This window comes from Pigmentiphaga daeguensis (genome assembly GCF_039523035.1).
GTDB lineage: Bacteria > Pseudomonadota > Gammaproteobacteria > Burkholderiales > Burkholderiaceae_B > Pigmentiphaga > Pigmentiphaga daeguensis.
Window position 1 is genome coordinate 1 of record NZ_BAAAEN010000014.1, and the last position, 55,026, is coordinate 55,026.

General features: G+C 68.1%; 56 protein-coding genes and 1 tRNA gene (1 of these 57 only partly in view). 19 read left to right on the top strand and 38 right to left on the bottom strand.

The window, feature by feature from the left end; all coding sequences use genetic code 11:
• Positions 1-309: 309 nt before the first annotated feature.
• The 15 genes from ychF to ABD104_RS17400 form a co-directional block, all read right to left on the bottom strand.
• Complete coding sequence (gene ychF / locus ABD104_RS17330) at positions 310-1,401, bottom strand: redox-regulated ATPase YchF (RefSeq protein WP_279817226.1); 1,092 nt, start codon at positions 1,399-1,401, stop codon at positions 310-312.
• A 92-nt stretch (positions 1,402-1,493) separates the two neighbouring features.
• Positions 1,494-2,483, bottom strand: a complete 990-nt coding sequence (locus ABD104_RS17335; protein WP_343927929.1) for a Bug family tripartite tricarboxylate transporter substrate binding protein — start codon at positions 2,481-2,483, stop codon at positions 1,494-1,496.
• Complete coding sequence (locus tag ABD104_RS17340; RefSeq protein WP_087838775.1) at positions 2,480-3,373, bottom strand: alpha/beta hydrolase; 894 nt, start codon at positions 3,371-3,373, stop codon at positions 2,480-2,482. The genes ABD104_RS17335 and ABD104_RS17340 overlap by 4 nt, the downstream gene beginning before the upstream one ends.
• A 123-nt stretch (positions 3,374-3,496) precedes the next feature.
• Entirely contained in the window at positions 3,497-4,294 is a 798-nt protein-coding gene (locus ABD104_RS17345; RefSeq protein ID WP_087838776.1) for an SDR family NAD(P)-dependent oxidoreductase, read from the bottom strand.
• A 43-nt stretch (positions 4,295-4,337) separates the two neighbouring features.
• Positions 4,338-5,138, bottom strand: coding sequence for a CPBP family glutamic-type intramembrane protease (locus ABD104_RS17350; protein WP_087838777.1), 801 nt, complete (start codon positions 5,136-5,138; stop codon positions 4,338-4,340).
• Entirely contained in the window at positions 5,131-5,724 is a 594-nt protein-coding gene (gene pth, locus ABD104_RS17355) for an aminoacyl-tRNA hydrolase (protein ID WP_087839086.1), read from the bottom strand. Before pth ends, ABD104_RS17350 begins: the two co-directional genes overlap by 8 nt.
• Before the next feature lie 82 nt (positions 5,725-5,806).
• Complete coding sequence (locus ABD104_RS17360) at positions 5,807-6,763, bottom strand: LysR family transcriptional regulator (protein ID WP_087838778.1); 957 nt, start codon at positions 6,761-6,763, stop codon at positions 5,807-5,809.
• Positions 6,764-6,792: 29 nt separating this feature from the next.
• Complete coding sequence (locus ABD104_RS17365) at positions 6,793-7,800, bottom strand: Bug family tripartite tricarboxylate transporter substrate binding protein (RefSeq protein ID WP_087838779.1); 1,008 nt, start codon at positions 7,798-7,800, stop codon at positions 6,793-6,795.
• Between the two features lie 29 nt (positions 7,801-7,829).
• Positions 7,830-8,921 carry a TauD/TfdA family dioxygenase gene (locus ABD104_RS17370; protein ID WP_087838780.1) on the bottom strand — a complete coding sequence of 364 codons (1,092 nt, stop codon included), beginning with the start codon at positions 8,919-8,921 and terminating at the stop codon, positions 7,830-7,832.
• 218 nt (positions 8,922-9,139) lie between these two features.
• A complete protein-coding gene (locus tag ABD104_RS17375) occupies positions 9,140-9,727 on the bottom strand; it encodes a 50S ribosomal protein L25/general stress protein Ctc (RefSeq protein ID WP_087838781.1) in 588 nt (195 codons plus the stop codon).
• 141 nt (positions 9,728-9,868) lie between these two features.
• Complete coding sequence (locus tag ABD104_RS17380) at positions 9,869-10,819, bottom strand: ribose-phosphate pyrophosphokinase (RefSeq protein WP_165404471.1); 951 nt, start codon at positions 10,817-10,819, stop codon at positions 9,869-9,871.
• Positions 10,820-10,937: 118 nt separating this feature from the next.
• Positions 10,938-11,014, bottom strand: a tRNA-Gln gene (locus ABD104_RS17385).
• An 89-nt stretch (positions 11,015-11,103) separates the two neighbouring features.
• Positions 11,104-12,009, bottom strand: a complete 906-nt coding sequence (ispE, locus tag ABD104_RS17390) for a 4-(cytidine 5'-diphospho)-2-C-methyl-D-erythritol kinase (protein ID WP_087838782.1) — start codon at positions 12,007-12,009, stop codon at positions 11,104-11,106.
• Positions 12,010-12,051: 42 nt separating this feature from the next.
• The gene (locus ABD104_RS17395; protein ID WP_087839088.1) at positions 12,052-12,630 is read right to left on the bottom strand and encodes an outer membrane lipoprotein LolB; all 579 of its coding nucleotides are present in this window, start codon (positions 12,628-12,630) and stop codon (positions 12,052-12,054) included.
• A gap of 5 nt (positions 12,631-12,635) precedes the next feature.
• The gene (locus ABD104_RS17400; protein WP_343927930.1) at positions 12,636-14,426 is read right to left on the bottom strand and encodes a tetratricopeptide repeat protein; all 1,791 of its coding nucleotides are present in this window, start codon (positions 14,424-14,426) and stop codon (positions 12,636-12,638) included.
• Between the two features lie 169 nt (positions 14,427-14,595).
• On the opposite strand from ABD104_RS17400, the gene mutM reads away from it, so the two are divergent.
• Both mutM and mutY read left to right on the top strand, forming a co-directional pair.
• Complete coding sequence (mutM, locus tag ABD104_RS17405; protein ID WP_343927931.1) at positions 14,596-15,417, top strand: bifunctional DNA-formamidopyrimidine glycosylase/DNA-(apurinic or apyrimidinic site) lyase; 822 nt, start codon at positions 14,596-14,598, stop codon at positions 15,415-15,417.
• A gap of 25 nt (positions 15,418-15,442) precedes the next feature.
• A complete protein-coding gene (gene mutY / locus ABD104_RS17410; RefSeq protein ID WP_343927932.1) occupies positions 15,443-16,513 on the top strand; it encodes an A/G-specific adenine glycosylase in 1,071 nt (356 codons plus the stop codon).
• Between the two features lie 16 nt (positions 16,514-16,529).
• Here mutY and ABD104_RS17415 read toward each other — a convergent pair whose 3' ends face one another.
• Entirely contained in the window at positions 16,530-17,315 is a 786-nt protein-coding gene (locus tag ABD104_RS17415) for a GntR family transcriptional regulator (protein WP_343927933.1), read from the bottom strand.
• 64 nt (positions 17,316-17,379) lie between these two features.
• On the opposite strand from ABD104_RS17415, the gene leuC reads away from it, so the two are divergent.
• From leuC to ABD104_RS17430, 3 genes are read left to right on the top strand one after another with little or no spacing between them, the layout of a single operon-like run.
• Entirely contained in the window at positions 17,380-18,810 is a 1,431-nt protein-coding gene (gene leuC, locus ABD104_RS17420; RefSeq protein WP_087838786.1) for a 3-isopropylmalate dehydratase large subunit, read from the top strand.
• A complete protein-coding gene (leuD, locus tag ABD104_RS17425) occupies positions 18,807-19,448 on the top strand; it encodes a 3-isopropylmalate dehydratase small subunit (RefSeq protein ID WP_343927934.1) in 642 nt (213 codons plus the stop codon). Before leuC ends, leuD begins: the two co-directional genes overlap by 4 nt.
• On the top strand, positions 19,445-20,437 hold the full coding sequence (locus ABD104_RS17430) for a tripartite tricarboxylate transporter substrate binding protein (RefSeq protein ID WP_343927935.1): 993 nt from the start codon (positions 19,445-19,447) through the stop codon (positions 20,435-20,437). Before leuD ends, ABD104_RS17430 begins: the two co-directional genes overlap by 4 nt.
• A gap of 17 nt (positions 20,438-20,454) precedes the next feature.
• Here the strand turns inward: ABD104_RS17430 and ABD104_RS17435 are convergent, their stop codons facing one another.
• Complete coding sequence (locus ABD104_RS17435; protein ID WP_140416861.1) at positions 20,455-21,255, bottom strand: IclR family transcriptional regulator; 801 nt, start codon at positions 21,253-21,255, stop codon at positions 20,455-20,457.
• A gap of 159 nt (positions 21,256-21,414) precedes the next feature.
• On the opposite strand from ABD104_RS17435, the gene ABD104_RS17440 reads away from it, so the two are divergent.
• The 3 genes from ABD104_RS17440 (at position 21,415) to ABD104_RS17450 (ending at position 23,666) form a co-directional block, all read left to right on the top strand.
• The gene (locus tag ABD104_RS17440; protein WP_087838790.1) at positions 21,415-22,293 is read left to right on the top strand and encodes an SMP-30/gluconolactonase/LRE family protein; all 879 of its coding nucleotides are present in this window, start codon (positions 21,415-21,417) and stop codon (positions 22,291-22,293) included.
• 73 nt (positions 22,294-22,366) lie between these two features.
• A complete protein-coding gene (locus tag ABD104_RS17445) occupies positions 22,367-23,314 on the top strand; it encodes a Bug family tripartite tricarboxylate transporter substrate binding protein (protein WP_279817211.1) in 948 nt (315 codons plus the stop codon).
• Positions 23,315-23,336: 22 nt separating this feature from the next.
• Positions 23,337-23,666 carry an NIPSNAP family protein gene (locus tag ABD104_RS17450; protein ID WP_343927936.1) on the top strand — a complete coding sequence of 110 codons (330 nt, stop codon included), beginning with the start codon at positions 23,337-23,339 and terminating at the stop codon, positions 23,664-23,666.
• A gap of 10 nt (positions 23,667-23,676) precedes the next feature.
• On the opposite strand, the gene rodA is transcribed toward ABD104_RS17450, so the two are convergent.
• From rodA to ABD104_RS17475, 5 genes are all read right to left on the bottom strand, one after another.
• Entirely contained in the window at positions 23,677-24,762 is a 1,086-nt protein-coding gene (rodA, locus tag ABD104_RS17455) for a rod shape-determining protein RodA (protein WP_279817253.1), read from the bottom strand.
• A gap of 73 nt (positions 24,763-24,835) precedes the next feature.
• Positions 24,836-26,737: a penicillin-binding protein 2 gene (gene mrdA / locus ABD104_RS17460; protein ID WP_087838795.1), complete on the bottom strand. Its 1,902-nt coding sequence runs from the start codon at positions 26,735-26,737 to the stop codon at positions 24,836-24,838.
• A 61-nt stretch (positions 26,738-26,798) separates the two neighbouring features.
• Positions 26,799-27,341: a rod shape-determining protein MreD gene (mreD, locus tag ABD104_RS17465; protein WP_338617095.1), complete on the bottom strand. Its 543-nt coding sequence runs from the start codon at positions 27,339-27,341 to the stop codon at positions 26,799-26,801.
• A gap of 100 nt (positions 27,342-27,441) precedes the next feature.
• Positions 27,442-28,377, bottom strand: coding sequence for a rod shape-determining protein MreC (gene mreC / locus ABD104_RS17470; protein WP_087838796.1), 936 nt, complete (start codon positions 28,375-28,377; stop codon positions 27,442-27,444).
• A 111-nt stretch (positions 28,378-28,488) separates the two neighbouring features.
• Complete coding sequence (locus tag ABD104_RS17475) at positions 28,489-29,532, bottom strand: rod shape-determining protein (RefSeq protein WP_087778192.1); 1,044 nt, start codon at positions 29,530-29,532, stop codon at positions 28,489-28,491.
• A gap of 213 nt (positions 29,533-29,745) precedes the next feature.
• Here ABD104_RS17475 and gatC point away from each other — a divergent pair, with 213 nt between their 5' ends.
• From gatC to ABD104_RS17495, 4 genes are read left to right on the top strand one after another with little or no spacing between them, the layout of a single operon-like run.
• A complete protein-coding gene (gatC, locus tag ABD104_RS17480) occupies positions 29,746-30,054 on the top strand; it encodes an Asp-tRNA(Asn)/Glu-tRNA(Gln) amidotransferase subunit GatC (RefSeq protein ID WP_087838797.1) in 309 nt (102 codons plus the stop codon).
• Positions 30,055-30,058: 4 nt separating this feature from the next.
• A complete protein-coding gene (gene gatA / locus ABD104_RS17485; protein ID WP_279817207.1) occupies positions 30,059-31,588 on the top strand; it encodes an Asp-tRNA(Asn)/Glu-tRNA(Gln) amidotransferase subunit GatA in 1,530 nt (509 codons plus the stop codon).
• 21 nt (positions 31,589-31,609) lie between these two features.
• Complete coding sequence (gatB, locus tag ABD104_RS17490) at positions 31,610-33,064, top strand: Asp-tRNA(Asn)/Glu-tRNA(Gln) amidotransferase subunit GatB (protein WP_343927937.1); 1,455 nt, start codon at positions 31,610-31,612, stop codon at positions 33,062-33,064.
• A gap of 8 nt (positions 33,065-33,072) precedes the next feature.
• Positions 33,073-33,672 (top strand): histidine phosphatase family protein, encoded by a 600-nt coding sequence (locus ABD104_RS17495; protein WP_343927938.1) that lies wholly within the window; start codon positions 33,073-33,075, stop codon positions 33,670-33,672.
• 193 nt (positions 33,673-33,865) lie between these two features.
• On the opposite strand, the gene ABD104_RS17500 is transcribed toward ABD104_RS17495, so the two are convergent.
• The 9 genes from ABD104_RS17500 to ABD104_RS17540 all read right to left on the bottom strand — a co-directional run bounded on the left by ABD104_RS17500 (position 33,866) and on the right by ABD104_RS17540 (position 42,944).
• On the bottom strand, positions 33,866-34,153 hold the full coding sequence (locus ABD104_RS17500) for a YciI family protein (protein ID WP_343927939.1): 288 nt from the start codon (positions 34,151-34,153) through the stop codon (positions 33,866-33,868).
• Between the two features lie 17 nt (positions 34,154-34,170).
• Positions 34,171-34,917: an SDR family NAD(P)-dependent oxidoreductase gene (locus ABD104_RS17505; protein WP_343927940.1), complete on the bottom strand. Its 747-nt coding sequence runs from the start codon at positions 34,915-34,917 to the stop codon at positions 34,171-34,173.
• A 111-nt stretch (positions 34,918-35,028) separates the two neighbouring features.
• Entirely contained in the window at positions 35,029-36,021 is a 993-nt protein-coding gene (locus tag ABD104_RS17510; protein ID WP_343927941.1) for a Bug family tripartite tricarboxylate transporter substrate binding protein, read from the bottom strand.
• A gap of 106 nt (positions 36,022-36,127) precedes the next feature.
• Positions 36,128-37,423, bottom strand: a complete 1,296-nt coding sequence (locus tag ABD104_RS17515) for a Rieske 2Fe-2S domain-containing protein (protein WP_343927942.1) — start codon at positions 37,421-37,423, stop codon at positions 36,128-36,130.
• Positions 37,404-37,808 carry a carboxymuconolactone decarboxylase family protein gene (locus ABD104_RS17520; protein ID WP_343927943.1) on the bottom strand — a complete coding sequence of 135 codons (405 nt, stop codon included), beginning with the start codon at positions 37,806-37,808 and terminating at the stop codon, positions 37,404-37,406. The genes ABD104_RS17515 and ABD104_RS17520 overlap by 20 nt, the downstream gene beginning before the upstream one ends.
• A complete protein-coding gene (locus tag ABD104_RS17525) occupies positions 37,805-39,544 on the bottom strand; it encodes an FAD-dependent oxidoreductase (protein WP_343927944.1) in 1,740 nt (579 codons plus the stop codon). Before ABD104_RS17525 ends, ABD104_RS17520 begins: the two co-directional genes overlap by 4 nt.
• A gap of 11 nt (positions 39,545-39,555) precedes the next feature.
• Positions 39,556-40,551, bottom strand: a complete 996-nt coding sequence (locus tag ABD104_RS17530; protein ID WP_343927945.1) for a dihydrodipicolinate synthase family protein — start codon at positions 40,549-40,551, stop codon at positions 39,556-39,558.
• 33 nt (positions 40,552-40,584) lie between these two features.
• Positions 40,585-41,445 (bottom strand): VOC family protein, encoded by an 861-nt coding sequence (locus tag ABD104_RS17535; RefSeq protein ID WP_343927946.1) that lies wholly within the window; start codon positions 41,443-41,445, stop codon positions 40,585-40,587.
• 29 nt (positions 41,446-41,474) lie between these two features.
• A complete protein-coding gene (locus tag ABD104_RS17540) occupies positions 41,475-42,944 on the bottom strand; it encodes an aldehyde dehydrogenase family protein (protein WP_343927947.1) in 1,470 nt (489 codons plus the stop codon).
• A 113-nt stretch (positions 42,945-43,057) separates the two neighbouring features.
• Here ABD104_RS17540 and ABD104_RS17545 point away from each other — a divergent pair, with 113 nt between their 5' ends.
• The 4 genes from ABD104_RS17545 to ABD104_RS17560 all read left to right on the top strand — a co-directional run bounded on the left by ABD104_RS17545 (position 43,058) and on the right by ABD104_RS17560 (position 46,889).
• Positions 43,058-43,960, top strand: coding sequence for a LysR family transcriptional regulator (locus ABD104_RS17545; protein WP_343927948.1), 903 nt, complete (start codon positions 43,058-43,060; stop codon positions 43,958-43,960).
• A gap of 476 nt (positions 43,961-44,436) precedes the next feature.
• A complete protein-coding gene (locus ABD104_RS17550; RefSeq protein WP_343927949.1) occupies positions 44,437-44,790 on the top strand; it encodes a RidA family protein in 354 nt (117 codons plus the stop codon).
• 152 nt (positions 44,791-44,942) lie between these two features.
• Positions 44,943-45,929 (top strand): tripartite tricarboxylate transporter substrate-binding protein, encoded by a 987-nt coding sequence (locus tag ABD104_RS17555; RefSeq protein ID WP_343927950.1) that lies wholly within the window; start codon positions 44,943-44,945, stop codon positions 45,927-45,929.
• 48 nt (positions 45,930-45,977) lie between these two features.
• Positions 45,978-46,889: a fumarylacetoacetate hydrolase family protein gene (locus ABD104_RS17560; protein ID WP_343927951.1), complete on the top strand. Its 912-nt coding sequence runs from the start codon at positions 45,978-45,980 to the stop codon at positions 46,887-46,889.
• Here the strand turns inward: ABD104_RS17560 and ABD104_RS17565 are convergent.
• Complete coding sequence (locus ABD104_RS17565) at positions 46,828-47,397, bottom strand: LysR substrate-binding domain-containing protein (RefSeq protein ID WP_343927952.1); 570 nt, start codon at positions 47,395-47,397, stop codon at positions 46,828-46,830. The genes ABD104_RS17560 and ABD104_RS17565 overlap by 62 nt on opposite strands.
• 66 nt (positions 47,398-47,463) lie before the next feature.
• Between ABD104_RS17565 and ABD104_RS17570 the strand changes: the two genes are divergently transcribed.
• Positions 47,464-47,700 carry a ribbon-helix-helix domain-containing protein gene (locus ABD104_RS17570; RefSeq protein WP_343927953.1) on the top strand — a complete coding sequence of 79 codons (237 nt, stop codon included), beginning with the start codon at positions 47,464-47,466 and terminating at the stop codon, positions 47,698-47,700.
• A gap of 2 nt (positions 47,701-47,702) precedes the next feature.
• A complete protein-coding gene (locus ABD104_RS17575; protein ID WP_343927954.1) occupies positions 47,703-48,029 on the top strand; it encodes a type II toxin-antitoxin system RelE/ParE family toxin in 327 nt (108 codons plus the stop codon).
• A 21-nt stretch (positions 48,030-48,050) separates the two neighbouring features.
• Here the strand turns inward: ABD104_RS17575 and pyrE are convergent, their stop codons facing one another.
• From pyrE to ABD104_RS17605, 6 genes are all read right to left on the bottom strand, one after another.
• Positions 48,051-48,722 carry an orotate phosphoribosyltransferase gene (pyrE, locus tag ABD104_RS17580; RefSeq protein ID WP_087839095.1) on the bottom strand — a complete coding sequence of 224 codons (672 nt, stop codon included), beginning with the start codon at positions 48,720-48,722 and terminating at the stop codon, positions 48,051-48,053.
• Positions 48,723-48,872: 150 nt separating this feature from the next.
• The gene (locus ABD104_RS17585; protein ID WP_343927955.1) at positions 48,873-49,691 is read right to left on the bottom strand and encodes an SRPBCC family protein; all 819 of its coding nucleotides are present in this window, start codon (positions 49,689-49,691) and stop codon (positions 48,873-48,875) included.
• The gene (locus tag ABD104_RS17590; protein WP_087838826.1) at positions 49,681-50,157 is read right to left on the bottom strand and encodes a (2Fe-2S)-binding protein; all 477 of its coding nucleotides are present in this window, start codon (positions 50,155-50,157) and stop codon (positions 49,681-49,683) included. The genes ABD104_RS17585 and ABD104_RS17590 overlap by 11 nt, the downstream gene beginning before the upstream one ends.
• Before the next feature lie 9 nt (positions 50,158-50,166).
• Positions 50,167-51,033, bottom strand: coding sequence for an FAD binding domain-containing protein (locus ABD104_RS17595; protein ID WP_343927956.1), 867 nt, complete (start codon positions 51,031-51,033; stop codon positions 50,167-50,169).
• Positions 51,026-53,335 carry a xanthine dehydrogenase family protein molybdopterin-binding subunit gene (locus tag ABD104_RS17600; protein WP_343927957.1) on the bottom strand — a complete coding sequence of 770 codons (2,310 nt, stop codon included), beginning with the start codon at positions 53,333-53,335 and terminating at the stop codon, positions 51,026-51,028. Before ABD104_RS17600 ends, ABD104_RS17595 begins: the two co-directional genes overlap by 8 nt.
• A 35-nt stretch (positions 53,336-53,370) precedes the next feature.
• A complete protein-coding gene (locus ABD104_RS17605; protein ID WP_343927958.1) occupies positions 53,371-54,357 on the bottom strand; it encodes a Bug family tripartite tricarboxylate transporter substrate binding protein in 987 nt (328 codons plus the stop codon).
• Positions 54,358-54,604: 247 nt separating this feature from the next.
• Between ABD104_RS17605 and ABD104_RS17610 the strand changes: the two genes are divergently transcribed.
• A protein-coding gene (locus ABD104_RS17610) for a MarR family winged helix-turn-helix transcriptional regulator (RefSeq protein WP_343927959.1) crosses the window boundary here: on the top strand, positions 54,605-55,026 show its 5' portion. 112 nt of this gene lie beyond the right edge of the window; 422 of the gene's 534 nt are visible here — the first part of the coding sequence; it begins with the start codon at positions 54,605-54,607; its stop codon lies beyond the right edge, outside the window.

A 55,026-nucleotide genomic window follows, 5' to 3' on the forward strand; every position in this document is an offset into this window, starting at 1 on the left:
TGCAGAGCAAGACGCCTATGCAGGCTATGAGTGGGTGGTATGATTCACACCCTCATTTGTTCCATCGGCGGCCTTATGATCGTCCGGGACTCGACAAGTAGATTCTCGGGCATCGTTGGACTCCACTGCGGGGAGATGTACCCCCACGGTTGAACACGAGTACCCCCAACGCTACCCCCGAATTTTCTGGACCTCGATGAACAATAGGAACGCTCAGTAGACCGTATTGTTTACGCAACCCATTGATTTCAAATGGGCCAACCTGTCCACCAAGCGCTACTGAACGCCACCGAGATCCAGCAAAAATCGTCAGACGTTGAACAAGAAGTTCATCACATCGCCATCCTTGACGATGTACTCCTTCCCTTCCGCCCGCATCTTCCCGGCTTCCTTCGCGCCCGCCTCGCCCTTGTACTGGATGAAGTCGTCGAACGCGATGGTTTGCGCGCGGATGAAGCCGCGTTCGAAGTCGGTGTGGATCACGCCCGCGGCCTGCGGCGCGGTGGCGCCGATGGGCACAGTCCAGGCGCGCACTTCCTTGACGCCCGCGGTGAAGTAGGTCTGCAGGCCCAGCAGCTTGAAGCCGGCGCGGATCAGGCGGTTCAGGCCGGGTTCTTCCATGCCCATGTCGGCCAGGAACACCGCGCGGTCCTCGTCCTCCATCTCGCCCAGTTCGGCTTCGATGGCGGCGCAGATGGCCACGGTGGGCGCATTCTGCTTGTTGGCGTAGTCGACCAGCTTGTCCAGCAGGGGGTTGTCGGTGAAGCCGTCTTCCTTGACGTTGCCCACGTACATGGCAGGCTTGGCGGTGATGAAGCACAGCGGCTTGATCAGGGCCTTCTCGTCGGTGGACAGGTCCAGCGCGCGGATGGGCTTGGCCTCGTTCAACTGGGCCACGCACTTCTCCAGCACGGCCACCAGCTTGGCGGCGTCCTTGTCGCCGGCACGGGCGGTCTTGGTGTGGCGTTGCACGGCCTTTTCGGCGGTCTGCAGGTCGGCCAGCGCCAGTTCGGTCTCGATGACCTCGATGTCGGCAATGGGATCGACCTTGCCCGAGACGTGGACCACGTTGGGATCCTCGAAGCAGCGCACGACGTTGACGATGGCGTCGGTTTCGCGGATGTGGGCCAGGAACTGGTTGCCCAGGCCCTCGCCGGTGCTGGCGCCGGCGACGAGGCCCGCGATGTCGACGAATTCGACGGTGGCGGGCACGACGCGCTCGGGCTTGACGATGGCGGCCAGGGCGTCGAGCCGCGGGTCGGGAACCTCGACCACGCCGACGTTGGGTTCGATCGTGCAGAAGGGGTAGTTTTCCGCGGCGATGCCGGCTTTGGTCAAGGCGTTGAAAAGTGTGGACTTGCCGACGTTGGGCAGGCCCACGATGCCGCACTGGAGGGCCATGGGGGAAACCTATGTTGTCATGGAAAGGAGCTGGGGGCATTGTACCGCCCCCACCCCAGTTGCAGCCCGGCCGCCCCTGCCTCCTGGCGCACTTACTCCGCCTTGATGTCGGCCTTCTGGATGATCCCCTTCCAGACGGCGGCCTCGCGCTGGATCTGGGCGCCGAACTCGGCCGGGGTGTTGCCCACCGCGGTCAGGCCCAGTTTCTCGAATTGCTGGGCGATCTCGGGCTTGGCCACGGCGGCCTTCACGGCATCGGCCAGCTTGCGGACGATGGCGGGGTCGGGGCCCACCGGGGCGGCCAATCCCCACCAGTTGCCGGCCACGAGGTCGGGCAGGCCCTGCTCGGCGGTGGTCTGGACCTGGGGCAGCGCGGGCAGCCGCTGCGGCGCCGCCACGGCCAGGGGCTTGAGCTTGCCGCTGGCAATATGGCCCGCCACGGTGCTGATGCCGGCCGAGGCGAAGAAGATCTGGACGTCGCCCGCCAGCAGCGCCTGGACCGCGGGCGGCGAGCCGCGATAAGGCACGTGCACCAGCTCTATGCCGGCGGACTGCGCGTACAGCGCGCCGATCAGGTGAGGCGCCGTGCCGCTGCCCGGCGTGCCGTAGTTGAGCTTGCCGGGGTTCTTCTTGGCGTAGGCGGTCAGTTCGGCCAGGTTGTTCGCCGGCAGGCTGGCATTGACCACGATCACCGCCGGGGCGTTATTGATGACCGTGACCGGCACGAGGTCCTTGGCCGGGTCGTACCGCAGCTTGGCCAGGTACTGGTTGGTGACGAAGTTGTTGGTGGCGCCCAGCAGCAGCGTATAGCCGTCGGGCGCGGACCGCACCACGTCCTCGGCGCCGATGTTGCCCGACGCCCCGCTCTTGTTGTCGATGTAGAAATTCGCGCCTAGGCGGGCCTCGAGTTCCTGCTGGACGATGCGGAAGGTCACGTCGCCGGCGTTGCCTGGCGCGTAGGGCACGACCACGCGTATGGGCCGCGACGGCCAGTTGTCGGCGGCGTGCGTGGCGGTGCCGAAGGCGCACAGCGCCAGGGCCGCCGCAAGCGCGCGGCGGGGCATGTCGGAAAGGCTGCTCATGTCGGGGTCCTCCGTTGGTCGGGGCGGGCGCCGCTCCCCTCGATCAGCTGCATGACGGCGCGATACAGGGTGCTCGACCGGTCGCACAGATCGAGGATCACATCGAAGTGATGCCGGCCTTCGAAGACATGCTCGGAGACCAGCAGGCCGCGTTCGCGCCAGTAGCGGGCAACGTCCCCGCTCTGCCTGCGGAACTCGTCGGTATCGCCGCGGGCCACCGCCACCACGACCGGCGTGCGGCCGCTGGGCTCGTTGGTCAGCAGCGAGAACTCCCGCACCTGCTCCGGCGTCAGATGCAGGCGCTGGTTGCGGTAGGACAGGCGCACGGGTTCGAGATGGCCCAGTCCGCTGACCAGCACCGCGCCCGCGAAGTCGTTGCCCGGCAGGCCGGCCGCTTTCCAGTCATGGGTCAGGCACTGGGTGACGAGGTGGCTGCCCGACGAATGCCCGATCAGCACGATGCGCGAAGGGTCGCCGCCATGCCGGGCGATGTTGCGCACGATCCAGCCGATGCCTTCGCGCACGGCCGCGACCATCTCGGAGAAGGAAACCTGCGAGGCCCGGGGAAAGCCCAGCGCCACGTACATGCAGCCATCCCGGACGAAGGCGGGCGCGGCGAAGGCGCTTTCTTCCTTGTTCTGCCCCAGCCACGCGCCGCCGTGCACATAGACGACGACGGGGTGGGGACCAGCGCCGGCCGGCGCATAGATGTCCAGCCGGGCATCCTCGTGGGCGCCCCAGCGCAGGTCATGTCCGGTGCGGAAGGGAACGGCCTCCAGGCTCAGGCGCGCGCCCTCGTCCAGGGTCTGGCGGAAGGTGGGACAGTAGCGCTGGTTGTCGTACTGGTAGTCCAGCGCCTCCTGGTCGTAGTCTCCAAAGACTGCTTTCATTCATGCATTCCGATACGGGATCTGCCCAAGGTAGCAAAGGGCATTCTTTTTCGGAATTGAATTGTTCCTATAGATTGATATCAGGAATTCATGAATGTGGCGTGTCCTGCCCGGCGGCCCGGCTCAGATGGAAGGCGAGGCGCAGCCGTCCATGGGAATGACGGCGCCGGTGACGTAGCTCGCCAGGTCGGACGCCAGGAACAGCGCGACGTTGGCGATTTCCTCGGGCTGCGCGAGCCGGCCCAGGGGAATGCCCGCGACCTGCTCGGCCAGCACCTCGTCGCGCGGCCGGCCGCTGGCCTGCGCCGCCACGGCCAGCCCTTCCTCGACACGATGGGTCTGGGTCATGCCGGGATTGATCGCGTTCACGCGCACGCCGCGGCCTGCGTAGGCCTGCGCATAGCCCACCGTGGCGAGCATGAGCGCCGCGTTGGCGGCTCCGCCGCCGATGTGGAAGATGCCGGGAGATTTGCCGCCCTGGCCGACGATGTTGACGATGCTGCCCCGCCCCCTGCCCGCCATCAGCTTGGCCACGGGATCCTGGATGTGCATGTAGCTGAAGTACTTGGCGTCCATGGTCTGCCGGAACGCCTCGGGTCCCAGTTGCTCGGGCGCGTACCGGCGCGCCGCGCCCGCGGAATTCACCAGCACCGCGATGGGACCGCACTCGCGCTCGGCCCAGTCCACCGCCGCCTGCGCCGCCGCCGGATCCGACAGGTCAGCGGCATGGACCCGCATCTCCAGGCCCTCGGCCTGCAAGGCTCGCCGCGCGGCGTCCAGGTTCTCCTGGCTGCGCGACACGCCCGCCACCGCCGCTCCCGCCCGGGCGAAGGCGCGCGCGCAGGCCAGGCCTATGCCCTTGCTGGCGCCGGTGATCAAGACGACGGAGCCGTCGAACGACAGCGTGGGAGCTTGCTTCATGGCCTGTCCTGTTGCGGGTTCGTGATCGTTGAAGAAAGGGTCATTATCCATCCAGCAGCCCGGGCGCATAGTTTTGCAGGGCCCACAGCAAGGCCATGGGCCCGGCGTTGAAGCAGGCATGCAGCGCGATGGACGCGCCTATGCCGAAGCGCACGCGCATCCAGCCCAGCACGAGGCCGCAGGCCCACTGCGGCAGGACCAGCAGCGGCAGCAGCAGCCAACCTCCCGCGCCCAGCCGGAAGTTGGCCAGGTGCAGGAAGGCGAAGGCCAGCGTGGCCAGATGAAAGACGATCGGAAAGGCCCGGACATGGCGGCGCAGCCATTTCCAGGGCCAGCGGTGGTCGCGCCAGGCCAGCACGGCGGCGATCGCGCCGCAGGCCAACGCCACGCTGGCACCCGCGGCCAGGCTGGGGCGCATCAGCATGGCGCTGACCAGCACGGGCAGCAGCCATAGTGCCGGCGCGGGCCGCCTCAGCCCGTAGCGGAAGACCATTTCCTCGATCACCGGCGCCCAGACGACGACGTGGAACCAGGACAGATGCAGCGCATCCAGCCTGCGCTCGGCACCCGAGGCCGTCGCGACCGATGCCGCCAGGGGCCCCAGCACCAGCAGGTTGACGCCCCACAGCACCAGCACCCAGTGGAGCAGATGCGGACCGGTCAGGCCGCCCAGCCATTCCTGGGATCCGTAGTGCGACTCGGCGCCACGCCCCCCGCGCGGCATGCGCGGCCCCAGCCGCGGCCGCCTGACGAAGGCCAGGAAATCCGCGAACTCCTCGCGAAAGGCCGGCCGGCCCCGCACCGGCGCGGCAGCCGCCGCGCAAGGCAGGCGGACCTCAGGCATTGCCGCTGTGCAACTGTTGTATGGCCTGCTCGAACTCGCCCTTGAGCACGGCGGGAATGATGGCGCGCGACCGGTCCAGGGTCTCGTCTATGCGAGACTGTTCCTCTTTGCGCGGCGGATGCAGCACGAAGTCCACCACCTGCTGCGCCAGCCCCAGCGAGCGCGGGTGCCCGATGCCCAGCCGCAGCCGCCAGAATGCCTGCGATCCCAGCGCCGCCTGGATGTCCTTCAGGCCGTTGTGCCCCGCATGGCTGCCGCCCTGCTTGAGCTTGGCCTGCCCCGGCAGCAGGTCGAGTTCGTCGTGCGCCACCAGGATCTGCTCGGGCGCCAGCTTGTAGAAACGCGCCAGCGCGCCCACCGCCTGTCCGGAACGGTTCATGTAGGTCATGGGCTTGACCAGCAGGATGGCCGCCCCTTCGAAGCGGGCCTTGGCCACGTGGCCGAAGAAGGGCTTCTCGTTCGTGAACGATACGCGCAGGTCGTCGGCAATCTGGTCCAGCAGCCAGAAGCCCGCATTGTGCCGGGTGCGTTCGTAATCGGGACCGGGATTGCCCAGCCCGGCGATGAGGCGTATGGGTTCGGACATGAAGGGATCGATGCGCAAGAAAAACGATGGACGGCCGCCGGGTGCGGCGACGCGGCGGCCGGGGCTCGAAAGGCCTGTTATCTTAGCCCGATCCCTGTCGGCGGGTGCCCGGATCCCCGTCCCGCCGGACGAATTCGCAGAAGCGCATCGCGGCCGCGCTGGCCCCGCCGTGGTGCACCGCCAGCACGACGGGATAGGTCACGGCTTCCCCCTGCCCCGACACCACCTCCACGTACACCACGCCGTCCATCGCGATGCGGCGGGTCGAGTCGGGAATGAGGGCCACGCCCACGCCCAGGCGCACCAGACCCAGCGTGGCCAGCAGGTGCGTTTCGGACTGGTGCACGTGCACGTGGGCCCCGGTCTGCTGCAGGGCGACGCTCACGGCCGCGTGATAGCCCGGGCTGGCCGCGTGCGGATAATGCGTGACGAGCTGTTCCCCCGCCAGGTCGGGAAGACTGACGCGGCCAAGGCCGGCAAAACGATGGGCCCGGTGCACCGCGAGGCAGAACCGCTCGCGGCCGAAGGGAAACGTCCGCAGCTGGGGATGGCTCGCACCTCCCGGCACGCAGACGCCCACGTCGATGCTGCCGCCTTCGACCGCGGAGATCACGTCCTGGCTGGACCCCGTGGTCAAGGACACGCGTATGCCGGCCTCCACCGCGCAGAATCGCTCCAGCCATTCCGGCAGCAGGTTGAGCATCGCGCTGTCTATGCTCTTGATCCGGAGGATCTCGCGCGCGCCCTCGGTGGCCGCCCTGGCCGCCGCGACGGACATTTCGGCCTGCCGCAACAGGTAGCGGGCTTCGCGCAGGAAGACCACGCCCGCCGGCGTGAGCGAGACCGACGAACGCGTACGCTGGAAGAGCGGCGTCCCCACGGTCTCCTCCAGCCGCCGGATGGCCGTGCTCAGGGGCGGCTGGGTCATGCAGAGACGGATGGCGGCACGCCGGAAATTGAGCTCCTCGGCCACCACGATGAATTGCCTGAGCTGCCTGAGATCCGCGAGACCCGGTGGATGTCGTTCCGGCGTGTTCATCGAGGGCGGAGATGCGGCTGCATGGCGGCTCAATTCAAGGTGATGCGGGTCTTGTCCAGGATTTCCGTCCAGTACTTGAGGTCTTCGGCCATCATGGCCTCGAACTGCGTGGGCGAGACATCGCGCGTCTGGATGGCCCGCTTGGCCAGAGCTTGGCGGAACTCGTCGTTGCGCGCAACCCGCGCCCATGCCGCGCGGAGCTTTTCCTTGACCGGAGCGCTCACGCCGGAAGGCGCGAAGACGGCAAGCCAGCCGTCGTTGGCCATGCCCTCGATGCCCAGTTCCTTGAAGGTCGGCACGGACGGAAACGCCGCCGGCCGTTCCGAGCCGGTGGACGCCAGCGCGCGGATGCGCCCGCTGTGGATGAGGTCTTCGGCGCCCGCCACGGTTTGCAGGGTGAGCTGCACGTCGCCCGCGAGCAAGGCCATGATGGCGGGGTTCTGGCCCTGGTATGGCGCATGCACCATGTTCAGGCCCTGCTGCAGGCGGAACTGCTCGGCCAGCACGTGCGAAGGCGCTCCCACGCCGCCGGATGCGTATGTGAAGGCGCCGGGCTTGGCTTTGATGCGTTCGACCAACTCGCGCACATTGGCCACGTCCACGTGCTGCGGCGCGACCATGAGGACGAAGCCCTGGTCGCCCAGGTAGCCGATGGGCGCGAAGCTGCGCAGCGGATCGTATTCCACGTCGGGCCGCAGCCTGCTGTTGAGCAGGATGCCGAACGAGCCCAGCGCGAGGGTGTAGCCGTCGGGCTTGGACTTGGCCAGCCGCACCATGCCGATCGTACTGCCGGCGCCCGGCACGTTCCTCACCACCACGGGCTGGCCGAGCTCCTTGGCGAGATAGGTGGCGGCCAGGCGTCCCGCCACGTCCAGCAATCCTCCCGGCGCATACGGGACGATGAGTTCGAGATTGCGGCTGGGATACTCCTCCGCCGCTCCCGCCGGCATCGCGCCGAACAGGGCGGCCGCGAGCACCAGTGCGCGGGCGGCGAGTGCACAGGCACGCCCCATGCCGTTCCTGACGATGTTCTTCATGTTGGTCGCGCTCCCTTCCACGTATGCATTCAAGCCACGCTTGCGCGCAGCGATTCGAGATAGGCCTCGGGAAATTCCAGTTCGGGCTGCCGGCGCGCCAGCCAGAGCCGGTGGTCCTCGTCCGAGTGCATCACCTGGCGCTCGGCCAGCGGCGGCCACTCCGGCGCGCTGAGCCAGACCCGGAGCAGATGGCGGCGCTTCTCGATGGCGTCTTCGTCGACATAGTCGGTACGGCCATGCACGATCACGCGATTGTTGAGGAACTGGATGTCGCCGTCCTGGAACTGCATGTCCAGGTAGAAATCCGGCGATTCGGCCATGGTCTCGAGGGTGGCGATCGCTTCCCTGTCGAGGTCGGTCAGGTGTCCGTGCCCCTCCTGCGCCGCGCGCCGGATGTAGCTGCCTAGAAAGTAGCAGGCCACCCGCTGCGGCCAGCCGTCGAGCCGGTCGAACACCGGAACCGGCGCCAGGCTCACCTTTCTCCCGTCGCCCAGCTGGGCGTCCTTGTCGCCGCGCCGGAAGTAGTAGCCGCCGTACAGGCTGGCCAGCAGGTCCGGCCGGCTCTCGGCCAGCGCATCGTGGATCGCCAGCGCGCTGCAGATCCGGCTCGCGCCGCCGGCCTTGGCGGTGCGCAGGCACATCAGGCCGATGATGTCGCAGGAATCGGTGTGCATGTTCATGTGGCCGCCGTCCTGGTAGGCGCGCGCCACTTCGCCGTAGCCTTCGAGGTTCAGCACGTGACCCAGCAGCTCGCCCCGGTGGGACTGGGAGATCGGCACGCCCAGGTGCACCGAAAGGCCGAAATAGATCTGGGCCATTTCATCGGCGCTGTACTCGGTGCGCGGCAGGCCGCGCAGCATGGCGAATCCCTTGCCGCGATAGATCTGCTCGGCAACCGCCGCCAGCTTGCGCGCCACCCGGTCCAGCGGGAAGTCCTGGCGGCGCAAGGGCAGGGTCCGCTCCCCGCCTCGTGCATTCAGGGCCGCAAGCGCGCGGCCGATTTCGTCGATATCGGCCTCGTCCAGGTGGAACAGGCAGCTTTCGGTCCAATCGATCTGCGGGCCGCGCCAGGAAGCGGGCGCGCCCGTAGGAGGCAGGAGGTGGCGAGTGGCAGTGGACATGGTCGTCGGACGGGAAAGAGTTGGAATCGCCCCGGGGCGTACTGGCCCCGGACGATTCAGTGTGCCCGATCGTCCCTGATATCTCTAATTCTTTTCAATGGCACTGCTGATACGTGCGATGTCTCAGTCCTCATCGCCTCCCATCAGGCTTCGCCCATGAAAAAACCCCGACCGTAACCGATCGGGGTTTCTTCAGACAGCAGCGCGTAGGGGGGACCCTATTCAGCAGCGGTTTCCTCGGCGGCGGCACCACCGGGCTTGGCGATGGCGGTCGCGATGACCGTGTCGCTGCCAGCCGGGAACGTCACGCCCTTGGGCGCCTTGACGTCGGACAGGTGGATGGATGCGCCGGCGATGATGTTGCCCAGGTCCACTTCGATGAACTGGGGCAGGTCGTTCGGCAGGCAGGTCACTTCGATTTCGGTCAACACGTGGTTGATGATCGCGCCGCTGAGCTTGACGGCGGGCGACGACTCGGCGTTGACGAAGTGCAGCGGCACCTTGGTGTGCAGGGCCTGGCCGGCGGCGACGCGCTGGAAGTCCACGTGCAGCACTTGCTGCTTGTAGGGGTGCCATTGAACGGCGCGCAGCAGGACTTGCGAGCCCTTGCCGTCGAGCTGCATGCTCAGGATGGACGAGTGGAACTCTTCCTTGCGCAGGGCATGGTAGATCTCGTTGTGATCGAGTTCGATCGACAGGGGCGCTGCGTCGCCGCCATAGACGATGGCGGGTACACGGCCGGCGCGGCGCAGGCGGCGGCTCGCACTCGAACCCTGGACGCTACGCGAAGTGGCGTTGAATTGCATGGTTTTCTCCAAAATGCGGCAGGCGACATGCCCGCTCGCGGTGCACGGAACGCGACCATCGCATTCCGTCCGGCAGCGCCGCGACCAGCGCTTCCGGCTCGCCCCGCCGCCCTGCGCGATGCAGGCCGGCGGGAGCAGAACTTATTCGACGAACAGCGAGCTGACCGAGTCGGCCCGCGAAATGCGCAGCATGGTTTCACCGATCAGGGCCGCGCACGACAACTGGCGGATGCGGCTGCAGTCCCGGACCTCGTCGCTGGCGGGGATGGTGTCGGTGACGACCAGCTCGTCCAGGTCGGATTCGGCAATGCGGCCCACCGCGCCGCCCGACAGCACGGCGTGCGTGCAATAGGCGTAGACGGCCAGCGCGCCGCGCTGCTTGAGGACCTGGGCGGCCTTGCACAGCGTGCCGGCGGTATCGACCATGTCGTCCATGATGATGCAGGTGCGGCCTTCGACGTCGCCGATGATGTTCATCACCTCGGACACGTTGGCGCGCGGACGGCGCTTGTCGATGATGGCCAGGTCGACCTCGAGGCGCTTGGCCAGCGCGCGGGCGCGGACCACGCCGCCCACGTCGGGCGAGACCACCATCAGGTTGGACAGGTTGCGTTTCCAGATGTCGCTGAGCAATATCGGCGCAGCGTAGATGTTGTCCACGGGGATATCGAAGAACCCCTGGATCTGGTCCGCGTGCAGGTCCATGGTCAGGATGCGGTCCACGCCCACGACCTGCAGCATGTTCGCCACGACCTTGGCCGAGATCGCCACGCGCGCCGAACGCGGGCGGCGATCCTGCCGGGCGTAGCCGAAATACGGCATCGCGGCGGTGATGCGACCGGCGGAGGCCCGGCGCAGCGCATCGACCATGACCATGATTTCCATCAGGTTGTCGTTGGTCGGTGCACAGGTGGGCTGGAGGACGAAGACGTCTTTACCACGGACGTTCTCGTTGATTTCCACCATGACTTCGCCGTCGGAGAACCGACCGACGCTCATCTTGCCCAGTGGTATGCCGAGGTGACTCGCGACGTCCGCCGCCAGCTTGGGGTTGGCAGTCCCCGTGAAAATCATGAAGCTTTCTTGCGCCATGACGCATTGCCCGTGGCTGTGGCCCGGTGACCTGTAACCGAGGCCGATCGACAAAACAACAAAGCTGTTGATCCTGCGAAACGCTGACAGGCATCAACAGCTTTTAGGTCAAAGACTTTGGCTGGGGAGGAAGGACTCGAACCCTCGCATGCCGGAATCAAAATCCGGTGCCTTAACCAACTTGGCGACTCCCCAACTCGTTGCCCCCGCAGGAACTGCGTGAACATCGAAACTTGCTGCGCTGGCGTCCGGCTGCGGCGGATCGCCCTCGATTCGGTGGCCGCTTACGCGGCCCAGTCCAGTAGCGGATGCGCATCGAGTCCGGCACATGCCAGGTTCACTCTCAACGCCGGCAGCCCGCTGGGCTGGACTTGCATTGTAGCGGCGATTCTATCCACCGCGCCATCGGCCTGCGCCTTCGTGTCGCACTCGACAAATAGGCACGCGCCCGACCCGGACATCCTGACCCGCGCACCACCGAGTGCCTGGGCAAGCACCGCCGAAATCCGCCCCACTTCCGAAAAGCGGGCAAAAACGACGTTTTCCAGATCGTTCCTGTAGCTATTTCCGTAGGGATCAAATGTTCCCCGAGGAAAGTCCGCTATTTTGACGCGTGGCGTATCTCTTGTCAATTCGGGTGCGCGAAAAACGTCCGCGGTCGGCACACTGGCGTCCGGCTGCACCACCACGTACCAGCGCTGCGGCAGGTCGATGGCGGTCAGTTCCTCGCCCACGCCCTCGGCGAAGGCGTTGCGGCCGAACACGAACACGGGCACGTCCGCGCCCAGGGGCAGCGCGAGCCTCATCAGCTCATGCCGCGACAGGCCGGTGCCCCACAGGCGGTTCAGGGCCAGCAGCACCGTGGCCGCGTCGCTCGATCCGCCGCCCAGGCCGCCGCCGGCGGGAATCCGCTTCTCCAGGCCGATCTCGGCGCCCTGCCCGCAGCCGGTAGCCTGCCGCAGCGCGCGGGCGGCCCGCACGACCAGGTCGGCGTCCTCGGGCACGCCGGGCAGGTCGTAGGCGCGGACGATACGGCCATCGGGACGGGCGCGGAAATGCAGCGTGTCCTGCAGATCGATGAAACGGAAGGCCGTCTGCAGCAGGTGATAGCCGTCGGGCCGGCGCCCCACCACGTGCAGGAACAGATTGATCTTCGCGGGCGCGGGAACGTCGCGCAATTCGGCAGTCATGGGGGCCAGGGCCTGTTCACGCTGGAAAGGGCCTTGCGAACCCTAGGGATTGATGACCAGGCGCAGGTCCACGTCCTGTCCGCCCTCGTTGCGCGCCATCTGTAGCCGCGTGGGACCCAGCGCGTCGTACTGCCGGGCGGTCACGCGCCAGCCCGCCTGGTCGAACACCAGCGGACGGCCCTGCTCGTCGCGCTCGACCACCTCGGCGGGCGGCCGCGCAGCCAGGCGGCCGCGCAGCCAATCGCGCAGGCCGGACACGGGGATGTCGCTGCCCAGCACGACCGCCACCAGTTCGTCGGGATCGGCGGCGCGCGTTTCCTTGCCGCTGGATTCCCGCAGCAGCGCTTCGCCCGGCACGGCCTCGACGCGCGCCAGGGTCGCGCCCAGCGGCGAGACGAGATCGAGCGCCAGGCGGCTGCCGTCGTCGCGCCAGGCGAAGCTGCCCTGCACCGCGTTCTGCTTGCCGCCGGCTTCCTCGATCCGCAGCGCGAACCGGCCGACCCGCGACAACGAGCGGCTCTCGTCCGCGCCCTGGGGCGCGGGGATGGGAACCGGCACGGCACAGGCCGCCAGGATCGCGGCCATTGCGCCCGCGGCGGCCGCGCGGGACAGGCGCCGCATGCCGGTCACAGCGTCACGTCGAGGCGCGCCAGGGTGCCCCGCAATGCCGCGTTGGACGGATCCTTGGACTGGACCTCGCGCCACAGCCGGCGCGCGCGGTCCTGCTGGCCCGAGGCCCACAGGACCTCGCCCAGGTGCACGGCGATCTCGGCGTCGGGCCGGATCTCGTAGGCGCGCTCGAGGTAGGACAGCGCCTTGGCGTTGTCGCCCATGCGATAGTGCACCCAGCCCATGCTGTCGATGATGAAGGGATCGTCGGGGGCCAGGTTCATGGCCCGCTCGATCAGCCGCTTGGCCTCGGGCAGCCTGACGTTGCGGTCGGCCAGCGAATAGCCCAGGGCGTTGTACGCATGGGCATGGTCGGGCTTGATGGCGATGATCCGGCGCAGCCGGCTTTCCATGTCGTCGATCCGGTTCTGCTGCTCGTACAGCATGGCCAGGTCGTACATCAGGTCAGGCGCGTCGGGATAGCGCTGGTTGGCCGCCTCGAGCACCTTGACCGCCTCGTCGCGGTCGCCGGCATTGCGCAGGATCTGCGCCTCGGTCAGGGCCACCTGGCTGCCCTCGCGCACGTCGCGCGGGTCGATCAGGCCCAGGATGCGGCGGGCCTCGTCCACGCGGCCCTGCTTGCCGCGCAGGACGGCCTGGCGCAGGCGGGCCGGCAGGGCGGCGTCGGGGTCGTCGACCTTGGCCAGCAGGTCGAAGGCGTCGTCGTAGCGTTGCTGGTCCTCGGCGATCTGCACGCGCAGGAACAGCGCGTTGTCCGCCTCGGGCAGCGGCGCGGCGCCCTTGGCCGTGCGCTGCTCGTGCACGTCCAGGTACTGCTTGAGATAGTCGTCGGCATCCGATGGGCGCTGCGACTGGTAGGCCAGCACGCCCTGCATGTAGAGGATCTCGAAGTCCTCGGGATTGGCGCGCGCCAGGGCCTGCAATTCGTCGCGCGCGCCGTCGTAGTCCTTCAGCGAGGCCAGCGCACGCGCCAGCAATACGCGCAGGTTGCGCGATTCCGCATGCGTGGCAATGAAGGCTCGCGCCCGCGCCACGGACTGGTCGGGCTCGGTTTCCACGCCCATCTGCAAGGCCAGCATGGCGGCCGCCTCGGAATCGGGCTGGGCGTCGAGCGCCGCGCGCGCCTCCTGCAGCGCGCGCGCCTTGTCGCCCGCCGTCGCGGCGACGCGCGACAGGGCCAGGTGCGCCTCGGGCAGGTTGCGCACGTCGGTCAGCGCCTCTTCCAGGATGGACAGCGCCTTGCGCTTGTCATCCAGGCGGGCGACGACGCGGCGGGCATCGACGATGGCCACGGACTTGTCGGGAGCGGCCGCAATGCGGGCCCGCAGCGCCGAGCCCATGCCTTCGACCCGTCCCGCCGCGGCAGCCAGCGACAGCGCGGTCTGCCGCGCCTCGACGTCGGCCGGGTCCAGTTCGGCCCAGGCCTGGGCGGCGTCGAACGCGCGCACCAGGTCGCCGCCGGCCAGCGCGAACTCGACCGCGCGGCGCGCCAGGCGCGGATCGCGTGTTTTCTCGGCCAGGTCCAGCGTCGTGCTGGTGGCGGGCCCGAAGGCGCCGCGCTGGGCGGCCACTTCCGAGGCAAGCACCTGGAACAGGATCTCGGCCGTCAGGTCGACGTTGGGGAGTGCCCTGGGCCCGATGGCGCGCCCCATGGGGGACAGGCTGAGGCCCGGAACCAGCAACTCGTCGGATGCCGGGCGCGCGTCCTGGGCGGACACGGCCGATACGGCCGTCGCCAGCCCGACCCCTGCGGCCGCCAGCTTCAAACGATGAGCGTTAAACAACATGGCACAATTCCTTGGCGTATCGCCGACGCCGTCCATATTCGTTGATGTTAGCACTGCGCTTACCACCCAACGGCCGGTGGCGGCGGGGCGCCGATATGCTGGACCCCATGCCTTACTCATCGGACTGCCGGCCGCGCCAACAGTTCATCGCGCGCAAGCAGCAAACGCCATGCCCGAACTTCCCGAAGTAGAAACCACCCGCCGGGGCATCGCGCCCACGGTGGAAGGACGCGAACTGCGCCGCCTGATCGTGCGCGAGCCCCGGCTGCGATGGCCCGTGCCCGCCGGTCTCGCCGCCCTGGTCGAGGGGCGCCGCGTCCTGGCCACGGGCCGGCGCGGCAAATACCTTTTGATGCAATTCGAGCATGGCTGGCTGATCGTCCACCTGGGCATGTCCGGCTCGCTGCGCCACGTGCATCCGGACGAGGAGCCGCGCAAGCACGACCACGTCGACTGGGTCTTCGACCAGGCGGTCCTGCGCCTGCACGATCCCCGGCGCTTCGGCGCGGTGCTGTGGCACGACGCGGCGGCCGGGCCGGTGGAAAGCCATCCCCTGCTGGCCAGCCTGGGCATCGAGCCCTTCGATGACCGCTTCGACGGCGGCTGGCTGTTCCGCCATACCCGCCGCCGCAGCGCGCCCATCAAGCAGACGCTGCTGATGGGCGACATCGTCGTCGGGGTGGGCAACATCTACGCGTCGGAAAGCCTGTTCCGCGCCGGTATCCATCCGCGCACCGCCGCCGGGCGCATCTCGGCCGCCCGCTACGAGAAACTGGCCGCCGCGGTGCGCGCCACGCTGGACGACGCCATCCGCGCCGGCGGCAGCTCGCTGCGCGACTACGTGGGCGCGGGCGGCGAATCGGGCTATTTCCAGATCGACGCGCGGGTCTACGACCGGGCGGGCCAGCCCTGCCGGGTGTGCGAGACGCCGATCCGCAGGCTGGTGCAAGGACAACGAGCAACCTATTACTGCCCAAAATGCCAGCGGTAGCGGGCTCCCCTATGGAACACATGACATGATTGCTTTTTCCCGGCGCGTGGCGCAGTGGCAGCGCGAGAACGGACGGCATACGCTGCCCTGGCAGAACACGCAGGACCCCTATCGCATCTGGCTGTCGGAGATCATGCTGCAGCAGACCCAGGTCGCGACGGTGATCCCGTACTACGAACGCTTCCTGGCGAAGTTCCCCACGGTGGCCGACCTGGCCGCCGCCGACGAAGGCGAGGTCATGGCCTTGTGGGCGGGGCTGGGCTATTACACGCGGGCGCGGAACCTGCACGCCTGTGCGCGGCAGGTGGTATCGGACTGGGGCGGGCGCTTCCCTCCCACGGCGGCGGACATCGAGACGCTGCCCGGCATCGGCCGCTCGACGGCGGCGGCGATCGCGGCGTTCGCCTATGGCGAGCGCAGCCCCATCCTGGACGGCAACGTCAAGCGCGTCTTCGCGCGCCACTTCGGCATCGAGGGCGATCCCACCAAGCGTGCGGTGGAACAGCGCATGTGGGCTATCGCCCATGCCGAGGTGCCGGCCGACGGCCCCGACGCGGCCGATGAAATGCGGCGCTATACGCAGGGGCTGATGGACCTGGGCGCCACGCTGTGCACGCGCGGCGACCCGGACTGCGGTCGCTGCCCCGTGCGCGAGTCCTGTGTCGCGCTGCGCGAGGCCAGGCAGCACGAACTGCCCACGCCGCGCGAGCGCAAGGCCGTGCCCGAGCGGCATACCGGCATGCTGGTGATAGAGAAAGCGGGCGAGATCCTGTTGCAGCGCCGGCCCTCGCCCGGCATCTGGGGCGGCCTGTGGAGCCTGCCGGAATTCGCCGACGGGGATCCCGCGCAAGCTTGCCGCGTCCTGGGCGTGGCGCCGGCCGAGACCATACGGCTGCCGGTGTTCTCGCACACCTTCACCCACTTCAAGCTGCACATCGAGCCCTGGCACGTACAGGCGGGCTCGCTGGACCTGCGCGAAGGAGACCATCCGCAAGTCTGGCTGCCGTCCGCGGAACTGGCCGACGCGGCGCTGCCCGCGCCGGTGAAGAAACTGCTGGGCGGACTGTTCGGCCACAACGATCTGTTCCGGGCCTGAGGTCCGGGAACAGATCCTAGCTGCGCATCGTCACGCGCATCTGATAACGGTCGGACGGGCCGAGGACATGCTGGTATTCGATGGCCCGGCCATGCTGGTCGAACGCCACGCGCCGCACGTCCACCAGCGCCGATCCGATGGGCACCTGCAGGTCGCGCGCCAGGACCGGATCGGCCAGCGCCGCCCCCGCGGCCGCCTCTATCCTGAAGTAGGGGAAACCGGCCCGCGCCATCAACTCGCTCAATGCATGCCGGGAGAAATCCTCGGGCCGGAGGCGTGCCGCGATGTCCGCCGGCAGCCAGGCGGTGCTGTGCAGGATGGGCAGGCTGCCCCGCGTGCGCAGGCGCACGAGCTTCATCACGCGTTCTCCGGGCGGCAGCATCAAGCCGGTCAGCACCTGGAGCGGCGCCTCCACCTCCTCGAAGGACAGCAGCCGGGGAGTGCTGAGCGCGCGACTTTCCGCGACCTGCGCCATGAAGCCCGACAGCGGCGTCTGCAAGGACACCACCGCCGCCGACTCGGCCACGAAGGTGCCGTCCCCCTGGCGCCGCTCGATCAGCCCCTGCTCCTCCAGTCCCTGCATCGCCCGGCGCACCGTGATGCGCGAGACGGAAAAGAGCCTGCACAGCGCGTCCTCGGTCGGCAGCCGCTCGCCAGGCTGGTAGCGGCCGTTCGCGATGCCGTCCTTGATGACGGCGGAGATCTGGTGATGAAGGGGCGTTCCTAGGCTTCGGCTGAGTTTCTGCATGAGATGGGCGGGCCACGAGGTCATGCCGTGGAAGCACCATTGTGGCATGTCCATCACATGCGTCCCGCTTTGCATGAAATTTGTTATGTTGTCATAATGATTATACGATTTCATCCCAATGGCGAGGAAAAGAGAAGTGCCGACTCCACGTACGCTCTTCGACAAGATCTGGGACGATCACGTGGTCGCCGATCTGGGTGACGGTTTCGCGCTGCTGCATGTCGATCGCCACCTGATCACGGACGCGGGCAGCAAGGCCCTGGTGGACATGCGCCAGCGCGGCCTGGAAATGCGGAATCCGGAACTGGCCTTCGCCTCTCCCGACCATTCCGTCTCTACCCTGCCGGGACGCGCCAGTCCCACCCCACAGGGCGTTCGGCTGCTGGGCGACCTGCGCCGCGAAGCGCAAGCGCGCGGCATCCGGGTGTTCGACGTGGGCAGCGGCTCGCAGGGCATCGTCCACGTCATGGGCCCCGAACAGGGCTTGACGCTGCCGGGAGCCCTGGTGGTGTGCGCCGACAGCCATACCTGCACCCATGGCGGGCTGGGCGCGCTGGGCTTCGGCATCGGCGCCAGCGAATTCGTGCACATCGCCGTCACCCAGACCCTGGTCCAGGCCAAGCCGAGGAACATGCGGATACGCTTCGTCGGCAGGCTTGCGCAGGGCGTCTCAGCCAAGGACATGATTCTGCACGCCGCCGGCGTCGTCGGCACGGCGGGCGGGACCGGCCATGCCATCGAATACGCGGGCGATGCCGTGACCGCGCTGGACGTGGAAGCCCGCCTGACGCTGTGCAATCTCTCGGTCGAACTGGGCGCGAAGATAGGCATGGTCGCCCCCGACGAAAAGACCTACGCCTATCTGCGCGGCAGGCCCTACGCGCCCGCCGGGCAGGACTGGGACGTGGCGGTCGCCTATTGGCGCACGCTGCGCTCCGATGCCGACGCGTGCTTCGACCGCGAGGTGCTGATCGACACGGCCGGCATCGCGCCCCAGGTCACCTGGGGCACCAGCCCCGAGCAGGTGGTGGCGATCGACGGCGTCGTGCCCGACCCCGCCGGCATCGACGACCCCCAGCGCCGGCTATCGGTACAGGCCGCGCTCGACTACATGGGACTGAACCCGGGCCAGCGGATCGCCGGCACGCCCGTCGACCGGGTCTTCATCGGCTCCTGCACCAACGCCCGCCTGTCGGACCTGCGCAGCGCCGCCGCCGTCGTCCGGGGCCGCAAGGTGGCCGCGCGCGTCCAGGCCTGGGTCGTGCCCGGATCCGAACACATCAAGCAGGCCGCCGAGGCCGAGGGCCTGGACGGGATATTCCTCGCCGCCGGCTTCCAATGGCGCGACCCCGGCTGTTCCATGTGCCTGGCCGCCAACGGCGACCTGGCGGCGCGCGGCGAGCGCGTCGTCTCGACATCGAACCGCAACTTCGTGGGCCGCCAGGGCCCGGGCGCGCGCACCCACCTGACCAGCCCGGCCATGGCCGCGGCGGCGGCCGTCGCCGGAGCGATCTGCGATGTCCGCGACTTCAAGGCAACCCCGGCATGACGCCCTTCACCCGCCTGGAATCCGTGGCCGCCCCGCTGCTGCGCGACAACATCGACACCGACCTGATCATCCGGGTCGAACCCCTGTTCAACGGCGTCCCGCGCGGCGAGCTGGGACCCTATTGCTTCGAGTCCCTGCGCTATCGCCCGGACGGCACGGAAGATCCCGATTTCGTCTTCAACCAGCTGGCCACCCGGCAGGCGCGCATCCTGCTGGCCGGCGCCAACTTCGGCTGCGGCAGTTCGCGCGAAGGCGCGGTCTGGGCGCTGCTGGCGCTGGGCGTGCGCTGCGTCATCGCGCCCAGCTTCGGCGACATCTTCTACGGCAACTGCTTCCAGAACGGCCTGCTTCCCGTGCGTCTGCCGCGCGCCGACGTCGAGTCGCTGGCGGCGCAGGCGCGCAACCACCCCGGCGTCCCCATGACCGTGGACCTGCGGCAATGCTTCGTGGCCGGCGCCGACGGCGCGCGCATCGGTTTCGACATCCAGGCCCAGCGCCGCGAGGCCCTGCTCGAAGGGCTCGATCCGATCGCGCAGACCTTGAAGCGCAAACACCTCATCGACGACTTCCAGCGGCACGACGCGTTGCGCCGGCCATGGATACATCACCTTCCCTTCACGCCCAAGGAATCGACATGACGACCCCGTCCTGTTCACCGGACATCCGGCGCCGCCAGTGGCTGGCCGCGACAGCCGCCCTGGCGCTGTCGCCCGCGCTGCGCGCGCAGGCCACCTATCCCCAAAAGCCCGTCAGGATGATCGTGCCCATGCCGCCGGGCGGCGCCACCGACGGCATGGCGCGGCTGATCGCGATGAAGCTGGGCGAACGCTGGGGCCAGAGCGTCGTGGTGGAGAACCGCGCCGGCGCGGGCGCCATCATCGGCACCCAGGCCATCGCGCGGGCCGCTCCCGACGGCTATACGTTCGGACTGGTCATCAGCTCGCACACCATCAATCCCGCGCTGCGCAGCACGCTGCCCTACGACACGCTGAAGGACTTCACGCCGCTCACGCAGCTGGGATCGGCGGTGATCGCGCTCGTGGCCCATCCATCGCTGCCCGCCAGCGACGTGCCGGGACTGATCAAGCTCGTGCGCGCCGAACCGGGGCGCCTGGAATACGCTTCGCTGGGCATAGGCACGGCCACCCACGTCGCCGGGGAACTGCTGAAGGTGAAGGCCGGCCTGGACATGCCCCACGTGCCCTACAACGGCAGCGCGCCGGCCTACAACGACCTGCTGCCGGGGCGGGTCAAGCTGGGCTTTGTCATCCTGGAGTCGGCGCTGCCCCACATCCAGTCGGGCAGGCTGAAACTGCTGGCCATCGCCAACGGCCAGCGCAGCTCCGCGCACCCGGACTTCCCGACCATAGGGGAAAGCGTGCCGGGCTACGCGTACGAAAGCATCTTCGGTTTCGTGGCGCCGGCCGGCCTGTCCGCCGACGTCGCGCAGAAACTGTCCGCCGACCTGATCGCGACCATCAAGCGGCCGGACGTCGTGCAGCAGATGAATGCCTGGGGCACCGACGTGGTGGCATCCACGCCGGCGCAGTTCGACGCCTTCATCCGCCAGGAAATCGACAGCACCCGCAGCGTGGCCAAGAGCGCCGGGATCAAGCTGACGGACTGAGGGGCAGGAGGCGGCGCCTAGGCGCCGTGCCCCGCCTGGACGAACTCCCGGGCGATCAGCGCGGCCGCCTCGGACAAACGGCCCAGGCAGGCCCGCTCCATCTCGGGCGTGAGCAGTTCGGCGGGGAACGCGCGCGCCAGGCTGCCTATCACCTTCCTTTCCCCCGGCAGGAAGATCGGCACCGCCACGCCGGCCAGGTTGGGCGTGATCTGGCTGCGGCTGGTGGCGTAGCCGCTGCGCCGGATCGCGGCCAGGGCCCCGCGGAATTCCTCCCAGCTGCGCCCCAGACCCGCCTGAGCGATCTCGTCGGCGCTGCGCAGATAGGCCTGCCGGATGCGATGCGGCGTGAAGAACGCCAGCATCGCCAGCGAGGCCGCGCCCCGGAACAACGGGAACGGCGTACCCCGCGAGCGCCGCACGGCGATGGTCTCGCCACGGTATTCGAGCGTATCGGGCCCTTCCTTGTAGATGCACAACACCTTGTCGCGATACAGGTTGTGCAGCAGCAGCACGCTGCCCGGCTCGCGTACGGCCGGCAGCACCTTGCGGCCCGCCAGGTACAGCGGATCGGTCAGCACCAGCATGCGTTCGAGTTCGATGATGCGGGGCCCCAGCGCATACATGCCGCCCGAGGACGGCGCCAGCACGCCGGCGTCGCACAGTTCCTTCACGTACCGGTAGGCCGTGGAGCGGGTATGGCCCAGCCTCGACATGACGTCCTCGACGCGCAGCAGCGGATGCTCGACGGACAGCAGTTCCAGCACTTCGAAAGCGCGGGCGAGCGTGGAAGCCGGGCGGGCGTTATCGGATGCGTTCACGGAGCGCTTGGGGGCGGAATGGTGACGCGGATTATACCGGTCATGGCAACACCAACTTATCAATCCTAAATAATGGGATGTTTGACGAATCCTGAATTACGGAATAACCTGAAAAAAACGCTCCGCATCGCGGGGCCCACAAGACCGAAGGAGACAACGGTGGCCGGCAAGATCGAATGCGTCGTCCAAGGGGCCGACATCCTGGGCGAAGTCCCGCTCTGGTGCGACCGCAGCCAGCGCCTGTGGTGGGTGGACGTGCGGCGGCCCGCCCTGCAATCGTACGAACCCGCCACCGGCCGGCATCGCGCGCAACGGCTGGCGCCCGAACTGCTGGTGGGCAGCATCGCGCTGCGCGAGGCGGGCGGCTTCCTGCTGGCCACCAGCCACGGCCTGTACCTGTACGACCCCGATACCGGCGAACCTCCCCAGCCCCTGCTGAACCCGGAACCCGACCTGCCCGACAACCGCCTGAACGACGGCAAGTGCGACCGCCGCGGCCGCTTCTGGGTGGGCAGCATGCCCGATACCCGCCGCACGCCGGAAGGCAGGCTCTACCGCTTCGACCCCGATCACCGCTGCCACGCCATGCTGGACGACGTCGTGCTGCCCAACTCCATCGCCTGGAGTCCCGACGACCGCACGATGTACTTCGCCGACACGCACCGGCAGGTCATCTGGGCCTTCGACTACGACCTGGACGACGGCGTCATCTCCAATCGCCGCGTCTTCAAGGACTGGACCCACCAGGCAGGGCGCCCCGACGGATCGACAGTGGACGTGGACGGCTGCCTGTGGAACGCGATGGTGGCCACCGGGCAGCTGGTGCGGCTCACGCCCGAAGGCAAGGTGGACCGGGTCATCCAGATGCCGGTCACCAATCCGACCTGCCCCGCCTTCGGCGGCGACCGGCTCGACACCTTGTACGTCACGAGCCATTCGCAACGCATTCCCGAGCTGGCCAGGGAACCGCTCGCCGGCGGACTGTTCGCGCTCGACGTGGGCGTAGGCGGCCTGCCCGAACCACGCTTCCGGGGCTGAACGCGGCACCCCGGCTCCGACATCCGCCCCGCGTCGACCACGACCATGGCGCAGCGCCATGGAGGAGACCTTCATGCAACGAGTTCGAGCCTTGCTGTTCCTGTTGTCGTGCGCCGTCGCGGCCCCATCGCCCGCCGCCGATGTCGTCAAGCTGGTGGTGCCCTTCGCGGCCGGCGGTCCGGTGGACCAGGTCGCGCGCATCATCGCGCCGGGGCTCACCGCGGCGCTGGGCAAGACCGTCGTGGTGGAGAACCGCGGCGGCGCGGGCGGCGTCGTCGGCGCCAACTATGTCGCCAAGTCGCCCGCGGACGGCGGGACGCTGCTGGTGGCGACCTCGGGCTACGTGATGTCGGCGGGCACGATGACGCAACTGCCCTACGACCCGCGCAAGGACCTGGAACCCGTGGCGCTGATCGGCCAGGTCCAGACCCTGATGATCGCCCGCCCCGACCTGGGCGTGCGCACGCTGCGCGAGTTGGTGGACAAGTCCAAGTCCGGGGCGCGCATCAGCTACGGTTCGTCCGGCGTCGGCTCCACCATGCACATAGGCGGCGAGATGGTGAACGTCTACACGGGTTCGCAGATGCTGCACGTCCCGTATCGCGGCGCGGCCCCCGCCATCGCCGACCTGCTGGCCGGGCAGATCGACGCGCTGAACGCCGACGTGACCATCCTCGCACCCTACGTGCGCGAAGGCAAGGTACGCGGCCTGGTGCTGTTCGACACGCAGCGTTCCAAGCAATTGCCCGACGTGCCGACCTCGGTCGAGGCGGGCTATCCCGACCTGCAGATGAGCAACGCCTACGGCATCCTGGCGCCGGCCGGCACCCCGGAGGCCACGCGCCGGCAGCTGGAGCAGGCCATCCTGAAGGTCGCGCGCTCGCCCGAGGTATCGGACAAGCTGGGCGGCATGGGGTTGATCGGCCCCATGGACACGGAGCAATTCAAGGCCAAGCTGGCCAGCGACTTCGACCGCTGGATTCCGTTCCTAAAGAAGACGGGCATCCAGGTCCAGCCCTAGAGGAAACACGAGGAACCCCCGCATGATCGTCGAGCACCGCACCTACACGCTCAAGCACGGCACCATGGAAGACTACCTGCAGCGATACCGCACGCACGGCCTGCCCGTGCAGATGCGGCACCTGGGCGGGCTGGTCGGTTTCTACGTGAGCGAGATCGGTCCGCTGAACCAGGTCGTCCATATCTGGGCCTACGCCAGCCTGGCCGACCGCGAACGGCGCCGCGAGCGGCTGGAGGCGGACCCCGAATGGGCTGCCTTCAGGCAGATGAACCGGGGGTCGTTCGTCGCCCAGGAGGTGAAGATCATGAACGTGGCGCCGTTCTCGCCGCAGCCGGCGTTGCCGGAGGACTAGGGGTGCGCCGCTAGCTCTGCACCAGCGCCCGGTGCCGCTGTATCCCCATCAGGATGCCCGCGGCGCACCCCAGCGTCAGCAGCGCCGTGCCGCCGTAGCTCATGAAAGGCAGCGGCACGCCCACCACGGGCAGGATGCCGCTGACCATGCCCATGTTCACGAAGGCATAGACGAAGAACACCATGGTCAGCGCCCCCGCCAGCAGGCGCGAGAAGACCGACGGGGCATTCGCGGCGATGGTCAACCCGCGGATCAGCAGCAGCAGGTACAGGAACAGCAGCAGCAGGTTGCCGACGAAGCCGAACTCCTCGGCGAAGACGGCGAAGATGAAGTCGGTGGTGCGCTCGGGAATGAAATCGAGGTGGGTCTGGGTTCCCTGCATGTAGCCCTTGCCCAGCATGCCGCCCGAGCCGACGGCGATGGCGGACTGGATGGTGTGAAAGCCCTTGCCCAGCGGATCGGAAGCGGGGTTGAGCAGGGTGCAGACACGGTGTTTCTGGTAGTCGTGCAGCACCACCCAGTCCAGGCCGTCCTCGCACAGGGTGTCCTCCAGCGTGACCAGCGTCCCCAGGCCGATCACGCTGACCAGGGTGATCGGCACCAGCAGGCGGAACGACAGGCCGGCGAAGAACAGCACGAAGAACCCCGCGCCGAACACCAGCAGCGCGGTGCCCAGGTCGGGTTGCAGCACGATCAACGAAAACGGCGTCAACATCAGCACGGCGGCCACGATGAAGTCGCGTACCCGCAGCGTGCCCTGGTGCTTGTGGAAATACCAGGCCAGCATCATCGGCACGGCGATCTTCATCACCTCGGAAGGCTGGATGCGGGTGAAGCCCAGGTTCAGCCAGCGTGTCGCGCCCTTGCTGGTCTCGCCGGCGAATTCCACGCCGAACAGCAGGACCAGCCCGACCAAGTAGACCGGCACGGCCAGCCGCATCAGCGTCTGCGGCGAGAGCTGCGCCAGCAGCCACATCGCCAGCAGCGCGATGCCGTAGTTGCGCAACTGGTCGGCGAAGCGGCCGTCGAAGCCGCCTCCGGCCGAGTACATGGACATCAGTCCGATGCCGGCCAGGGCCATCAGGATCAGCAGCATGGGAGCGTCGAACACCGCGACCGTGCGCAGCAAGACGGTGCGCCAGGTCAGGCGGTTGAACAGGCCCGGTCCATCAATCACCGGAAGCCTCCACAGGTTGGGGTGGCGTGTCGGGCACGGGCCCGCCCGGGCGCTTGCCCAGCAGCCAGAAGTCGAATACCTGGCGCGCCACCGGCGCGGCCACCGTGGCGCCCCAGCCGGCGTTCTCGACGATCAGGGCCACCGCGATGCGCGGGTGGTCCAGCGGCGCGAAGGCCATGAACAAGGCGTGGTCGCGCAACCGCTCGTCGATGCGGTTGGCGTTGTAGCGTTCCCCCGTGCGCAGGCTGTAGACCTGCGCCGTACCGGTCTTGCCCGCCGCGACGTAGGGCGCGCCGGCAAAGGCCCGGGCCGCGGTGCCGCTGCGCGTCACCGAGGCCATGGCCTGCTTGATCATCCTGACGTTCTCGGGCTTGAGCGGGATGCGATAGCTCTCGTGCGGGACGGTCAGGGTCTGTTCGCCGGTGGCGCTGTCCTGCAGGGACTTCACCAGGTGGGGCTTCATGTAGACGCCGTCGTTGGCCAGCACCGAGGTGGCCTGGGCCAGTTGCAGCAGCGTAAAGGCGTTGTAGCCCTGGCCCACGCCGATGGAGATGGTTTCGCCCGCGTACCAGCGCTGTTGCTCGGGCTTGGAATAGGCCCGCCGCTTCCAGGCGGTGGACGGCAGGATGCCGGTCTTCTCGCCGCCCAGGTCGATGCCGGTGATCTGGCCGAAACCGAAGGGCTTCATGAAGTCGTGGATGGCGTCCACGCCCAGGTCGGCGGCCAGCGAATAGAAATAGGTGTCGGACGAGACCTCCAGCGCGCGGCGCATGTCTATCGTGCCGTAGGCCCGTTCCCCGGAGTTGCGGTAGCGCCGGTCGCCGAATTCGAAATAACCGGGGTCGTACATGGTCCCGGTGAAGGTCCGCTTGCCCAGTTCCAGTCCGGCCAGCGCCATGAAGGGCTTGTAGGTGGAGCCGATGGGATAGGTGCCGTACAGCGGCCGGTTGATCAGCGGGCGGTCGGGCGACTCGTTCAGCGCCTTCCAGTTGTCCACGTCGATGCCGTCGACGAACAGGTTGGGATCGAACGACGGGCGGGAGACGAAGGCCAGGATGTCGCCCGTGGACGGTTCGATCGCCACCAGCGCGCCCCGCCGGTTGCCGAACGCCGCCTCGGCGATCTTCTGCAGCTCGATGTCGATGGACAGAATCAGGTTCTTGCCCGAAACCGGCGGCGTGCGCGAAAGCGTCCGCACCGCGCGGCCCGAGGCGGTCACCTCGACCTCCTCGACCCCGGTCTTCCCGTGCAGCACGCTCTCGTAGGATTTTTCCAGGCCTTCCTTGCCTATGTAATCCGTTCCCCGATAGTTGGAAATGGTGCCATCTTCTTCCAACCGGCCGATATCGCGCTGGGAAATCCGCCCTATGTAGCCGACCACATGCGCCGCGGTCTCGCCCTGGGGGTAGTTGCGCAGCAGCCGCGCGCGGATTTCCACGCCCGGGAAACGATAGGCCTGGGCGGCGAAGCGGGCGACCTCCTCGTCGGTCAGGCGGCTGCGGATGGGCAGGCTCTCGAACCGCCGCGACTCGCCCAGCAACTGGCGGAAACGGCGGCGATCGCGGGCGTCGATGTGCACCACCTCGCCCAATTGCTCGATGGTCTCGTCCAGCTTGCCCGCCTTGGACGGGGTGATTTCCAGCGTATAGGCCGAGTAGTTGCGGGCCAGAAGCGCGCCATTGCGGTCCACGACGATGCCCCGATGGGGCGTGATGGGCACGACCGAGATGCGGTTCTGCTCGGCACGGGCGGCATAGGCGTCGTGGTTGGCGACCTGCAGGTACCAGAACCTGGATCCGAGCAGGCCGAAGCAGACGAGAACGAGCCCCACCGCCACCAGCAGGCGCAGGCGGAAATGCTGGAGTTCGCGCTCGGTATTCTTGAGTTCGGTCATGTGCTGCGGAAACCCGGCCCCTGCGGGCCGGACGGTGTTGCGTGGTGCCGGCTGGCCTGGCTTAGATGGGCCTCGTGTCGTCGGGGTCCACCGGCCTGCGCTGGGGGGCTTGCAGGATCCAGCCCGCCAGCGGCCACAACAGGGCCGAGATCACGCTGTTCAGCGCCCACCACCAGCCGGGCCAGGTGCCGTCGAGCCAGCCGCGGATAGAGAATACCGTGAGTTCGGAGACGAAAAAAACCGGCAGCACGTGCAAGGCCTGCAGCCAGGGCGAGAACCACGACAGCCGCCGGTGCATCAGCAGCGCCAGATAGACCATCAAGGTGTAGGACAGCGCGTGCTCGCCCAGGCGGGCCGACCCGTGCACGTCCATCAGGATGCCGAAGACGAAGGCGGTCAACATGCCCACGCGCCGGGGCTCGTGGACGCTCCAGAATACCAGGCAGATCGCCAGCGCGTCGGGGATGCCGCCCACCTGGCCCCAGGGCAGCAGGTTGAGCAGCCAGGCCAGGAACAGCGTGAGCCAGATGAAGCGGGGTTCGACCGGCAAGAGCAGGTGTTCGGTCGGAACCCGGGAACGTGGCAGCGTGGAAGGTGCTTTCAACGGAAGCCCCCCCCTGCGCGCTGACGCGCGCCCCCCAGGGGGCGGCACTGGCGGACCGGCGGAGCCGGATCCGCCGCGCCCTGGATGAGGAAGTGTGCTTTCATCGGCTGGGGGTAGCGCGGGGCGCCATGGATGATGGGGACGACTTGTCCGACAGTTCGCTTTTGGAGGATTCGTCCCCCGGCGCGCCGGGAAGTTCCTGCGGCTTGATGGTCTGCAGCACCAGGAAATGCCGGTAGCGGTCCACGCCGGCCACCGGCTTGCACAGGATGCGCGCGAAGCCGGAACTGGCGTCGCGCTCGACCGATTCGACCGTGGCCACCGGCAGGCCCTCGGGATAGATGCCATCCAGCCCGCTCGTGACCAGGGTGTCGCCCACCTGGATGTCGGCGTCGGACGCCATGAACCGCAGGCCCAGCCGGCCCGGGATCTCGCCGCCGGAGGTGATGCCGCGCAGGCCGTTGCGCAGCACCTGGATGGGAATGGACTGCACCCGGTCGGTCAGCAGCGCGACCTCGGAGGTCATGGGCGAGGTGCGCACCACCTGCCCCACCACGCCGCCGTCGTCGATGACCGGCATGCCGGCGATGATGCCGTAGTGGCTGCCCTTGTCGATGATGAGGCGGCGCGAGAAGGCGTCGCGCGACTCGTACAGCACCTGCACCAGGACGGCGGGCGCCGGAACGCGCTCGCTGGCGCCCAGCAACCGGCGCAGCTGGGCGTTCTCGGAAGCCAGTTGCGCGGCCTGGGCGGTGGACTGCGCCATCTCGATGCGCTGGCGGCGCATCAGCTCGATTTCCTGCTGGACGCTGCTGTTGACCTCGAAGAAATCGGCCACGTAGCGCACGCCGTCGCGAGGCAGCAGCATCACGCGCTGGAACGGATACAGGACGACGCTGACCGCTTCACGCAAGGCATCGAGCGCCCGCATGCGGGTATCGACCACCAGCATGACCAGGGACAGGAACACGAAGAACGCCAGCCGGACCAAGGCCGGCGGCCCTTGCTTGAAAAACGACGGTGGACTGTATTGCATGGAAGTATGTCCAGCGTCCGGCGATGCCGGGACAGGTCCCGAGGAAAAAAGACCGGGGCGAACCGCTTGTCAGCCGCTTCGCCCCGTCGCGATGACAACCACGAGAAAAGATTACTCGTTCGTGAAGATGGCGCCCAGTTTGTCCATGCGCTCGAGCGCCTGGCCGCAGCCGCGCACCACGCAGGTCAGCGGATCCTCGGCCACGATGACGGGTAGGCCGGTTTCTTCCTGCAGCAGGCGGTCCAGGTCGCGCAGCAGCGCGCCGCCGCCAGTCAGCATGATGCCCTTCTCGGTGATGTCGGCGCCGAGCTCGGGCGGGGTCTGCTCCAGCGCGATCTTCACGGCCGAGACGATCTGGTTCAGCGGATCGGTCAGCGCCTCGAGGATTTCGTTGGAGGAAACGGTGAAGCTGCGGGGGATGCCTTCGGACAGGTTGCGGCCCTTGACTTCCATTTCCTTGACCTCGGAGCCGGGGAACGCCGATCCGATGGCCTTCTTGATGAGTTCGGCCGTGGGTTCGCCGATCAGCATGCCGTAGTTGCGGCGGATGTAGTTGACGATGGCCTCGTCGAACTTGTCGCCGCCCACGCGCACCGAGCCCTTGTAGACCATGCCGCCCAGCGAGATCACGGCGACCTCGGTGGTGCCGCCGCCGATGTCCACCACCATCGAGCCGCTGGCGTCGGAAACCGACAGGCCGGCGCCGATGGCCGCGGCCATGGGTTCCTCGATCAGGAACACCTGGCTGGCGCCGGCGCCCAGCGCCGATTCCCGGATCGCCCGGCGCTCGACCTGCGTGGAGCCGCAGGGAACGCAGATGATGATGCGGGGGCTGGGGGCGAACAGGCCCTTGGGGTGGACCATGCGGATGAACTGCTTGAGCATCTGCTCGGTCACGGTGAAGTCGGCGATCACGCCGTCCTTCATGGGGCGGATGGCTTCGATGTTGCCGGGCACGCGGCCCAGCATCTGCTTGGCTTCCTTGCCCACCGCCTGGATCGTTTTCTTGCCGCTGGGCCCGCCTTCCTGGCGGATGGCCACCACCGAGGGTTCGTTCAGCACGATGCCCTTGCTGCGGACGTAGATCAGCGTGTTGGCGGTGCCAAGGTCGATCGCCAGATCATTGGAAAAATAACTGCGCAGGAAACTGAACATCGGGAATCTTTTATGAAGAACGGATGCGGGGTGGGCGGGTCCGGTAAACGCGAAATGATAACTTATAATCCTGCTTCAATACCCTGAAACTGCATCAAAGTTCTGCATTATTCTCGATTCTGCGGTCTTCGAAGCAGTGCTACGACCCACCCGGCCCCGAAGCGCGCCAAAGCCCCGTCCGACGCCGTTTCGCAGCCTTTCCATCACACTGCCATGGCGCTTACCGAAACCGACGTCACGCGCATCGCGCGGCTGGCCCGTCTCGAACTTGCGGGCGACACCCAGGCCCGCGTCCTGAAGGACCTGAACGGCATCTTCGGCCTGATCGAGCAACTGCAGGCGGTCGACACCCAGGGCGTGGAACCGCTCACCCATCCCATCTCGGCCATCGAGGACGTGGCGCTGCGCCTGCGCGAGGACGCCGCCACCGAGCCGGCCACCGCCGAATCGCGCGACGCCCTGCTGGCCAACGCCCCGGCCGTCCAGGACGGCCTGTTCCTGGTGCCCAAGGTCATCGAGTAAGCCCATGCCCCAACCCCTGCACACCGAATTCTCCGGCATCACCGAGCTGCGCAAGGCCCTGGACGAGCGCCGCGTCTCGGCCGTCGAGCTGGCGCAAAGCGCGCTCGAGGCCATCGCCGCCCGCCACGAACTCAATGCCTTCCTGCACGTCGACCCCGAACTGACGCTGGCCCAGGCCCGCGCCGCCGACGCCGCGCTGGCGAACGGCCAGGCCGGTCCGCTGGCCGGCATCCCCATCGCCCACAAGGACGTCTTCGTCACCCGCGGCTGGCGCACCACGGCGGCCAGCGCCATGCTGAAGGACTACGTCAGCCCGTTCGACGCCACCGTGGTCGAACGACTGGCCGCGGCGGGCGCGGTCACCCTGGGCAAGCTCAATTGCGACGAGTTCGCGATGGGTTCGTCCAACGAGAACTCGGCCTACGGCCCGGTCCTCAACCCCTGGGACACCGCGGCCGTGCCCGGCGGTTCGTCCGGCGGCTCGGCCGCCGCGGTCGCCGCGGGCCTGGCCGTGGGCGCCACGGCCACCGACACCGGCGGGTCGATCCGGCAGCCGGCCTCGCTGTGCGGCGTCAGCGGCATCAAGCCCACCTACGGCACCGTGTCCCGCTACGGCATGATCGCCTACGGCTCCAGCCTGGACCAGGGCGGCCCAATCGCCCGCCACGCGCGCGACCTGCTGGAACTGCTGGACCCCATCACCGGCTTCGACGAACGGGACTCCACCAGCCTGGAACGCTGCGGCGCCGAGCCCAACGCCCCCGGCCGCGTGCGCGCGGCGTTCGACGCGTTCGCGGCGCGGGCCCAGGGCGACAAGCCGCTGGCCGGCCTGCGCATCGGCATCCCGCGCGAATTCTTCGGCGCCGGGCTGGCCGACGACGTGCGCATGGCCATCGAGACCGCGCTGCAGCAATTCGAGGCGCTGGGCGCCCGGCGGGTGGACATCTCGCTGCCGCGCACGGAACTGTCCATCCCGGCCTACTACGTCATCGCCCCGGCCGAGGCCTCGAGCAACCTCTCGCGCTACGACGGCGTGCGCTACGGCCACCGCGCGGCCCAATACCGCGACCTGGCCGACATGACCAGCCGCTCGCGCGCCGAGGGCTTCGGCCTGGAAGTGCAGCGCCGTATCCTGACGGGTACCTACGTGCTGTCGCACGGCTACTACGACGCCTACTACCTGCAGGCGCAGAAGGTGCGCCGGCTGGTGGCCGACGATTTCCAGAAGGCGCTGCGGGACCAGTGCGACGTGATCGTCGGCCCCGTGTCCCCCACCGTGGCCTGGAACCTGGGCGAGAAGACCGACGATCCGGTGGCCATGTACCTGGCCGACATCTACACGCTCAGCCTGAATCTGGCGGGCCTGCCCGGGGTGTCCATCCCCTGCGGCTTCGGCCTGGGTCCGGTGCACGGCCAGCGCCCCGTCGGCCTGCAGATCATCGGCAATTATTTCGACGAGGGCCGGTTGCTCGGCATCGCCGACATCTTCCAACAAGCCACCGATTGGCATGATCGCCGCCCGGGCAGCCTGTGATCCTTCAAGCGGAATGAACGTATGAACTGGGAAGTCGTCATCGGTCTGGAAACGCACGTGCAACTGTCCACGGCGTCCAAGATCTTCTCGGGCAGCAGCACCCGCTTCGGGGCCCCGGCCAACATGCAGGCCAATGCCGTGGACCTGGCGCTGCCGGGCACGCTGCCGGTCATGAACCGGGGCGCGGTCGAACGCGCCATCAAGCTGGGCCTGGCGCTGGGCTCGCACATCGCGCCGCGCTCGATCTTCGCGCGCAAGAACTACTTCTATCCCGACCTGCCCAAGAACTACCAGATCAGCCAGTACGAGATCCCGGTCGTGCAGGGCGGCTCGCTCACCTTCTTCGTGGGCGAGCGGGAAATGACCATCAACCTGACCCGGGCCCACCTGGAAGAAGACGCGGGCAAGTCGCTGCACGACGACTTCGCCGGCCCCCACGGCGAAAAGTCCACCGGCATCGACCTGAACCGCGCCGGCACCCCGCTGTTGGAAGTCGTGTCCGAGCCCGAGATGCGTTCTGCCGAGGAAGCCGTGGCCTACGCCAAGGCGCTGCACGCGCTGGTGGTCTGGCTGGGCATCTGCGACGGCAACATGCAGGAAGGCTCGTTCCGCATCGACGCCAACGTGTCCGTGCGCCCCGTGGGCCAGAAGGAATTCGGCACCCGCACCGAGACCAAGAACGTCAACTCGTTCCGCTTCCTCGAACGCGCCATCCAATACGAAGTGCGGCGCCAGATCGAACTGATCGAGGACGGTGGCAAGGTGGTGCAGGAAACCCGCCTGTACGACCCCGACCGCGACGAGACCCGCAGCATGCGGTCCAAGGAAGACGCGCACGACTACCGCTATTTCCCGGATCCCGACCTGCCGCCGCTGGTCATCGCGCCGGACTGGATCGAGCGCGTGCGCGCCGACATGCCCGAGCTGCCCGCCGCCAAGCGCGCCCGCTTCGAAGCCGACTACGGCCTGCCCGCCTACGACGCCGCCCAGCTCACCGGCAGCCGCGATACCGCCGACTTCTTCGAGGCCACCGCCAAGGCGCTGCCCGCCGACCAGGCCAAGCTGGCCGCCAACTGGATCATGGGCGAGCTGGCCGCCGCCCTGAACCGCGAGGAAATGGACATCGCCCGGAGCCCCGTCTCCAGCGCCCAGCTGGGCAAGCTGCTGGCGCGCATCGCCGACGGCACGATCTCGAACAAGATCGCCCGCGACGTGTTCGCCGCCATCTGGCAGGGCGAGAACGGCGGCGACGCCGACGCCATCATCGAGGCGCGCGGGCTCAAGCAGATCAGCGACACCGGCGCCATCGGCCAGATGATCGACGACGTGCTGGCCGCCAACCCCGCCATCGTGGCCGAATACCGCGCCGGCAAGGAAAAGGCCTTCAACTCGCTGGTCGGACAGGTGATGAAAGCAGCCAAGGGCAAGGCCAACCCGCAGCAGGTCAACGAGCTGCTGAAGCAGAAGCTGGCCTGACGCCCGCCATGGCACGGGGCGAACTCTGGCTGATCCGCCACGGGCAAAGCACGGCCAACGCCGGGGCGGCGACGTCGGCGGTGGATGCCAGCCCCCTGACCGCGCTGGGCCGCGAACAGGCTGCCCTGACCGCGCGTCGTATAGGCCGGGCCCCGGACACGCTCATCGTCTCGCCCTTCCTGCGCGCGCAGGAAACTGCCGCGCCCATCATCGAGAGATGGCCGGGGACGCCGATGCAGGTCTGGCCCATCCAGGAATTCACCTATCTTTCCCCCGCCCGCTGCGTGGGCCTGAACGTCCGCGAGCGCCGGCCCCTTGCCGACGACTATTGGCGACGGGCCGATCCGGCCTACCGCGACGGCGACGACGCCGAATCGTTTGCCGAGTTCGCGAGGCGGCTACGCGCTTTCCACGAACGCGTACAGACCTTGAACGGCTTCGTTGTCGCGGTGGGGCATGGACAGTTCTTCCACGCCTACCGGCGCGCGCTCGCGATGGGCCTGGAAGTGACGTCGCAATGGATGCGTGGTTTCCGCGCAGCCGATCTGGCCTCGCCCCTCGGCAACGGGGAAATCGTCCAAGCTCCGCTCGCCGGCTCGGCGCTCTAGGGCCTGTTCACCCTACAAGGAGGCTCGCATGCCCCCCCAACGCGCGCCTGGCAAGGCGCGAAGCGCAGTCGTGGCGGGACCACGACGAGCATTCGCAACGCAGTCAGGGGGCGTTGGGGGAGCACCCTTCCCGGCCTGTGCGAGCCTCCTTGTAGGGTGAACAGGCCCTAGCCGCGCCCCGGCCTTTCAGCCGCTACGACCGGTCCCCGAAAATACCCTGTTCAGCGTCGCGGACCTCGATGGTCCTGGCGCCCGCCTGCACGACCGGATCCTGGCTGAACCATGCCAGCACGTCCTCCCGGCTGTCGGCGTTGCAAATCATCACGCTGTGCAAAAGCCCGGGCTGGTAGTCCGGAAACTTCCAGGCGGTCCTGATCTTGTTCTCCGCTTGCAACCCTTTCAGAAAGGCGATGTGGGCAGGCCGCTGCGCGGCGTTCTTTTCCATGTCCACCATTGTGTAGAGCAGTGCGAAGTTGCGCATGAGAATCTTCCTTCCCGCTATGCGGGCATGAGCATGCCGTTGTTCACCCAGATCACCTGGCCGGTCAAGGACTCGGCCGCGGGCGACGCGAGAAAGAGGATGGACCGGGCCACGTCCTCGGGGGTGGCGATCCGGCCCTGGGGACTGGCTTCGTATCTGGCCTGCATCGCCGCCTCGGATCCCGCCATGGCCCGCAGCCTGGCGGTATCGGTGGTTCCGGGCGCGACGCAGTTGACGCGCACGCCGCTGCGGGCCACCGCCTGGGCCAGCGAACGCGTGAACGCGATCACGGCGGCCTTGGCCGCGGTATAGGCGATCCGGTCCGCGCCCGGCAGGCGCGCGTAACTGGAACTGGTCGTGACGATCGCGCCGCCGCTGGCGGCCATGAGGCTCGCGGCGGTTGTCGCCACGACGTAGGCCGACTCGAGATTGAACGCCATTTCCTTGCGCCAGCCGTCCAGATCCACCGACCACGCGTCGTGGGGATGAGCGCCGCCCACCGTGGTCACGACGGCGGCAAGTCCACCGTGCCGACGGGCCGCGTCGTCCAGCAACGCCCGCACCTCGCCCGGATCGGCGGCATCGCACGGACGGAACTCGGCGCGGGCCGTGCGCACCACGTCCAGATCGCGCGCGGCGGGATCGACGTCCGCGATCACGACGCGCGCGTACTCCCGCGTTCCCAGTTCCGCGGTCGCCCGGCCGATGCCGCTGCCTCCGCCGAAAACCACCAGTGCGCCCGGCAGCGCTGTGCTTGTCGACATATTCCTGCCCTCTTCAGAAAAGGCCCCCACACTACGCCTTCGGCTTCGCTGCCCCCCGAGGGGGCGCTTTTTGTCTTGGGGCGGCCCGGCGACAAAAAAAACCGCCGCGAATCAATCGATCCTGATGCCGGCATCGGCAATGAGCTGGTCCAGCATCCGGATCTGGTCGCGGATATACCCGCCGAACCGCTCGGGGCTCATGGATGCCGGCTCTCCCCCCACGCGCGCGAGCGTCGCGGCCACCTCGGGATCGCGCACGACATGGTCGAGCTCCTGCGCAAGCCGGTTGGTGATCGCGGCCGGGGTCTTGGCCGGCAGGAACATGCCTATCCAGCTCACGATCGGCTTGAATGCGGGGAGCCCCGCCTCGCTCACGGTCGGCACGTCGGGCGCCACCGCGGTCCGCGTCTCGTTGAACGCGGCCAGGAGCCTGACCCGGCCCGAGCCCGACGCGCCGAAGGGCGCGAATGACGGAAAGTCGCCGAAGCCCGCCTGGGTTTCACCCGACGCCACGGCCGCGGCCGCCGGGCCGTTGCCTTTGTAGGGCACCGCCACCAGCTTGATGCCGGCCGCATAACTCAGCAATTCGCCATTCAGGTGGCTCGCGGATCCCGGCCCCGGATTGCCGTAATTGACGACGCCCGGATGCTTCTTCGCGTAGTCGATGAATTCGGCCAGATTGCGCGCCGGAAATTGCGCGTTGACCGCGACGAACAGCGGCAGCAGCGTGACGACGCCGACCGGCTGCAAGTCTTTCAGGGGGTCGTAGGAGAGCTTCTTGAAGCGGCCCGCGGTCGTGATCGGCCCGTTGGGCGTGATCAGTATGGTGTAGCCGTCGGCCGGCGCCTGGGCGACGGCGTTGACGCCGATCTCGCCGCCCGCGCCGCCGATGTTCTCGACCACCACCGGCTGCCCCAGCCTTTCGGACAGCTTGCGCGCCACCGTGCGGCCGCTGAGGTCCGCGCTGCCGCCGGGGGTGAAGGGAATGACCACACGTATCGGCTTCTGGGGATAACTCCCCTGCGCCAGCGCCGGTGCGGTCCAAAAGCACGCGGCCGCGCAGGCGCCTGCCGCGATGCGCGGGAAAAACGGTCGGATGTTCATGGCTGTCTCCTTGCCTTCGTTGTCATCGCCCGCCGATCGGACGCCGGCCTTGCTGCGAATTCGTGTCCTAGGGCCTGTTCACACTAAAAGGAGCCTCGCACAGGCCCTAGACGCTCGCGTATCCCATGTCCTCGCGAACCTTGATGAACGCCTCGACCGCGTCGAGAACATTGGCGTCCGGCGGCAGCTTGACCGTCGCCGAACGCACGCGATGGCTGCGCGGATCCGCGCCGGGCGGCGTCGATCCTTCCTGGAGCGACAACGCCGCATCGCGCAACGCGCGCCGCGCCATGACGATGATGCGGTCGCTGGAAGCGAGGGTCTCTCTCGCGCGGTCCTGGATCGGCCCCATGCTCTCCTGCAGCGAGGCGTCCTGCATCGCGATGCTCTCGATGCCGCTGTAATGGATGCCCGCCGCCTGCTTGGCCCGGTCCATCAGGTAGTCGTTGCCCCGGTTGGCCACCGGCAGAAACGTGCCGGGAATCAGCTTCGCGTGCAGCCCCCGCCCCTGCCTGGCGGCATCGAGTTCGTCCTCGGTCAGGCTGCGTCGGGGGTGGTAGTCGAAGGTCCACGCGAAGCAGTGTTCGTCGTCCACCGGCACCCAGAAATGGCCATGCACCGGATGCTCGCCGAAAGGCGGGATCAGCGTGAAGCACGGCGCGATCCAATGCATCACCCGCCAGTAGGAGGCCTGTCCGCCGTCGACGTCGCGGCCGTAGGCGATCACCAGGCCGCCCGCGGATTCCCTCGCCTCGAGCTTGACCTCGAGTTCGGGATGGAAATACGAGGAAGCATGCTCGACCGCGATCATCGCCTCCTTGCTCACCTCCCCGCCATGCAGGAAGGCGACGTGATGCGGATCGATGCCGCCTTCCATGGCCTGCAGATAGTTGCAGAACTGGAAGCGCTTGGAAACGTAGCGCTGGTCGTCGCCCACGGTGGCGAACTCGAACTCGGGCAGGTCGGGGCGCGACTCGGGCGGCCCCATATAGGCCCAGAGGATGCCGCCGCGCTCGACCAGCGGGTACGACTTGAGCCTGACCTTCTCGTGGAACCCGCGCTCCGGCGGCTCGGAGGGCACTTCGACGCAACGGCCCGTCACGTCGTACTTCCAGCCGTGATACGGACAGCGTATTCCCCGCATTTCGTTTCGCCCGAACCACAGCGACACGCCGCGATGGGCGCAGAACTCGTCGACCAGTCCCAGTTGTCCGTCGCTGTCGCGAAACGCCAGCAGCTTCTCGCTCAACAGGCCGACCCGCACCGGCGGACAATCGGGCACCGGCAGTTCGCTGGCCAGCAGCGCGGGCAGCCAGTAGCGCCGGAACAGCGCGCCCATCGGCGTTCCCGGCCCGGTCTGCGTCAACAGCCGGTTGAATTCCTCACGACTCATCGTCGCCATGCGATTTCTCCGACAAAAGAAGTGTCAGCGCCGCGCGAGCGGCCTTGAAAGCCTGCCGGCCCACGGGCGTGCCGCAATAAACCGTGATGTGCATCAACAGTTCCTGGAGCTGCCCGACCGGGACGCCCAGCCGGCGCGCGACGCCCACGTAGACGCCCATTTCCTCGAAGCGCCCCAGGCCGGCCAGCATGCCGATGTTGACCAGCGCGAGCTCGCGCGCGGGCAGCACGCCGTTGAGCCAGGTCGCGCCCCACACGTTGCGCCGCGCATAGTCCTGAAAAGGCCGGTCGAATGCGTCCTCGGCCGCGGCTATCGCGTCGTCCTGGGCCGCGCCCAGCAGTTCGCGGCGCCGCGCGCGGACGCGCGCCAGGGTGTCGTCCGTCATGGATTCGTCCTCGTGTTCGCGGCGGCGGGGCCGCCGCCGACGGCATGCATGGCCGCGTGGTAGCCGAAGATCACGGCGGGCCCCAGCGTCACGCCGGGACCCGGCGCCTCGCCGCCCCAGATCGTGGCAAGATCGTTGCCGCATACGTGCAGGCCCGGAATGGGAATGCCGCGCGCGTCCAGCGCCTGGCAATGCGCGTCGGCCGCCACGCCGGCATGCGTAGACAGGTCCGCCGGCCATATCCGGATGGCGGCGAAAGGCGGCTGCTCGATGCGGCCTAGGCAGGGATTGGGACCGACCGCCGGATCGCCATGGAAACGGTTGAAGAACGAGCTTCCCTTGCCGAAATCCTCGTCCGTTCCCGCATCGGCGAAGCGGTTGTTCCGGTCGACGGTCTCCGCCAGCCCTGCCGCGTCGATGCCCAGGCTGCCGGCCAGTTCCGCCAGCGACCGCCCCAGCGCCAGGTAACCGGCCTTGACGAAGGGCCGCAGGCGCCTGTGGCCGGGCAGCACCAGGCCGAGTCCATAGCGGCGCAGAAACCGATGGTCGCAGACGAGATAAGCCGGCAGCTCGCTCGCCGTCTCGGCGCTGGTCAACATGCCGGCGACGAAGTCGTGGTACGAGGCGGCCTCGTTGGTGAAGCGCCTGCCCCGCCGGTTGACCGCGACGATGCCCGGCTTGGGCCGATCCATGAAAAAGTGCGGATAACGAAGCTCCCTGCCGTCCGGTTGCTTCATGACCGACACCGGCGCCCACACCGCCGCATGCTCGATCCCGCCTCGCGCCACGACGGCGCCGCCGGCCTCGGCCAGCGTCAGCCCGTCGCCGGTACAGCCTTCGCTGGCCAGGCTGAGCGCGCCGGCCTCGCGGGCGAGCATCAGCCTGCCCCGCCACCCGGGGCCATGGCTGAATCCGCCGGTGGCCAGGACGACGCCGAATCTGGCCCGCACGCGGCGGACTTCGCCGCCGCGATCGATCACCGCGCCCGCCACCGTGCCGTTCTCGCGCAGCAGTTCGACCGCGGGCGCGCCGAGCCAGATCGGCACGCCGCGCTTCTTCAGGCTGTAAAACAGGCGCGCCACCAGCGCGTTGCCCATCAGCAGGCGCGTGCCGCGCGAGTGCGACGGGCGGTCGCGCGCGTAGCGGCCGAGCAGCCCGGCCGCGCGGCGCAGCGACGCCGCCGAGCCCAGGGGCCGCAGCAAAGCGGGAATGTCGGCGCGTCCCACCATCATGCCGCCCAGCGCCATGAGGGCGGGCAAGGGCGGCGCCACGAGTTCGAAATCCTTGCCCAGTTGGCGGCCATCGAAAGCTTCCGCCTGCAGGGGCCTGCCGCCGCGCGCCGCGCCGTCGTACGGCCAGTAATCGGGATGCATGCCGATGGGCGCGAAACGCACGTCGCTGTTGGCTTCCAGGTAGTCGACGACCGCCGGAGCCGTCGACAGGTATTTCTCCCGCAGGGGATGCTCGTCCGGACCCAGACGGGCGCCGAGATACGCGCGGGCGGCCGCCAGCGAATCGGGCCGGCCCCGTTGCGCGGTCTGGCGGTTCCCGGGCACCCATATGCCGCCCGAAGACCTGGCGGAGGTGCCGCCGACCCGTCCGGTCTTCTCGCACAGCAAGGGCTGGAAGCCTTCGATCGCGGCGACCAGCGCGGCGGTCATGCCCGCCGCTCCCGCTCCCAGCACCAGCAGGTCCACCTCGTGATCGAAGCCCGCGGAACCGGCGGACGCGCGCATGTCCGCCTCCGTCACGAGGCCGTCCACGGCCGGTCGCGGAACCCCTGCTCGCCCGCCCGGCAGATCGCCGCCCAGCGGCGGCCGCATTCGCGCGCGGCGGCCGCGAGCTCCTCGGGAAAGTCTTGGTAGGGCGGACGAACGGGGCCGCAGCGCGAATAGCCCGCCGCGTTGATCCGCGTCTTTTCCATCTGGATGTTGTACTGGGCGAACAGCTCGGGGTTGGCGACGAGCGGCTCGATGGGCGCGTTGGCCCAGCCTATCGCCTCGACCAGCAGCCGCGCCGGCTCCTTGTCGCCCCGCGCCAGCGCCCGCATCAGCGCGATGGAGGGCGCCGGGTCCATCGCCGCCGCGGTGGCCCAGCACGCCGTCGTGGTCGATGGCGCGCGTTCATGGAAACGATGCACCACCATGTCGTTGGGAACGAAATTGATGCGTCCGCCGGTGGCGGCGATCAACGCCTCCAGCCCATCGACGCGGGAGTACTTGGCGCAGGTCACCGTGGGGGCGGCCGTCGCCACCGCGCGCCAGAACGCCTCGGGAAAAGAGAACCGGAACGCCCGCGCGTTCGCGTAGACCATGACCGCCAGGTCGGGAAAGGCCGCCGATACCGCGGCGTAGAAATCCACCGCCATCCCGACCGTGACGGGTTGCCACATCGGCAGTCCCAGCAGCGCTCCGTCGGCGCCCATGTCGCGCAATCTTCCGAGCCGCCGGGCGGCCTGGTGCCCGCCCAAGGCCGTCGCGCCGACGAAGGTGGGCACGCGACGGTTCACGGTTTCCAGGAAACAGGCGACGAACGCCTCGTAGTCGCTTTCCGACAGGGTGGCGCATTCGCCCGTGGTGCCGGCGGCGATCAGCCCGGTCGCGCCGTCGCGGATCAGGGCATCGACGAGCCGCTCGGTTTCGGCCAGGTCCACGGTGTCGACGGCGTCCAGCCGGTCGGCCCCGGGTTTGGCGGGCGTCGGGATGATGGCGTACATCCCCTGGATATCTTGCGCAGCGATCATGGTCAACCTTTATTCGTGGAAGAAGTCGCCCGCTCAGGCGCGGAACGGCGAGGGCGGCGCGCCGGCGACGCCCCAGACGTCGCCTTTGTGCTCGGGCCCCCAGAAGCGCGTCTCGGCCACCTCGGCGTCGCCCACGACTTCCATGTCGCCGTAAAACTCGACGACATTGCCGGCCGGGTCCGTGTAGTAGGCGAAGACGTTGTTGCCCGGCCCATGGCGGCCCACGCCCCAGATACAGTGCTCGCCCTGCTCGCGCAGGCGTCCGTACTCGCGCATCACGTCGTCGATCGTGCCGACGTCGAACGCCACGTGCTGCAAACCCGTACGCCCCGTCGGGCTCCTGGCGAGCGCGACACTGTGGTGATCGGTATTGCATCGCAGGAACGACATACCCATGTGCGTGCGGTCCGACACGCCGAATCCCAGCAGTCCGTAGAACGCTTCCTGGCGTTCCACATCGGCAGTCCAGAGCACGACGTGACCCAGCCTCCTGCCCCGCGCCGCGCTCTCCTCGTACCCGGGCGCGCCCGCCGCGGGTACGACCAGTTCGACGAGATTGCCGTCGGCATCGCGTACCGCCGCCGACAGCGCCTCGCCGTCGCGCGCCGCTTCCGCCGGCCGCCGCACGACGGCGCCCCCCGCCGTTTCCACCCGCTCCAGCAACTGCGCCAGTTGGCGTTCGCCGCGCACCGCCAGCGCCAGATGATCCAGGCCGGCGCCTGCGGCCGCATGCAGCGTCAATTCGCAATGGCCGGCGGCCGGTGAGCGGAACCGGCAGTGGCCGGCATCTCCGCCTTCCCGGAGCATCGACCATGCGTGCTCGTAGAAACGCGATGCCCGCTCCAGGTCGGGCACCGACAGCCCGACGCGATAAAGACCCGCGACCTTCACCATGGCGATCTCCTCGATTTTCCGAACGGCCGCTACGCCAATTTGAGATTGATGTTCTTCGTGTAGGTGAACTCCAGCAGTTCGGCCAGGCATTCCTCGCGGCCGATCCCGGACTGCTTCACCCCGCCGAAGGGCGCGCCGAGGAAATGCTGGCTGGAGTTGTTGATCCAGACATAGCCTGTCTGCATGCGCCGGGCGGCGCGATGAGCCGTGTTCACGTCCCGCGTCCAGATCGATCCCGTCAAGCCGAAGGGCACACCGTTGACCGTCTCGAACAAGGTGTCTTCGTCGCGCCATTTGAAGAACGCCACGACCGGCCCGAAGACTTCCTCCCTCGCCAGCCGCATGTGCGGCTGCACGTCGGCGAAGAGGGTCGGCTCGAAGAAAAAGCCGTCCCGCAAACAGGAGTCGTCCGGTTGCTTGCCGCCGCACACCAGGCGCGCGCCCTCGCTCAAGGCCGCGTCCACCAGACCCCGCACCTTTTGCAGCTGGGCCCTGCTGACCAGGCTTCCCATCGTCGTTTCCGGATCGGTGGGGATGCCCGGACGATGCCGCCGCGGCAACAGCCGGGCAACCCGCTCCAGGATCTCGTCGTGCAAGGACTCGTGCAGGAATACCCGGCTCGTCGAACCGCAGCTCTGGCCCGACCAGGCGAAGTTCATGCCGCCGATGATGCCGTCCACGAGCTTGTCGCGATCGGCGTCCGGATAAGCGACCAAAGCATTCTTGCCGCCCAGTTCGAGCAGCACCGGCTTGAGGTCTTCCGCCGCGACCTTCATGACGGCCTGGCCGGTGGGCACGCCGCCGATGAGCGTGATCTTGCGCACCAGCGGATGGCGGGTCAGCGCTTCGCCGCACTCCCGCTGGCCGCACAGGAAATTCACCACGCCGGGCGGAAACAGTCCGCCCACCAGCTCCGCCAGCCTCAAGGTCGACAAGGGCGCCTGATCTGGCGCCTTGATCACCACGGTATTGCCCGCCGCCAGCGGCGCGGCCAGGCGCGCGGCGGCGAACATCAGCGGATGGTTGTAGGCGACGATGCGCGCGATCACGCCCATGGGCTCGCGCACGGTGTAGTTCAGATTGCCGTCTCCCATGGGCAAGGTCTCGCCCTTGGCTTCCGACGCCAGCCCGGCGAAGTAGTCCAGGCAATCGGCGGCGAAGCCGGCATCCAGCGCCAGCGCGGATATCGGATTCCCATTGTTCAAGGCGTCCAGACAGGCCAGTTCCGAGGCATGCGCGCGCAGGGTTTCCGCGGCCTGGCGCAGCGCGCCGGCGCGCTTGAGCGGCGGCGTCGCAGCCCAGGCGGGAAACGCCGCGTGCGCCGCCCGCACCGCCGCGTCGACGTCGGACGCGTCCGCCACCGGCGCCGTGGCGATGGCTTCGTCATAAGCGGGGTTGATCGTCTCGGCCCATCCGCCGCGCGGCGGATGCCACGCGCCGCCGTAGTACAGGCCGCGCCGCTCCGGAAGCATGCCCGCGGGAATGTCTCGCGCTCTCATCGTTGTCTTCTGTTCGCATAGGCGTGATATCGATGGAGGGCAGTTTAGGAAGCGGGCTATGATCAGACAATAAAATGAAGATTATTCTTCAGATCAATATTTTTGATATCCCCATGGCGCTGAGAAACATCGATCTGCACATGCTGCGGATCCTGGACGAAATCCACAAGACCGGCAGCCTGTCCCGCACCGCGGACCGGCTCGAACTCACCCAGCCCGCCATCAGCATGGCGCTGGCCAAGCTGCGGCAGCACTTCAACGATCAATTGTTCGTCCGCGTCGGCAACGCAATGAAGCCCACGCCTCAGGCGGAAGGGCTGATGGAAGGCGTATCGGCGGCGATCGCGGCCATCGAGATGACGCTCAACTACCGGATCACCTTCGAACCGTCGCAGACGGAACGGACCTTCCGCATCGCCGTCTCGGATATCGGCCAAGTGGTCATGGTGCCGCGCCTGCTGGAGGCGTTCTCGCAAGCCGCTCCGCGCGCGAGGATTGAATTCCACGGCATCAACGAACGCACGCCGCAATTGCTGCAAACCGGCGGCCTCGACCTCGCGCTGGGCTACGCGCCGCAGATATCGGAAGGTTTCTTTCAACAAGCCTTGTTCAAGGAACGGTTCGTCTGCCTGGCCCGGTCCGACCATCCCCGCATCCGCAACCGCCTGACCCTGTCGCAGTTCAAGAACGAATCCCACGTGGTGGTCATCTCGTCCATCTCGACGCACCTGATCATCGACCGCGCCTTGGAGCACCAGCACATACGGCGTAACGTCGCCGTCAGGATTCCGAACCTCGTGCTACTGGCGCAGTTGATCACCGGCTCGGACTATCTGGCTACCTTGCCGGCCCGCGCCGGACAAGCCATCGCACGCACTGCGGGACTCGCCACTTACCCGCCCCCCTTCAGGTTGTCCGGGTACTCCGTGACGCAGTACTGGCACGAACGGCAGGCCCGGGATACCGGCAACCGCTGGCTGCGCAATCTGAACCATCAGCTGTTCGGAGGGCAATGACAGGGTTGCTGAGGATATCCCGGTCTCCTACCCTGATCACGCGCGCCATCACCGGCAACCACACCAACACTCGCGCGCGAAGCGCAGTCGTGGCGGGACCACGGCGAGCATTCGCAACGCAGTCAGGGGGGCGTTGGGGGGGCATGCGAGCCTCCTTTTTGGTGAACGGGCCCTAGCCCCCGAGAAGTGTGTCGCCCGCATCGTCGCCAACAGGCTGGACATCGCCACGCTGGACTTGAACGCCATGACCTTCGGCCGCAAGGTGGTGTTGACAAGCCCGGCAACGTCCGACGCAAGGCCAGATGCGTCCGCGAGGCCAGCGCCGTGCCGGAACTCGAGTTGTTCGACTCCGGGGACATCGCGCCGGCCACAAATGCCGGAGATTCTTCCCGGTTCTCGGGAGATAAGTTTCTTTCATTACGGCGGCGACGCCCATCGCGCCCACAATGTGCCGGCACACACCAAGGGAGCCGCGCATGACCATCGAACGCCTGAACGAAAACGCCCACATGAGCAAGATCGTGGTCCACGACAACCTCGTCTACATGTCGGGACAGGTCGCCGACGATCCCTCGCAGGGCTTCGACGGCCAGTTGCGCCAGATCCTGGCCAAGCTCGACGCCCAGCTCGAAGGCATAGGTCTGGACCGCAAGCATCTCCTGAGCGCCATGGTCTGGATCGACGATTACAAGAAATGGCCCAAGCTGAACGAGATCTGGGACCAGTGGGTGATCGCCGGCCACAAGCCGGTACGCTCTTGCGTGGAGGCCAAGCTGGCCTTTCCCGAATACGAAGTCGAGATCGCCGTGACCGCGGCGCGCACGCTGTAGACCAACGCCCCGCCGGGCACACGAGGCGCATCATGATTTCGCTCCGTATCCGTTCTGCATGGCTCTGCGCGCCCACCGCGATCCATGACCCGCAACCCATTGGGCCCGAGGCGCCGCGGATCCGGCTGCGCCGGTCCGCGGTCGTCGCGTCCATGAAGAGGCATCCGCATGGCCTGGGAAGCGGGTTTCATTTTCGGCGAGCCGCGCTGGCCTTGCTGCTCGCGGTGGTGGCTCCAGCCGCTCCGGCCCAGGAGCCCCTGAAGCTGGTGGTGGGCCTGCCCGCCGGCGGCAACTTCGACATCATCGCGCGCCTGCTGGCGGACAAGCTGCGCGTCTCGCTGAACCAGCCGACCATCGTCGAGAACCGGCCGGGCGCGCAGGCGCGACTGGCCATCCAGCACGTGAAAGCGGCGGCGCCCGACGGCAACACGCTGGTGGTGGCGCCGGGCGCGACCATCTACCTGTATCCGCACGTGTTCAAGCAACTGGGCTACGACCCGTTCACCGATCTCGCGCCGGTGGCCAAGCTGCCGACCTGGGAACTGGGACTGGCCGTGCCGGCATCGTTTCCGGCGCGCAGCCTGCGGGACTTCCTGGCCTGGGCCAAGGCCCATCCCGCGGCGGCCTTCTACGGCACGCCGTCGGCGGGCAGCATCCAGCATTTCCTGGGCGTCTCGCTATCGCAGACGACCGGCATCCGGATGGAGCACATCGGCTACAAGGGCGCCGCCGAGGTCATCACCGCGCTGGTCGGCGCGCAGATCCCGGCCGCGATCCTGAACATAGGCGAGATGCTGAACCTGCAGCGGGCCGGCAAAGTCCGCATCCTGGCCACTTTCGGCTCGCAGCGGGCGGCGGAGTTGCCGGACGTGCCCACGGCTGCGGAACTGGGCCTGCGCATGGGCCCGGCCCAGGGCTGGGGCGGCATCTATGCACCGGCGCGCACGCCGGATGCCCGCATCGCCCAGCTCAACGCGGCCATCGTCCGCGCCTTGAAGGAGCCCGACGTGCGCGCGAAGCTGGCCCAGATGGGCATGACGCCGGTGGACAGCACGCCCCGGCAACTGGACGAACAAGGCCGCCGCGAACTCGAGCAATGGCGCCAGGCCGTGCTGGCCTCGGGCTTCAGTGCCGACTGATGGCCACCCTACTCCGGGCGCCCCGGATAACTGGACAAGGAAGCAGCGATGTTTTCACTGACTACCCGCTCGGTGCATGGCGCGCCGACCGGCTGCCTGCAGACCGCCCAGGGCTGCTATCCGATCGCGGCATCGGCCCGGGCGCTGGGGTTGGACGCGATGCCGGATGCCCTGTTCGGCCTGTTCCGCGACTGGGCCGCGCACCAGCCGCGGCTGGCGCGCATCGCCGCCGCCGAGGACGAACTGCGCGCGCTGGCCGTGCCGGCCGATGCGCCCGAGCTGGCGCCGCTGCAATATCCCGGCAAGGTCCTGTGCGCCGGCGCCAACTACTACGACCACCTGGCCGAGATGAAGGTGCCCGATGCGCACGACAAGTCCGCGCAGCGTCTGTTCTTCTTCTTCAAGCCCGCGCGGCAGGCGGTGGTGGGGCCCGGCGCCACCGTGCGCATTCCGCGCGGCTGCCAGTCCTTCGATTGGGAGATCGAACTGGCGCTGGTGATCGGCCGCGAGGCCCGCGCCATCGCGGCCGCAGACTGGCGCGAGCATGTCGCGGCCTATTGCGTGGCGATCGATTTTTCCGCCCGCGACCTGAACCGCGCGCCCGAGACCTTCTACAAGTTCGACTGGGTCGCGGGCAAGGCCCACGACACCAGTTGCCCGCTCGGCCCGTTGGTGCCGGCCGCCTTCATTCCCGACCCGCACGACCTGGCCATGCGCCTGGACGTCAATGGCGACGTCCGGCAGGACGCGCGCACCTCCGGCATGATCTTCGACATCGGCGAACAACTGGCGACGCTGTCCCGCATCATGACGCTGGAGCCCGGCGACGTGGTGCTGACCGGCACTCCCGCGGGCGTGGGGGCCGCGCGGCGAAGCTTTCTTGCCGCGGGAGACGTGGTCAGCGCCCGGATCGAGTCGCTCGGCGGCCTGCGGGTGGAGATCCTGCCGCCCCTGGACTGACGGCACGGGGGCGGGCGCCGGCCTCCCGCTCCCGCGCCTCCAGCCCCGCTATCTCGTGCACCACGTCCAGGAAGTGGCCGACCGCCGGCGAGACCGGGCGATGGGCATGGGTGATGACGCCCACCGGCGGGATGGTCAGCGGCAGGGCGAAGGGCAGGATGGCGAACAGCCCCTGGTCGCGGTAATGGGCGGCCACCCGCCCCGGCACGACGGCCAGCATGTCCGACTTCTGGATCACGGCCTGGCTGAGCAGCAGTGACGCGGTCTCCACGCGCGGCCGGGGTACCGCCACGCCGGCCTTCACGAACATCTGCTCGAACTGGGGCCGCATGGGCGCGAACTCGGTGGGCAGTATCCACTGCGACGCGGCCAGCTGGTCTACCTGGCGCTGGTGTCGGTGATCGTGCTGGCCGCGCGCCAGTTGGAGCGGCGGCTGATCCTGCCGGGGACGCGGCGCTGACGTATCCAGCTGCGTCGGGACTGCACGCGTATTTGTTGTTGTATTCATTTTTGATTATATTTAATACAACAATCTAGCCAGGTTCTGACCATGCCCCGATCAACGACCACGACGATGACCGTTCGTCTCAGTGGAGCCCTCAGCGACTTCGTCGCTTCCAACGTGGGTGAGCACGGCGCGTATGAGAACGTCAGCGAGTATGTGCGCGACCTGATCCGTCGCGACAAGGAACGAACAGAGGCACAGAGTTTCGAGCGCCTCAAGGCAGAATTGACTCGCGCCTACGCGGCACCGGAGTCGTCATATCGGCCGCTTACCGCGGCTGACGTCATCGCGCGCAATCAGCCCTGAGAATGGCGAAAGCCCGCGCCGGTATCCGGGTCCAGGAGTCGGCATCCTACCGGCTGGACGAGATCTACCGTTACACCCGCCATCGCTGGGGTGCCCAACAGGCCGATCGCTACATTACCGGCATGTTCGAAGCCTTCGACGGAATCGCCACTCACAAGACGACATCGCGCCCCATTCCGGCAGAGTTCGGCATCGACGGATACTTCTTCCGCTATGAGCGGCACTTCGTCTACTGGCGCCTGCTTCCGAACGGAGACATAGGTATCGTGACCACCCTGCACGAACGAATACACCAGATCGATCGCATGCGAGAAGACTTCGGCTTGTAGCAGGAAGCACCGGGTGCCGGTTCAGATCACCCCGTAGCGCGCCCGGTACGCCAGCACCGCCTCGCGGTGCTGTTCGAATTCCCCGCCCCCGCCGCCCTGCTGGATCATGTCCAGGATGTCGTCCAGCGAGGCGATGCTGACCACCGGGCAGCCGTTGGTGCGCACCACGTCCTGCACCGCCGAGTGCTCGGACAGGGCGTCGTCGGGACCGACCCGCTCCATGCGGTCCAGCGCGATCAGCACGGCGGCCGGCTTGGCCTTGGCGGCCTGGATCAGGCGCACCGATTCGCGCACCGAGGTGCCGGCCGAGATCACGTCGTCGATGATGACCACGCGGCCTTCCAGCGGCGCGCCAACCAGCGAGCCGCCTTCGCCGTGGTCCTTGGCTTCCTTGCGGTTGAACGCGAAGGGCACGTCGCGGCCGCGGGCCGCCAGCGCCACCGCGGTGGCGGTGACCAGCGGGATGCCCTTGTAGGCCGGGCCGTACAACATGTCGAACTCAACGTCCGAGGCCAGCAGCGCCTGGGCGTAGAACTCGGCCAGCCGTCCCACGGCCGCGCCGCTGTTGAACAGGCCGGCGTTGAAGAAGTAGGGACTCAACCGGCCCGCCTTGGTCGTGAACGCGCCGAATCGCAGCACGCCCAGTTCGGTGGCGAAGCGGACGAAATCGGTACGGAAACGGCTCTCGTCGATCGAGGGCTCGGTGTCGGCGGGACGGGGGGCGGTAGCGGTCTGGGGCACGGCGGTCACGGTACGAAGTCACAACGGCACGGGGGAAGGCCTTCCCCCGGCGGCGCGATGGGCCAGCGTGATTGTAAAACGGCTCGGGGCCCCCGGGCGAATCTACTTCAAAACGTCCCGTAGCCAGGCGGCGCACTTGCCCGCCTCCTCCACCGGCCAGTCCACGGTCAGGGCGGTATCGCCACGGCGCAGCTCGATATGGATACTGCGCCCGGAGCCGCCGCGGCCCCCCAGCAGGCGCGACCACCAGCCGCCATCGGAGACCGAGGCGCGGCTGGCTTCCTGGCCGTTGACCCGTGCGGCCGGGGCGGCAAAGGCCGGCTCCGGGGCGGCCACGGGGGCGGCCGGACCGGCCGCGGCGGCCGCACGGACGGGGGCGCGGGCGGGGGCCGCCTGCGCGGCCGCCTCAGCCGGGCCTCCCGGCGCCTGGGGCTCCTTGCGCGTAATGGTTACCTGGTCCGCGCCGGGAATCTCGCCGCCGGCCAGGCGGGCCGCCAGGTTCTGGCTGAATTCTTCCCACATCCGGTCGGCCTTGGTCTTCATGACGCTCAGGCCGAAGGTGCCCAGCCGGCCCACGACGTCGACCGTGACCTTGGTGCGCAGCTCGGTCTGTCCGTCGGGCAGCGCCGTCAGGAAGATCTCGCTCTGCTGTTTCAGCGAACTGGCCACCGAGGAGTCCTCGCCGGTGCCTTCGGCGCGCAGGTATTCGGGGGCGCGCTGCTCGACGATGCGCGTCCTGAGCTTGAACTTGGCGCTGATGAAGCTGATCTTGACGTGGATGACGGCGTTGTACTCGACGTCGCTGACCACCTCGATGGACTTCATCCCGGGCACGCAGCTGGCCATCACCGTGGGATCCAGGAGCATGTCCCAGACCTTGGCGGCCGGGGCCGCCACCGTTAAGACTTTTTCAATTTCCACGCATTTTCTCCGAAGCGTCGAGGATGGACTCGACGATCTGGGCATAGCCCGTGCAGCGGCACAGGTTGCCGTTCAGTCCTTCGCGGACCTCGTCGGCCGTGGGCCGGGGGTTGCGCTCGAGCAGATGGCAGGCCGTCATCAGCATGCCCGGCGTGCAGTAGCCGCATTGCAGGCCGCCGCATTCCATGAAGCTCTGCTGCAGGGGATGCAGTTCGCCGCCCTTGGCCAGGCCCTCCACCGTCGTGATGCTGCGCCCGTTGGCCTGCACCGCCAACGACAGGCAGGACTTGACCACCTCGCCGTCCACCAGCACCGAGCAGGCGCCGCAGATGCCGGTCTCGCAGCCGCGCTTGGTGCCGGTCAGGTTCAGGTCGTCCCGCAGGAAATCCGACAGCATGCGGCGCGCGGGGACTTCGGCACTGTGCTTTTCACCGTTGACAGTGACTTCGATCAGGTGCTTGCTCATGATTCTTCCTCAGTCCGTGGCCAGCCCATACAGCGCGGCGATGGTGCGCCTGGCGACCACCCGCACCATGTCGCGGCGGAATTCGTCCGAACCCCGCGCGTCGGAAACGGGCTGGATGTCGGCCGCGACGATGTCCGCGGCTTCGGCGGCCACTTCGGACGTGATGGTCTTGCCGGCCAGGAAATGCTCGGCGCGCGGCACGCGGCAGGGGATGGGCGTGGACGCGCCCACCGTCAGGACGGCCTCGCGGCAGGTGCCGCCGCTGCGGCGCGTGGCCAGCGACAGACCGATCAGCGGCCGATGCTCGGCGGCGGTGCGCAGGAAGCGGGTGTACCGGCCGGAGAAGTCGGCCGGCGGCGCCGGCACGCGGATCTCGACCACGATCTCGTCGGGTTCGATGGCGGTCACGTAGTAGTCCACCAGGAATTCCTCGATGGACAGCTCCCGCTGGCCGCGCGCGCTGCCCAGGACAACGCGCGCGCCCAGCGACATCAGGCAGGTGGGCGGATCGGTGGACGGATCGGCATAGCAGAGGTTGCCGCCCATCGTGCCCTGGTTGCGCACCTGGGGATTGGCGACCTGGGCCGCCATGGCCGCCAGCATGGGATAGTGCTGCTTCACGACGGCCGAATCGGCCACGTCCGTGTGGCGCACCAGCGCGCCTATGCGCAGGCCATCCACGGGATCGAAGCGGATCCCGCGCAAGGCCTCGATGCGCGCGACCGAGACGATGTGCGAGGGCACCAGCATGCGCTGGCGCATGGCCAGCATCAGCGCCGTGCCCCCGGCCATGACCCGGCAGTCCTCGCCCAGGTCCGCCAGCATGCGGCTGGCCTCGGCCACCGATGCCGGCTCGAGGAAATCGAAATCACGCATGGCGGGAGCCTCCTTGTTCCTGTTCGCGCGCCTGGCGCAGGGCGCGCAGGCCCGCCAGCACCTTCTCGGGCGTGATCGGCAGGTCCGTGATGCGCACGCCGATGGCGTCGTAGACCGCGTTGGCGATGGCCGGCGCGCCCGGCAGGATGGCCGTCTCGCTCGCGCCCTTGGCCCCGTAGGGTCCGTTGGGATCGTTGGACTCCACGATGCCCGAGCGCAGCAGCGGGATGGAATCGGCGGTGGGCATGTTGTAGTCGGCGAAATTGCCGTTGGCCAGCCGGCCGTTCTCCAGCTGCAATTGCTCGTACAGCGCCCAGCCCATGGCCTGCGCCGCCGCGCCGTTGCTCTGGCCGTGGACGGCCAGCGGGTTGAAGGCCTTGCCGCAGTCGTCCGACACATAGGAATCCAGCACCGTGACCCGGCCGGTCTCGGTGTCGACCTCAACCTCGACGGCCTGCGCCGCGTACGAATGCGCCGGCGCGATGTTGCCGTGGACGTCGCCGTGCATGACGGTCTTGGCATCCCAGGTGGCGCTGACCTGGATGCCCTCGCCGTCATGGCGCCAGATGTGCAGCTTGGCGATCTCGGCAAGCGTGACGCGCCGGTCCGGCGCGCTCCGGACGCGGATGAAGCCGTCCGCGATCTCGAGCTCGCCGGCGCTGGCCTCCAGCTTCGGGGCGGCCACGTCGAACAGCGCCTGGCGCGCCTTGCGGCCCGCCAGGATGGCGGCATTGCCGGCGGCGATGGTCACGCGCGAGGCCAGCGTGCCGATGGCGTAGGGCGACACGTCGGTGTCGGGCGGCGACACGTGCACGTGGTCCAGAGGAATGTTCAATTCGTGGGCAACGACCTGGGCCAGCATGGTCATGGCGCCCTGCCCCATGTCGCATTCGCCGCTGTGGACCACCACCCGGCCGTCTTCGTTGATCTTGACGACCACCGTCGAGCCGTCCCAGTTGCCGATGGTGCGGTTGCCGCTCACGTGCATGGCGGCCGCCATGCCGACGCCGCGGCGCCTGGTCCCCTGCCCCCGCTCCTTGCCGGCGCGCCTGGCGCGCCACTGGATGGCCTCGACGCACTGGTCTATGCATTCGCGCAGGCCGGTGCTGCCTATCTTCCATCCGTGGATGGAGGTCTCGCCCGCCTCGTGCGCGTTGCGCTTGTGGACGTCCACGGGGTCCAGGCCGAGCTTCTCGGCCATCATGTGGATGTGGCTGTTCGAGGCGAACTGCATCTGCGCGCCGCCGAAGCCCCGGAAAGCGCCATGCGGCGGATTGTTGGTGTAGACCAGCGTCGCGTGCGAGCGCACGTTCTTCAGGCGGTGCATGTTGTCGCTGCGCATCGCGGTCACGTGCATGACCTCGGCCGACAGTCCGCTGTAGGCGCCGCATTCCGCGATGATGCGCACGTCCTTGGCGACGATGATGCCGTCCCTGGTCATGCCCAGCTTCAGCGTGACCCGTTCGGGGACGCTGGAGCAGCAGGCCAGGAAATCCTCCAGCCGGTTGTTGACCAGCCGCACGGGCTTGCCGGTCTTGACCGCCAGCAGGCCGGCGATCAGGCTGTTCGCGTCTTCGACGATCTTGCCGCCGAAACCGCCCCCGGTGGTGGCCTGCATCACGCGGACGCGCGACACCGGCATCTCCAGCGCCGCCGCCAGGCGCAGGCGCGCCTGGTACACGGACTGCGTGGACGTCCAGACCTGCAGGCGGCCCTCGGGATCGATGGTGGCCACGGTGGCCATGGGCTCCAGGTAGCCGGGATACTGCGAATGGCAGCCGTACGTGGCCTCGTAGACGAGATCGGCCTGCGCGAAGCCGGCGTCCACGTCGCCGATATGGAACTGGATCTCGTGCGAGATGTTGTTGCGCCCCGGATGCACGCCGGGGGCTTCCTCGTCCAGCGCTTCCTCGGTCGTCAGGATGGCCGGCAGTTCCTCGTACTCGACCTCGATGAGGTCCAGCGCGTCGCGCGCGATCTCTTCCGTGGCCGCCGCCACGGCGGCGACCTCCTCGCCCGCGAAACGCACCACGCCCTCGGCCAGGATGCGGCGCTCCTTGTGATGCACGCCCCACATCGTGCGGGGCGCGTCGGCGCCGGTCAGCACCGCCTTGACGCCCGGCAGCGCCCGCGCCGCCGAGACGTCGATGCGGACGATGCGCGCATGCGGATAGGGGCTGCGCAGCACCTTGCCGTGCAGCATGCCCGCGACCTTGACGTCGCCGGCGTACTGCGCGCGGCCGAGCACCTTGGCGCGCGCGTTGACCTGGGGCGTGTCCTTGCCCAGCGTGGATGCGTTCATCCCGACCTCCTGTTTCCGGTCCTGCATATCCCGGCTTACTGGGCCTTGATGCCCAGGGACTTGATGATGCCGCCGACCACTTCGTATTCGCGCGCGTTGGTGCGTCCGAGTTCGGCCGGTTCGCCGCCGTGTGGGAACGCGCCATAGGTGGCCAGCTTCTGGACCACGTCCGGCTGCTTCAGGATTTCGTTCAAGTGGCCGTTGAGCAGCTTGACGACGTCGGCCGGCGTGCCCTTGGGCGCGAAGAAGCCGTTCCAGGCGCCCACCACGATGTCCTTGTAGCCGGACTCCACGAGCGTCGGGATGTTGGGCGCGAGCGGCGACCGCTTGACGTCACCGATGGCCAGCGGCACCAGGCGGCCGGTGGCGAAGTATTGCGTGACCGGGCCCAGCGTGACCCAGGCGGTATCCACATGGCCGGCGACGACGTCGGTCACCGAGGGGCCCACGCCGCGATAGGGCACGTGCTGGATCGACACCCGGGCCTCGCGGTTGAGCCATTCGGCGATCACGTGCATGGGCGAGCCCGCGCCCGGGCTGGCGTAGGACACCGTCTTGCCGGCCTTGGCGGCGTCGATCATGTCCTTGACCGTCTTGAATCCGGTCTTGGGATTGGCCACCAGCACCAAAGGCTGCACGGCGGTCTGGTTGATGGGCTCGAAGCCGTTCAGCACGTCGTAGCTCTGGGCGGGAGACAGGCCCAGCACCATGGGCGCGGTGGTGAACGGGTTGGGCGTGAACAGCAGCGTGTAGCCGTCGGGCGCGGCGCGTCCGACATAGGCGTTGCCCACCGTGCCGCCGGCGCCGCCCTTGTTCTCGACGATGACGGACTGCTTCAGGCGTTCACCCAGCTTCTCGGCGAACAGGCGCGCGATGGCGTCGGTGTCGCCGCCCGGCGGGTAGGACACGATGACGGTGATCGGCTTGGCGGGGTAACCGGCCGCCTGGGCAACGCCCAGGCCGGCACAGCAGGCGGTGATCGCCATGGCGGCGGCAAGCATCTGGCGGCGATAGAGATTCATCACTGGCTGCGAAGGGGACGATCGGGTACGGATAGGCATGAACATCAATTCACTAGTGAAACGTCTGTTCACTCAGGAAACGCGATCATCCGCTTTTCTTGTTGATGCATCAACACTAAGATTGTACCGATTGACAAGTCAGGACAAAATTTTCTTGGATTTCGAAATATTCAATCAAACATAACGATTCGGGCGGTATGAAATAATCCTCCGTCCTACTCCGGAATCCTCTAGCCGACCGCCATTCATGCCCCCGAAAAAGAAGGCCTCCCTCCGCGCCCCGTCCACCGGCGAGCACCCATGGACGGACATCGACGAACAGGGAACCGGCCTGTCCGTGGACGACTTCATCACCACGCTGGTCGTGCGTACCGGCAACTCGCTGCGCCGGGTCGTGACCCTGCCCTATTCCGACCAGTTCGGACTGACCATGGCCGAATGGCGCATGCTGTCGGTGGTGGCCGAAGCGCAATGCCTGCCGTTCTCGGAATTGGTCACCCGCTCGGAAACCGACAAGTCGCTGGTCAGCCGCGCCATGCGCCTGCTGGAGACGCGCGGCCTCGTCATCCTCGAACCGGTGGCGGGCTCGCCGCGCCGCGGGCTGAGCTGCCGGCTTTCGCCCGACGGCCAGGCCCTGTACGATCGCGCCATGCCGGTGGCCCGGCGTGC

Excerpts from the sequence above, each read along its gene's own strand:
- ychF (WP_279817226.1), bottom strand. The coding sequence starts at position 1,401 with ATGGCCCTCCAGTGCGGCATCGTGGGCCTGCCCAACGTCGGCAAGTCC.
- ABD104_RS17335 (WP_343927929.1), bottom strand. The coding sequence starts at position 2,483 with ATGAGCAGCCTTTCCGACATGCCCCGCCGCGCGCTTGCGGCGGCCCTG.
- ABD104_RS17340 (WP_087838775.1), bottom strand. The coding sequence starts at position 3,373 with ATGAAAGCAGTCTTTGGAGACTACGACCAGGAGGCGCTGGACTACCAG.
- ABD104_RS17345 (WP_087838776.1), bottom strand. The coding sequence starts at position 4,294 with ATGAAGCAAGCTCCCACGCTGTCGTTCGACGGCTCCGTCGTCTTGATC.
- ABD104_RS17350 (WP_087838777.1), bottom strand. The coding sequence starts at position 5,138 with ATGCCTGAGGTCCGCCTGCCTTGCGCGGCGGCTGCCGCGCCGGTGCGG.
- pth (WP_087839086.1), bottom strand. The coding sequence starts at position 5,724 with ATGTCCGAACCCATACGCCTCATCGCCGGGCTGGGCAATCCCGGTCCC.
- ABD104_RS17360 (WP_087838778.1), bottom strand. The coding sequence starts at position 6,763 with ATGAACACGCCGGAACGACATCCACCGGGTCTCGCGGATCTCAGGCAG.
- ABD104_RS17365 (WP_087838779.1), bottom strand. The coding sequence starts at position 7,800 with ATGAAGAACATCGTCAGGAACGGCATGGGGCGTGCCTGTGCACTCGCC.
- ABD104_RS17370 (WP_087838780.1), bottom strand. The coding sequence starts at position 8,921 with ATGTCCACTGCCACTCGCCACCTCCTGCCTCCTACGGGCGCGCCCGCT.
- ABD104_RS17375 (WP_087838781.1), bottom strand. The coding sequence starts at position 9,727 with ATGCAATTCAACGCCACTTCGCGTAGCGTCCAGGGTTCGAGTGCGAGC.
- ABD104_RS17380 (WP_165404471.1), bottom strand. The coding sequence starts at position 10,819 with ATGGCGCAAGAAAGCTTCATGATTTTCACGGGGACTGCCAACCCCAAG.
- ispE (WP_087838782.1), bottom strand. The coding sequence starts at position 12,009 with ATGACTGCCGAATTGCGCGACGTTCCCGCGCCCGCGAAGATCAATCTG.
- ABD104_RS17395 (WP_087839088.1), bottom strand. The coding sequence starts at position 12,630 with ATGCGGCGCCTGTCCCGCGCGGCCGCCGCGGGCGCAATGGCCGCGATC.
- ABD104_RS17400 (WP_343927930.1), bottom strand. The coding sequence starts at position 14,426 with ATGTTGTTTAACGCTCATCGTTTGAAGCTGGCGGCCGCAGGGGTCGGG.
- mutM (WP_343927931.1), top strand. The coding sequence starts at position 14,596 with ATGCCCGAACTTCCCGAAGTAGAAACCACCCGCCGGGGCATCGCGCCC.
- mutY (WP_343927932.1), top strand. The coding sequence starts at position 15,443 with ATGATTGCTTTTTCCCGGCGCGTGGCGCAGTGGCAGCGCGAGAACGGA.
- ABD104_RS17415 (WP_343927933.1), bottom strand. The coding sequence starts at position 17,315 with ATGGACATGCCACAATGGTGCTTCCACGGCATGACCTCGTGGCCCGCC.
- leuC (WP_087838786.1), top strand. The coding sequence starts at position 17,380 with ATGGCGAGGAAAAGAGAAGTGCCGACTCCACGTACGCTCTTCGACAAG.
- leuD (WP_343927934.1), top strand. The coding sequence starts at position 18,807 with ATGACGCCCTTCACCCGCCTGGAATCCGTGGCCGCCCCGCTGCTGCGC.
- ABD104_RS17430 (WP_343927935.1), top strand. The coding sequence starts at position 19,445 with ATGACGACCCCGTCCTGTTCACCGGACATCCGGCGCCGCCAGTGGCTG.
- ABD104_RS17445 (WP_279817211.1), top strand. The coding sequence starts at position 22,367 with ATGCAACGAGTTCGAGCCTTGCTGTTCCTGTTGTCGTGCGCCGTCGCG.
- ABD104_RS17450 (WP_343927936.1), top strand. The coding sequence starts at position 23,337 with ATGATCGTCGAGCACCGCACCTACACGCTCAAGCACGGCACCATGGAA.
- rodA (WP_279817253.1), bottom strand. The coding sequence starts at position 24,762 with ATGCTGCTGATCCTGATGGCCCTGGCCGGCATCGGACTGATGTCCATG.
- mrdA (WP_087838795.1), bottom strand. The coding sequence starts at position 26,737 with ATGACCGAACTCAAGAATACCGAGCGCGAACTCCAGCATTTCCGCCTG.
- mreC (WP_087838796.1), bottom strand. The coding sequence starts at position 28,377 with ATGCAATACAGTCCACCGTCGTTTTTCAAGCAAGGGCCGCCGGCCTTG.
- ABD104_RS17475 (WP_087778192.1), bottom strand. The coding sequence starts at position 29,532 with ATGTTCAGTTTCCTGCGCAGTTATTTTTCCAATGATCTGGCGATCGAC.
- gatC (WP_087838797.1), top strand. The coding sequence starts at position 29,746 with ATGGCGCTTACCGAAACCGACGTCACGCGCATCGCGCGGCTGGCCCGT.
- gatA (WP_279817207.1), top strand. The coding sequence starts at position 30,059 with ATGCCCCAACCCCTGCACACCGAATTCTCCGGCATCACCGAGCTGCGC.
- gatB (WP_343927937.1), top strand. The coding sequence starts at position 31,610 with ATGAACTGGGAAGTCGTCATCGGTCTGGAAACGCACGTGCAACTGTCC.
- ABD104_RS17495 (WP_343927938.1), top strand. The coding sequence starts at position 33,073 with ATGGCACGGGGCGAACTCTGGCTGATCCGCCACGGGCAAAGCACGGCC.
- ABD104_RS17500 (WP_343927939.1), bottom strand. The coding sequence starts at position 34,153 with ATGCGCAACTTCGCACTGCTCTACACAATGGTGGACATGGAAAAGAAC.
- ABD104_RS17505 (WP_343927940.1), bottom strand. The coding sequence starts at position 34,917 with ATGTCGACAAGCACAGCGCTGCCGGGCGCACTGGTGGTTTTCGGCGGA.
- ABD104_RS17510 (WP_343927941.1), bottom strand. The coding sequence starts at position 36,021 with ATGAACATCCGACCGTTTTTCCCGCGCATCGCGGCAGGCGCCTGCGCG.
- ABD104_RS17515 (WP_343927942.1), bottom strand. The coding sequence starts at position 37,423 with ATGGCGACGATGAGTCGTGAGGAATTCAACCGGCTGTTGACGCAGACC.
- ABD104_RS17520 (WP_343927943.1), bottom strand. The coding sequence starts at position 37,808 with ATGACGGACGACACCCTGGCGCGCGTCCGCGCGCGGCGCCGCGAACTG.
- ABD104_RS17525 (WP_343927944.1), bottom strand. The coding sequence starts at position 39,544 with ATGCGCGCGTCCGCCGGTTCCGCGGGCTTCGATCACGAGGTGGACCTG.
- ABD104_RS17530 (WP_343927945.1), bottom strand. The coding sequence starts at position 40,551 with ATGATCGCTGCGCAAGATATCCAGGGGATGTACGCCATCATCCCGACG.
- ABD104_RS17535 (WP_343927946.1), bottom strand. The coding sequence starts at position 41,445 with ATGGTGAAGGTCGCGGGTCTTTATCGCGTCGGGCTGTCGGTGCCCGAC.
- ABD104_RS17540 (WP_343927947.1), bottom strand. The coding sequence starts at position 42,944 with ATGAGAGCGCGAGACATTCCCGCGGGCATGCTTCCGGAGCGGCGCGGC.
- ABD104_RS17545 (WP_343927948.1), top strand. The coding sequence starts at position 43,058 with ATGGCGCTGAGAAACATCGATCTGCACATGCTGCGGATCCTGGACGAA.
- ABD104_RS17550 (WP_343927949.1), top strand. The coding sequence starts at position 44,437 with ATGACCATCGAACGCCTGAACGAAAACGCCCACATGAGCAAGATCGTG.
- ABD104_RS17555 (WP_343927950.1), top strand. The coding sequence starts at position 44,943 with ATGAAGAGGCATCCGCATGGCCTGGGAAGCGGGTTTCATTTTCGGCGA.
- ABD104_RS17560 (WP_343927951.1), top strand. The coding sequence starts at position 45,978 with ATGTTTTCACTGACTACCCGCTCGGTGCATGGCGCGCCGACCGGCTGC.
- ABD104_RS17565 (WP_343927952.1), bottom strand. The coding sequence starts at position 47,397 with ATGAATACAACAACAAATACGCGTGCAGTCCCGACGCAGCTGGATACG.
- ABD104_RS17570 (WP_343927953.1), top strand. The coding sequence starts at position 47,464 with ATGACCGTTCGTCTCAGTGGAGCCCTCAGCGACTTCGTCGCTTCCAAC.
- ABD104_RS17575 (WP_343927954.1), top strand. The coding sequence starts at position 47,703 with ATGGCGAAAGCCCGCGCCGGTATCCGGGTCCAGGAGTCGGCATCCTAC.
- ABD104_RS17590 (WP_087838826.1), bottom strand. The coding sequence starts at position 50,157 with ATGAGCAAGCACCTGATCGAAGTCACTGTCAACGGTGAAAAGCACAGT.
- ABD104_RS17595 (WP_343927956.1), bottom strand. The coding sequence starts at position 51,033 with ATGCGTGATTTCGATTTCCTCGAGCCGGCATCGGTGGCCGAGGCCAGC.
- ABD104_RS17600 (WP_343927957.1), bottom strand. The coding sequence starts at position 53,335 with ATGAACGCATCCACGCTGGGCAAGGACACGCCCCAGGTCAACGCGCGC.
- ABD104_RS17605 (WP_343927958.1), bottom strand. The coding sequence starts at position 54,357 with ATGAATCTCTATCGCCGCCAGATGCTTGCCGCCGCCATGGCGATCACC.